The organism is Streptomyces sp. NPDC043867, from assembly GCF_056435845.1.
Genome location: NZ_JBWKDS010000027.1, coordinates 1 through 57053 on the forward strand (window position 1 = coordinate 1; position 57053 = coordinate 57053).

Consider the following 57053-nt stretch of genomic DNA (forward strand, 5'->3'; position numbering starts at 1 on the left):
TCTTTCGGCGAACCCCCGTTCTGGAGACGACCTCTGTGCTAGCCGACCATGATCGTTCTCAGCGCCAACGGCTGTACCGATGTTCCCCAAGGCCGCAGTACGCCGGTCTCGGCCTCATCGGGACCGCGAATCCGGCCATCGGTGCCGCCCAGGCCGCCGCGACCGGACTGATCGGCACGATGCCCGAGGGCGGCGCAGAGGCCATCGCCTCCCGCGGCGAGGTCTCCGCGGAGGACGAGATGCTGGACCGCGCCGCGATGGAGTCGGGCACGGACTGACCGACGCGATGCCGAGGACGGCCCCGACGGGGGACGCCTCAGGCGCGAGCCGGCCGGACGCCTCGGGCGCCGGGCCGGCTCGCGCCTGTCCGGCCGGATGCCCGGGAGGAACAGCCGCGTACGGGCGGGCTCCTGCCGATCGCGGGCCGGCTCGTCGAGGAGTGGCCGGGTCTCCCCGGGACGGAGCCGTACGGAAGGGAACCCGTTGCCGGGTCGTCCGCACGAAGCCGATCAAGGCGGAAGTCGTCGAGTGAAAAGGGCGCACGCGGGCACCGGGATGGGAGACTGCTGCTGCCGGGTTGCTTCCGGTCGCCCTCAACGCGGCGGGGCTCGCCCGCCGCGCGTCCTCTCCGGCGAGAGGGATCCGGGGTGCTCGGACGACGGGAGACTCATCAGTGAGCGCATACGAGCCGAGCTCCGAGCCCGGACCGCAGGCTCCTCCCTCCCCGGACAGCCACGGCAAGGGCCGGGCCGTCGGGCTCGCCGGGGTACTGGCCGCCGCGGAGACCGCGGCACCCGTCGAATCCCTCGACGTCGTCGCCCGCATGCTCAAGGAGCGCATCAACGCGACGATGGTGTCCTTCCTCATCACGGACTTCACCGGCGGGTCGGTGGTGCGTCTCGGTGCCGCCGGAACCGTCGAGACCGATGAGCCCGCCCGGCGCATCGACCTGCCCGGCACGCTGTACGACGAAGTGATCCGCACCCAGCAGTCGACCACGGAGACCAAGGACGACGGACGCACGGTGCGGGTCGTCGCGCCGGTCACCAACCGGGGGGACGCCATAGGCCTCCTGGAACTCTTCCTCCCCACGGCGCCCGACACGGCGGCGATGCGGGAGATCGGCGAGACGGCGCACGCGCTCGCGTACATCGTCATCGCCAACCGCTCGTTCACCGACGTGTACCAGTGGGGCCGCCGCACCAGCCCACTGAGCCTGGCCGCCGAGATCCAGCACCGCCTGCTGCCCGACTCCCTGGCCTGCGAGGCCGCGCAGTTCACGGTCGCCGGGGCACTGGAGCCCGCCGACCTCGTCGGCGGCGACACGTTCGACTACGTCATCGACCGCGACACCGTGCAGCTGTCCGTCACCGACGCCATGGGGCACGACGTGGACGCCGCGCTGCTCGCCACGCTGGCCGTGGGGGCGCTGCGCCGGGCCCGGCGGGCGGGCGCCGGACTCGTCGAACAGGCCGGACAGGCCCACCGGGCGATGCTGGAGCACGGCAGGCAGAAGTACGTCACCGGCCAGCTGCTGCGCATAAGCCTGGTCGACGGCCGCGTCGAGTTCGTCAACGCGGGACACCCCTGGCCCCTGCGACTGCGCCACGGGAAGGTGGAGGAACTCAGCGTCGACATCGACATGCCGTTCGGTTTCCACTTCCCGCACAGCTACCGGCTCCAGCACCTGGATCTGCAGCCCGGCGACCGCCTGATCATGGTCACGGACGGCATGCTCGAACGCAGTGCGAGCGGCGTGGACCTGAACGGCCTGATAGAGCGCACCAGTGACCTGCATCCGAGGGAGGCCGCCCGCACGATGATCGCGCAGGTCATCGCCTCGAACGACGGGCACCTCCAGGACGATGCGACGATCATGTGCCTGGACTGGCACGGCGTCAGGCAGTCCGAGCGGCACGCCGACACCGGCGCCGACCTCACAGGCGCCTCCCCCTCGCCGACACCGCCCTTCTGACGAGCGGCTCACCCCGAACGCCCCTCGGTAGCGAAGAATCGCGACCCCGGTGCCCGGTGACGTCGACGGTAAGGTGGTTGATCGCCGGATCGGCTCCGCCGCGTCCGGCACAGGGTGTGGGGCGGGCCGGTCCCGCGACCGTCAGCCGTCCCGGGATCGACGACGCCCCCTCCGATCTTCGTGGCACAGGTGCCCGAGATGCACGACGTGCCCTGGGCCGTCTACCCGCTGCTCGCCGCAGGCCTGGTGCTCATGGTGTTCTTCCCCCGGATCCCCGGACGGTCCCGGCACCGCTCGTGTCGATCGTCATCCACACCGTCGTCACCGTGGCGGCCGGCATCGCCGTACCCGCCGTGGGGGACAAGGGCGACCTGCCGTCCTCGCTGCCGGTGCCGGGCCTTCCGGACGTTCCGTTCACGACGGACACCGTCACGGCCGTCGCTCCGTACGCGCTGGCGATGGCGCTGGTCGGCCTGATGGAGTCGCTGATGACGGCCAAGCTCGTCGACGACATCACCGACACGCACTCCAGCAAGACCCGTGAGTCCGTCGGACAGGGCGTCGCCAACATCGTCACCGGCTTCTTCGGCGGCATGGGCGGGTGCGCGATGATCGGCCAGACCATGATCAACGTGAAGGTGTCAGGTTGCCCGTACGCGCCTGTCCACCTTCCTCGCGGGTTCATTCCTGATGGTGCTGTGCATCGGTCTCGGCCCGGTCGTCTCCGACATCCCGATGGCCGCCCTGGTCGCCGTCATGGTGATGGTGTCCCTCGCGACCTTCGACTGGCACTCCATCGCCCCGAAGACCCTCAGGCGGATGCCCGCCGGAGAGATCACCGTCATGGTCGTCACCGTCGGCTGCGTGGTGGCCACGAGCAACCTCGCGATCGGCGTCGTCGTCGGCTCCGTCACCGCCATGGTGATCTTCGCGAAGCGCGTCGCCCACCTCGCCACCGTCACCTCGGTCACCGGACCGGACGGCGGCCAGGTCGTCTACTCCGTGACCGGCGAACTGTTCTTCGCTTCCTCCAACGACCTCGTCGGCCAGTTCGACTACGCCACGGACCCCGACAAGGTCGTCATCGACCTGTCCGCCGCCCACATCTGGGACGCCTCCTCCGTCGCCGCCCTGGACGCCGTAGAGACCAAGTACGCGCAGCGCGGCAAGACCGTCGAGATCGTCGGGCTGAACTCGCCGAGCGCGCGCATCCACGACCGGCTCAGCGGCGAACTGGCCGGCGGCAGCTGACCGGCCCGGAGGAGGAGGCCGTGGGTGTCCCGCTCCGGTCACGGCAGCAGGCGTTGTTCCTTGGCCACGGCCACCGCGCCGGCCCGCGTGTCGACGGAGAGCTTGCCGTAGATGCGTCCGAGGTGGGTCTTCACGGTCGCCTCGCTGATGAAGAGAACTTTCGCGATCTCCCGGTTGCCGAGTCCCCGCGCGAGCTGCGTCAGGATGTCCCGCTCGCGGGCGGTGAGCGTGGGCCGCGGGCTGCGCAGGTTGGCCATGACGCGGCCGGCGACGGGCGCCGAGAGCGCCGTACGGCCCTGGGCGGCGTCGTGGATCGCGGCGAAGAGCTCCTCCGGCCGTTCGGCCTTGAGCAGGTAGCCCGTCGCTCCGGCCTCGATGGCGCGGGTGATGTCGGCGTCCGTGTCGTACGTCGTGAGGACCAGGACGCGCGGGCCGTTCCCGGGAGCCGTGAGGCGGCGGGTCGTCTCCACGCCGTCGATCCCGGCACCGAGCTGGAGGTCCATCAGCACCACGTCCGGACGCAGCTTCGCACTCAGCGCGAGCGCCTCCTCTCCCGTGCCCGCCTCGCCGACGACCTCGATGTCGGGGGTGCTGTCGAGCAGGGCGAGCAGCCCGGCCCGTACGACGACATGGTCGTCGCACAGCAGGATGCGGACGGGGCGGGACGTGCCGGTCGCACCGGTCATCGGGAGGGCTCCAGCGGGATCGCGGCGGACAGGACGGCACCCTCTCCGGGCGCGGACTCGATGGTCAGGGTGCCGCCGAGCTGACGGGCACGGGCACGCATCGCGGGCACCCCGTGGCCGCGCACACCGGACGCGCGGCGGTCCGGACCCTCGGGGGCGAAACCGCGGCCGTCGTCGGCGACATCCAGGACGACCAGGTCGTCCAGCACCGTAAGGGTGAGCGTGGCCGTACGCGCGCCGGAGTGCTCCCGTACGTTCGCCAGCGCGCCCTGGGCGATCCGCAGCAGTGCGGAACGGACCCGCTCGGGAAGCCGTGGCCCGCGGTCGCCGCCGTCGATGTGCACCTGGACGGTGAGGTGCTCGCCCGACTCGCGTGCGGCCAGCGCGCGCAGCGCCTGGCCGAGGTCACCGCCGCGGGCCAGATCGGCCGGCGCCAGGTCGTGCACGAAGCGGCGGGCCTCGTCGAGACTGTGTTCGGTGACCGCTTCGGCGGTCCGCAGGTGCGTGCGCGCCCTGTCCGGGTCGGACTCCCAGACCCGGTCCGCTGCCTGGAGGAGCATCCGCTGGCTCGACAGCCCCTGGGCGAGCGTGTCGTGGATCTCCATCGACAGCCGCTGCCGCTCGGTGAGGGTGCCTTCGCGGCGCTCGGAGGCGGCCAGCTCGCGGCGGGTGCGGACCAGGTCGTCGATGAGCACGCGCTGCCGCACCGTCTGCCGTTCCATCTGGAGGAAGACGGCGGTGGCGATCGCGGCGACGGCGGGCGGCGCGAGCAGCAGGTTCGGGTCGAAGCCGCCGGCCAGCCGGAGCTGGGCCGCCACGACGAGGGCCGTCAGTACGACGACCAGCGCGAGTGCGGACCGCGACGGGAGGACGCGCAGCCCCGTGTAGAAAAGCGGCACCGCGCACCAGGCGAAGCTGGGCGCGAGCACGACCAGCGCCATCCACCCCACGACGACCCCGGCCAGCCGGACGAGCCGTAGCGGGGAGCGCTCCGCGTCCGCCCCGGTCGGCCGCGGTGTCCGGGCGAACGGCCGCCGGTGCCCGAGTGCGGCCCCCGGGAGCGGGATGGCGTACAGGACCGCCAGGAGAACGCTGAGCGCGACGATCCACGGGGTGCGGGCTTCCCCGGGATGGCGCAGCAGGAAGCGGGCGAGCGCACCGCCCAGCAGGAGGAAGAACGCCACGTGCATCACGGCCGCGAGCCGGCGCGTGTCCGCGGCGTACCTCTCGTCCGTGGACGCACCCATGCCGTCGACGCCGGCGGTGCCCGTGCTCGTGCCCGGTCCGTCGGTAGGACCGGCGTCCGCGCCGTACGCCTCGCCGGCGCCCGCCTCCCCGGCGTACGTCCGGTCCGTGCCCGTGTCCATGCCGTCCACCTCCCTCACCGCTCCCGCCTGCCCGAACGTTCCCATTGTCGCCAGCTCAGGCCATCCCCGGGTCATCCGATCGGTCGACCCCGGCGTCGGCCGGTCGGTACGCCGGGACCCGCCGAAACGCCGACGGTCATGGACCCCGGGCGGCACCAGGCTGGAGAGCGGAAGAAGCGAACCACCCTCACCACCAGGAGTCATGCCATGAAGAAGCTCTCCCGCCGCGCCCGCGTCGCCGCCGGCAGCGCCGTGATCGCCGCCGTCGCCGCCGGCACCCTCGGCACGGTGTCCGCGAACGCCTCGGCGCCCGCCTCCACCGGCGCGGCGCCCGCGACGGACGTGAGGAGCGGCGGCACCGTCTCGTCCAGCCATCTCACGGTGGACGCCGCGGCCGAGGCCGCGCAGGCCGCCCTCGACGCCGCCGAGCAGGAGAACCAGAAGGTCACCGTCGCGGTCGTCGACCGCAACGGCAACACCGTCGTCACCCTTCGCGGCGACGGCGCAGGGCCGCAGTCCTACGAGTCCGCGCAGCGCAAGGCGTACACGGCCGTCGCCTGGAACGCGCCCACCTCACAGCTCGCCGAGCGCCTGAAGCAGACGCCGAACCTGAAGGACATCCCCGGCACGCTGTTCCTGGCCGGCGGCGTACCGGTCGCCGTCAAGGGGGCCCCGGTCGCGGGCGTCGGTGTCGCGGGCGCGCCGTCCGGGGCCCTGGACGAGAAGTTCGCCGCGGCGGGAGTGGCGGCGCTGGCGCGCTGAGTCCGCCCGGGGGACTGCGTCGGCACGGGCCGCTGCGGGCCGTCGAAGACGGCGTGCGGTGGCCCCCGGATCGGAGCGGGTCGTGAATCAGTGCGAGCGGGGCGGGTAGGCGGCGTTCTGCACAGTTCACTACCGCGAGGGAGACGCCGTGACGCAGAAGAGCGAAGGCGAGCAGGTCAATCGGTTCTGCAAGGCGTGCGGTACCCCTGCCGAGAACGGGAGGCTGTGCGAGCGCTGCGGCGAGGTGCTGCACCTGCCCGATGACGCGGGCCTGGTCGAGGACCAAGGCGCCGTGGTGCGGCGGGACTTCGAGGGCCGCGGGGATCACTCGGGCTGAGAACCCGGCTACCACTCTGGCCTCCGGGCACGGGGAACGACTGCCGCACCCCCGTTTTCACGCCTCTTCGTTCGCGGTCCGCTGGACTACGAATTTGTGGGTACACGGGCCGCATGGCAACGAAGAACGATCACCCCATTCCCCTGCGGGCGATGCGCCAGCTGCGCCGGATCCGCATGTTCTATGCGGCGGGCGCCCTTCTGTGGGCGGTGTCGGCGGTCTGGCTCGGACGGGAGCATCCCGGGAGCCGGCAGATGTGGGTGTCCGTCCTCTTCGTCGCGGTCTTCGCCGGGCTGCTGTCCGTGACGTCCCTGTGGCTGTGGCGTCAGGGGACCCGGCGTGCGAGTGCGAACGGCCGCCATGCCGGCGCGCGCGGGATGGCCGCCGGCCGCCACGCGAGCGCCTGAGTCCGGCGCCGCCCGCTCGTCACCCGGCGCGTAATCGGGGCTCGGCGTGTCACACGGCGCGTAATCGGGGCTCGGCGTGTCACACGGTGCGTCCCACGCCCACCAGTTGCTCCTCACGGCTCCACGAGCCGCCCGCCACGCGTACGCGCCCCGGGGGAACCGCGGCGCGCACCCGCCCCGGCGGAACCGCGCGAATTCCGCCGGGGCGAGCACATCACCAGGACATCCCGCGCCGCTGACCGGCGCGGGTGCCGGTCAGCGGGTCGAGGTGACCCGGTGTTCCTTCAGAGCGGCGCAGTTGGAGCCGCTCACCTGGACGTAGACGTTGGCGATGTGGCCGCCCCAGTCGACGCAGTAGCCCTTGCCGTAGACGTAGGTCGGTCCGGCGTACGAGGTGTACTGCCCGTAGTCCTCGTCCCCCTGCTCGGTGGCGGGAATGTAGACCCAGGCCGACATCTCCTTGAGGGTGCCCGGGTTGTTGCGGATGGTGGCGACGCAGTTCTTGCCGTTCGAGGCGTTGTACGTGAGGTAGACCGTGCCGAGCGAGCCGATGGCCGCGGAGTTCACGGTGCGGTAGCTGCTCCCACAGATCTTCTGCGGTGTCGTGTTGGGTGCGGCGGAGGCCGGTGCAGCCAACGCGGTCGTGGCCCCCAGGGACAGAACCGCCAACGTGGCGGCGCCCAGAGCGGAACGGGTGAATCGCATATTTCCCCCTTGTAACCGAAGGAGTTGCTTGCTCCTGTCTGGTGTGACCTGCGAGACATCCGGATGGTTGTACCCTCTTCGCAAAACACCGGAAAACGATCACTCGCACCCGCGTGGCGGCCGGTTGGCGGCCCGCCGGGGATCCTGGCCCCTCTCCCGGGCCGGCCGGCCGTCCGCGCCGCGAGACCGGGCACGTCGGCTCCGGGCTGCCCGGCGGTCAGTATCGCCGCACACTGGAGAAGTGACCGGCCAGAGCGACCGCCCGATCGCCGACTACGCGGTGCTCTCCGACTGCCAGACCGCCGCGCTGGTCAGCCGTGACGGCTCCGTCGACTGGCTGTGCCTCCCCCACTTCGACTCCCGCTCCGTGCTGGGACGGCTCCTCGGCCCCGAGGCGGGGCACTGGTCGATCCGCCCCGCCGGCCCGTACACCGCACGCCGCGCATACCTGGACCGCACCCTCGTGCTGCGGACGGAGTTCCGCACCGCCGGAGGTCTGGTCACGGTCACGGACGCTCTGGCCTCCGGGCTGAACGAGCGCGGCCACGACCTCGGCCGCCGGGCCCCGCACCTGCTCCTGCGCGTGGTGGAGTGCGTCGAGGGCCAGGTGGAGGTCGACATCGAGTTCGCGCCGAGACCGGAGTACGGGGTGGTCCGCCCGCTGCTGAGCCCACAGGAGGGCGGACTGCACTGCCACGGCGGTCCCGACACCCTGGGGTTCTGCTCACCGGTGCCGCTGGAGATCACCGACATGGCGCGCGGCCGGTGCGTACTGCGTGCGGGGGAGACCGCGGCGTTCGCGCTGCACCAGGTGCCCGCCGGCAGCAGCCTTGAGCTCTCGACGCAGGAGGCGATTCGCGGGCACCTGCGCGACACCGTCCGCAGCTGGCGTTCCTGGTCGGAACTCCATCAGTCGTACGACGGACCCTGGGCGGAGCTTGTCCAGCTGAGCGGTCGCGTCCTGCAGGGGCTCACCTTCCAGCCGACCGGGGCGATCGTCGCGGCGCCGACCACCTCACTGCCGGAAACCGTAGGCGGGGTACGCAACTGGGACTACCGCTTCGCCTGGGTCCGGGACGCCTCGCTCACCCTGGACGCGCTGTGGGTCGCGGCCTGCCCCGACGAGGCCGAGGCCTTCTTCCAGTGGATGGCGCGGGCCGCCGCGACCGACCCCCACCACTGCGCCTCGATGCAGATCATGTTCGGCATCCGGGGCGAACGAGACCTCAGCGAACGTGAACTGCCGCATCTGCCCGGCTGGCGCGGCAGCCGTCCAGTGCGCGTCGGCAACGGTGCCTGGCAGCAGAGCCAGCTCGACGTGTACGGCGAACTCCTGGGCGCCGCCCACCGGCTCCGCCGGCACCTCGGCGGCCTCGACGTTCCGACCAAGGCGTTCCTCGCCGGCTGCGCCGATGCCGCGGCCGCCCGCTGGCAGTCACCCGACCAGGGCATCTGGGAAGTCCGCAGCGCTCCGCAGCACTTCGTGTACTCCAAGCTCATGTGCTGGGTCGCCGTCGACCGCGCGATCGAGCTGGCCGACGAACTCGACGCCACCGAGCGGATCCCCGACTGGTCCCGGACCCGTGACGAGATCCGCGCGGCGATCGAGGAGCACGGCTGGAGCGACGAGGCCGGCGCCTATGTGCAGGCCTTCGGCTCCGACCGCCTGGACGCGTCGCTGCTGATGATGCCGATCGTCGGGTTCGTCGCGGCGGACGCCCCGCGGATGCGGGCCACCATCGACGCCGTACGCGACAGGCTGACCGGCCCTGACGGCCTCGTCCACCGATATCTGGCCATGGACGACGGCCTGCCGGGCGACGAAGGCACCTTCCTGTTGTGCACCTTCTGGCTGGCCCAGGCGCTCGCGCTGGCCGGTGACACCGGAGCGGCCCGTGACCTCTTCGAACGCGCGGCAGGCTGCGTCAACGACGTGGGGCTCCTGGCCGAGGAGGTCGACCCGTCCGGCGGGGACCTCCTCGGCAACTTCCCGCAGGCCTTCAGTCACACAGGCCTGGTGAACGCCGCCTGGACCATCCACCAGGCCACCTCGCCCGGCGGCACGGCGGCGACGGGCGGCGCGGAACCACAGTCCTGAACCGGTTTCGTGCAGCTAGCGGCGAGTACGGACAACGAATTTGACTAAACCCATACTTAACGGGCTCATTGCCTCTGGACAACGTTGTCAACATCCGGGCAGAGTGTCCCTCCCGGAATGCGGATTCCGGCTCCACTCAGGGAAGGGCTGACGTGATGGTCGCGTACGGAGCACTCGACATCGGCGGTACGAAGATCGCCGGGGCGCTCGTGGACCCGCAGGGCCGGCTGTTGGCTCGCGCGCAACGGCCCACGCCGGCAGGCGAGTCGGCCGAGACCCTGATGGACGCGGTCACGACGGTGCTGGACGAGCTCGCCGGGCACCCGGCTTGGCGAGCTCTCACCTGCCTGGGCATGGCGAGCGCGGGCCCGGTCGACACGGCCGCCGGAACCGTGAGCCCCGTCAACATCCCCGGCTGGCGCGGCTTTCCACTGGTCGACAGAGTCCGCTCACACCCATGCGTGCCCGCTCGCACGACCCCGGTGCTGATCGGGGACGCCGTCGCCATGACCGCCGCAGAACACTGGCTGGGTGCTGCTCGCGGTGTGGACAACGCCCTGTGCATGGTGATCTCGACCGGCGTCGGTGGCGGGCTGGTCCTCGACGGGCGGCTGCATGCGGGGCGGTCGGGCAACGCCGGTCACATCGGCCACATCTCGGTCGACCTGAACGGACCCAAGTGCCCTTGCGGTTCCCGGGGTTGCGTGGAGCGGCTGGCCAGCGGCACGGCGATAGCGGCGCACGCCCTCGCGGCGGGCTGGACACCACCCGCCGGGGTCGCGCCGACCGCCGCGGCCGTCGCAGCGGCGGCCCGGGAGGGGGACGCCCTCGCGCAGGCGGCATACGATCAGGCGGCGCAGGCGCTGGCAGCGGGCATCGCCGCGACGGCCGCCCTGGTCGAACTCGACCTCGTGATCATCGGCGGGGGAGTGGCGCAGGCCGGCGACACACTGTTCGCACCGTTGCGTCGGTGGATGTCGGAGTACGCGGTCCTCGACTTCGCCCGGGACGTGCCGATCGTGCCCGCCGAACTGGCCCTGGACGCAGGCCTGATCGGCGCGGCGGCGGCGGCAGCCGGCACCACGGGCGCGCCGGGGACGGGCGCCGGGGGGACGGGCGGCCCGCAGGCCGGAAAAGCCCGCGCCCGCGGAAGCGAAGAGGCCGTCGGTCACGCCGGATACGGCACAGGGCCGACGACCTGACCGTTTCGGCGGGCTGAACTACGCCTGAGGAAGGGGCACATGGCGTGGCCCGCGCCCAGACCTGTGCTCGACAACCCCGCCGATCCGAGAAGGCCCGTGCCCCGGCCGGAACACATCCGATCAGTCCCCGATATCGTTCCCGGCAACTGAACTACAGCTAAACTTAACCGGTTTGGCTTCAACGGTTGCTCTCGTGGAGGTCTCCTTCTAGCCTCTCTCCCAGCCGCTACGAAGGCATTCCTCACCACCCCCCACCCCCGGTCACGGAAACAAGTGGTGGCCTTCGGCGACGGCTTGCCGTCCCGCTGTCCGGTGTGAGCCGCACACCGCATCCCCGGGCAGCGGGATTCCACCGGCCCGCACACTTCCTCACCGGGCTCGCCACAAGCCAGGAACGGGAATGAGCGTGTCCGTGCCCCGGTGGGCCGGACGGACGAGCCGGAAGAACGGCCCTGCACTGAACGGCCATGCCGCGCGGGACGAACACGTCCTGGACGCGGCCGGCACGAGCGACCACCTTGGGAGCAACAATGAGAAGAAGACTGGCCACCGCGGCGGGAGCGCTGCTGGCCATCGCGGCCTCGCTACTGGCCGTCCCGTCCACCGCGCACGCGCAAGCACAGGCGGAACAGGGATTCCACGTCAGCGACGGCCGCCTGCTGGACGCGAACGGCAAGGACTTCGTCCTGCGCGGCGTGAACCACGCCCACGCCTGGTACCCCACCAGGACCCCGCAGGCGCTGAAGGACATCAAGGCGCTGGGTGCCAACTCGGTGCGGGTGGTCCTCGCCACGGGAGACCGCTGGACCAAGAACGACGCAGCCGACGTCGCCGCGGTCGTCACCCAGTGCAAACAGAGCCGCCTGGTCTGCGTTCTCGAGGCGCACGACACCACGGGATACGGGGAGCAGGCCGGCGCGGTGTCGCTGTCCCGCGCCGTGGACTACTGGCTGAGCATTCAGGACGCACTGAAGGGCCAGGAGAAGTACGTCATCCTCAACCTGGGAAACGAGCCCCACGGCAATTCCGGCTACACCGCATGGACTTCGGACACGCAGAACGCCATCAAGCGTATGCGTGACGCCGGATTCGACCACACGCTCATGGCCGACGCACCCAACTGGGGCCAGGACTGGGCGTTCACCATGCGGGACAACGCCGCAAAGGTGTTCGCCGGAGATCCCGACCGCAACACGGTGTTCTCGATCCACATGTACGGCGTCTTCGACACCGCAACCGAGGTGAACGACTACCTGAACCGGTTTACGTCACAACACCTGCCCCTTGTCATCGGCGAGTTCGGCAATGCCCACTCGGACGGCGACCCCGACGAGGACGCCATCATGGCCGCTGCCCAGCAGCAGGGCGTGGGCTACCTCGGCTGGTCCTGGAGCGGCAACGGCGGCGGAGTCGAATACCTCGACCTGGCCACCGACTTCGACGCCTCCCGGCTGACCGCCTGGGGCCGGCGTCTCTTCGAGGGCGCCAACGGCATCAAGCAGACCTCGCGGGAGGCCAGCGTCTTCGCCACCGGTCCCGCGGACGGCGGCTGCGCCGTCAGCTACCGGCTCAGCGACTGGGGCAACTCGTTCAACGCGGACGTGACCATACGCAACACCGGCACCACGGCGGTCAAGGGCTGGCGCCTCGACTTCGCCTTCCCCGGGCAGCAGAAGGTCAACTCCGCCTGGAACGCCCGCACGACCCAGGACGGCAGTCAGGTGCGCGCCACCAACGAGTCCTGGACGGAGACGATCCCCGCCGACGGCTCAGTGACCTTCGGCTTCAACGGCTCCTCCGCCGGGACCAACGGAGTCCCCGCCTCCTTCACCCTCAACGGCACCGGCTGCGCGAAGAGTTGACGGACGTGCACGTGCGCAGGGCCGCATCCCCCGTGGACGCGGCCCTGCATACGTTGCTCATGTCGTCATGGATCTGCGTGGGTCCCCGCGGGCGCGGTGCCGCGTGCGTCCCCCGAAGGCACCGCGGCGGCCGGCTGCCCCTGCGTGCGCCCCCGGCTACGAGCTGGCCTCCGGTGCCCGGGCGGTGGACCCCCGTGGCGTCAGCGTGGGAGTCGGCGCCTGATGCGCACCGCTGTGCGTCCCGTTGATGACATCGAACAGGACCCGCGTCACCTCGGCGCCGAAGTGGTGCACGTCGTGGCTCATCGCCGACAGCGTCGGATGGGTGATCCGGCACAGCTGGGAGTCGTCCCAGGCGATCAGCGACAGGTCGTCGGGAACCGAGAACCCCATCTCGGCCGCGACGCCCGCGCCCGCGACGGCCATGATGTCGTTGTCGTAGACGATGGCGGTGGGCCGGTCGGCGGTGAGCAGCAGCGAGCGGGTGGCGCGGGCGCCCTCCTTCTCGTCGAAGCCCGTCGCGATCTGGCGGGCCGCCTCCAGCCCGAGTTCACGGGTCGTGGACGCGAACGCGCGTGCCCGGATGGCGCTGTGGCCGAGGTCGGCAGGACCGCCGACCCGGGCGATCCTGCGATGGCCGAGAGCCGCCAGATAGCGGACGGCTTCGGCGACCGCCGAGGCGTCGTCGGTCCATACCGCCGGGAAGGGCCCGGTCAGGGAGGGATGGCCGACCGCGACGGCGGGCAGACCGGTGCCCTGCAGCGACGGCAGCCTGGGATCGTTCTCACGGAAGTCCACCAGGATCGCCCCGGCGATCATCCGGCCGCCCCACCAGGCCTTGTAGAGAGCGATCTCCTCGTCGAGGTCCCGCACCAGGCGCAGCAGCAGCGAGCAGGACCGCTCCGCGAGGACGCTCTCGATGCCGGAGATGAACTCCATGTAGAACGGTTCGAGGCCGAGCAGCCGCGCCGGCCGGCACAGGGCCAGTCCGACGATGTCCACCCGCTGGTTGGACAGGCTGCGCGCGGTGGCGCTGGGGGCCCAGCCCAGTTCTCTCGCCGCCTCGAAGATCCGTTCGCGGGTGGCCGCCGAGACGCCCGGCTTGTGGTTGAACGCGAGCGACACCGCACCCTTGGACACTCCCGCCCGGGCGGCGACGTCCTTGATCGTGACCCGCTCCGCCGAGCCGCTCACGTGGCGTCCACGCAGTACAGGGCGGCCCTGACGTCCTGCTCGCCGACTGGGCCGCATTCGGTGACCCGGATGCGTGTGCGCTCGCCGGGCAACAGGGTCTGCGGGCCGCGGTCACAGACGGCGGCCGGGCCGAGCCGGTCGGGCTGGAGCAGCAGGTCTCGGACGAGGGTACGGGCGGTCACCACGACATCGACTCTATCCTCCCGCCCCTCCACCGGCTCGACACCGACGTCGTAGGCCGGCCGGGGGCAGGCGAAGTCCTTGTCCGCGACGGGGAAATGGAGCGCGCGGAGCCCATCGGCGTCGGCGACCAGGAACTCCTTGGCGGACCGCTCGGCGGGCGCGACCTCCCGCGGCACCGGGAGCCGGACGACCGAACGGGGTGCGGCCGCCACGTCGAGGACGCTCTCGCGGAGCAGTGTCCCGTCCGCCGCGCACCGCCGCAGTGTCACCGCCGTCCGCCAGGGGGCGGCGGACTGGTTGACCGCGGCGAGGACGAGACCGTCCGCGTCCGGCTGCACGGTCAGGAGGCGGTCGGCGTAGACACGGCGCAGCTCGTGGTACAGCGGTTTCAGGCGGCCGTCACCGTCGATCGCGGCCCATGAGGTGACGGGCCAGCAGTCGTTCAGCTGCCAGACGACCGTGCCGGCGCAGACGGGCCAGTGCGAGCGCCAGTGCTCGATCCCCGCCGCGACGGCCCGGGCCTGGACGAGCTGGGTCAGGTAGTGCCAGCGGTCGAAGTCGCCCTCGGGCAGCGGGAAGTGGCGTGCCACCCCCCGGTCGAGCTTGCCGTTGCCGTCCTCGGCCTTCTGGTGGTGGAGCATGCCGGGGGAGTCGGGGGCGAGCCGCTCGCCGGGCAGGGCGCGGCGCAGGGTGGCCTGCGCGGGCGGCGCCTGCCAGCCGAACTCCGCGACGAACCGGGGCACGCTCGCGCGGTACTCGGCGTAGTCCTGGCGGTTCCACACCTCCCAGGAGTGATGGGTGCCGTGCGCCGGGTCGTTGGGATGGTGGTCCCAGGATCCGGACCAGGGGCTGCCCGCGGTGTAGGGGCGGGTCGGGTCGAGTTCGGCGACGATCCGGGGGAGCAGCCCCAGGTAGTAGCCCTCACCCCAGGAGTCGCCGGCGAGCGCGCCCTCCCAGTCCCAGTCGCGAAAGCCCCACAGGTTCTCGTTGTTGCCGTTCCACAGCACTAGGGAGGCGTGCGACATGAGCCGGACAACGTTGTCACGGGCCTCCGCCTCGACCTCGCCGCGCAGCGGCTGTTCCTCGGGGTAGGCGGAGCAGGCGAAGAGGAAGTCCTGCCAGACCATCAGGCCGAGTTCGTCGCAGACGTCGTAGAAGGCGTCGTCCTCGTAGATGCCGCCGCCCCACACCCGCACCAGGTCGACGTTGGCCTGGGCGGCCTGGGTGAGCCGGGTCCGGTAGCGCTCGGGGGTGACCCGGGAGGGGAAGGCGTCGTCGGGGATCCAGTTGACGCCGCGGGCGAAGATCCGTACGCCGTTGACGACCAGGGTGAAGCCGGTGCCGTGTTCGTCGGCCGAGCGGTCGAGCTCGACCGTCCGGAAGCCGATCCGCCGTTCCCAGGCGTCGAGGGGGCGCCCTTCGTCGTCACTGAGTGCGATGTGGAGGTCGTACAGGGGCTGTTCGCCGTAGCCGCGGGGCCACCACAGGCGCGGGCCGGACACCTCCAGCCGCAGCGTCACCTCGTCACCGGTGAGGACGGCCTCGGCATGGGCGCCGGCCATCCGGGCCTCGACGCGCAGCGCGCGCCCCTGCCCCCGCTCGGTCCGCTCCACACCGAGGTGCACGTCGACCCGGCCGCGGTCCTGGTCGACGGTGACCACGGGGCGTACGTCGTCGATGCGGGCGGTGGACCAGTGTTCCAGCCGGACCGGCCGCCAGAGACCCGCCGTCACCAGCGTCGGCCCCCAGTCCCAGCCGAAGTTGCAGGCCATCTTGCGTATGTACTGCGACGGTTCCGGATAGACGTTGGGCCGCTCTCCGGTGACGGCCCGCACGGCCGCGGCCTCGTCGTAGGCGGAGGCGAAGCGGACCTCCAGTTCCCCGGTGCGGCCCGTGACGTCGAACCGGTAGCGCCGGTGCATGTTGCGGGCCGTCCCGAGCGGCCGGCCGTCCAGGGTGATGTCCGCGGCGGTGTCCAGGCCGTCGAAGACCAGATCGGTCCGCTCGTGCCCGGCGGCGTGCGCGAGGGGGCGCGTGTACGTCCAGGCGCGGCGCCCCACCCAGGCGAGGTCGGTCTCGTTGTGGCCGATGAAGGGGTCGGGGATGGCCCCGGCGGTCAGCAGGTCGGTGTGGACGCAGCCGGGCACCGCGGCCTCCAGCAGTTCCCCGCCATGGCGCAGGCTCCAGCCCTCGGTGAGCTGGGTGACGTCCTTCATGGTGCGGCTCCAATCGCCTGACTCAGGCTTGTGGATGGACAACGGCCGACAACCTAACCCCCTGATCAGATCCTGTCCATAAACCGGTCTAGTCCCTCTTGTTGCTCGTAGGTTCTGGTCTGACCCCTGCGGTGTCCGGGAGTTGAGTGCCGCCTGGTAACGATTAAGCATCGTGCTGGAAATCTGAGCTTTACCGGTTAACCCGCGGCTGACATAGTGCCGACATCCCACCCGCAGAGCTGAGCCGCACACTTGAAGGAGCTGGGCACATGGGGAACAAGAAGACGCTCACGGGAGCACTTCTGGCCGTCACGGTCCTGACCGTCGCGGGATGCAGCGGCCAGGGCGCGGCCTCCGGTGAGACGGCGAAGGCGCCCGCCGACCCCGCCGACGCATCGGGCACCATCAAGGTCCTCACACACCGGACCGACCTCGTCCAGAACGGGACGATGGACAAGTACGCCGCCGAGTTCAACAAGACCTACCCCAAGGTGAAGGTGAAGTTCGAGGCCCTCACCGACTACGAGGGCGAGGTCAAGATCCGGATGAACACCGAGGACTACGGCGACGTCCTGATGATCCCGGCCGCCATCGCCAAGAACGACTACCCGAAGTTCTTCGCTCCGCTGGGCGGCGCCGCGGACCTGGGCGGCAAGTACCGCTTCAGCGACAAGACGGAGGTCGGCGGCAAGGTCTACGGCATCACCACCTTCGGCACCGCCAACGGCTTCCTCTACAACAAGGCCGTCTGGAAGAAGGCCGGCGTCACTGACTGGCCCACCACGCCGCGGGAGTTCTACGACGACCTGAAGGCGATCAAGTCCCGGACGGACGCGGTGCCGTACTACACGAACTTCAAGGACGGCTGGCCGCTGACCGCCTGGAGCAACAGCATCGGCTCGGTCACCTGCGACGCCAAGGCCAACGACAAGCTCGCCGGCGCCGTCTCCCCGTGGAAGCGGGGCGGCGAACTGCACACGATCGACTCGCTCCTCCACGACATCGTCAAGGGCGGCCTGTCCGAGAAGGACCCCAACACCACCAACTGGGAGGCGTCCAAGGGGATGATCGCCCAAGGCAAGGTCGCCAGCATGCAGTTGGGATCCTGGGCCATCACGCAGATGCGAGACGCCGCCCAAAAGGCCGGCGCCGACCCCGACGACATCGGCTTCATGCCCTTCCCGGCCCAGAAGGACGGCAAGTACTGCGCCGTGCTCGCCTCCGACTACCAGCAGGCGGTCAACATCCACTCCGACGACAAGACGGCGGCGCGGGCCTGGATCGACTGGTTCACGGAGAAGTCCGGCTTCTCGGCGAAGGAAGGCGCTGTCCCCGCACTGAAGTCCGCTGCCATGCCCAGCACACTGAAGGACTTCGTTGACAACGATGTCACCTTCCTGGAGCGCTCGGAGGCCGAGACCGGCGACGTGAACACCATCGACAACGCGGCGGAGATAGGCCTGAACAAGCCGGACTACCGCCGGAAGCTGGTCGACCTCGCTCGCGGTGCCCAGAAGGGCAACCTCGAGGACTTCTTCGCGGACCTCGACAAGCGCTGGAACGAGGCGGCCGAAGCCGCGGGCTCCTGACCGCCGGCCCCTGCCGCCAAGCAGCCACGGCCCCGCCCGGACAGGCGGACGGGGCCGACCGCCCGTCGCAGATCAGCGGACGACGAAAGGCCCGACATGACCGAGACGACCGACACGGCGCCCGCGAAGGTGCCCCGCACCGCCGCCCCACCCCGCAGGACGGCACGCCGCCCCGTGACTCCGGGCGGCGGCCTGCGAAGCGGCCCCCTGCTGCGCCGCCTCACTCCGTGGCTCTTCCTCGCGTTCCCCCTGATCCTGCTGGTCACGTTCACCTACGTGCCCGTGGGCAACATGATCTATTACAGCTTCACCGACTGGGACGGCGTCAGTCCCGACCGGAACGTCACGGGCCTCGACAACTACCGGCAGCTCTTCACCCGGCCCGAGCTGTTCCGGGTGTTCTTCGTCAGCTTCTACTACCTCGCCGCCTCCGCCGTGCAGATCGTGGTCGCCCTGTACTTCGCGACCGTCCTCAGTTTCGACCTGCGCTTCCGGAACCTCTTCAAGGGAATCCTGTTCTTCCCGTACCTCATCAACGGCGTGGCCATCGGGTTCGTCTTCCTCTACTTCTTCCAGGACGGCGGCACGCTGGACTCGGTGCTGTCCTGGTTCGGCACCGGATCCGACCACGCTTGGCTCGGTGACCCCGAGTCGGCGAACACCTCGCTCGCCGGGGTGTCCGTGTGGCGCTACACCGGGCTCAACTTCGTACTGTTCCTGGGCGCGATCCAGTCGATCCCCGCCGAGCAGTACGAAGCGGCGCAACTGGACGGAGCCACCCGGTGGCAGCAGTTCCGCCACCTCATCGCCCCGAGCATCCGGCCGGTGCTCAGTCTCAGCGTCATCCTGGCGATCTCCGGGTCCCTGTCGGTGTTCGAGATCCCCTACATCATGACCGGCGGCGCGACCGGCACCTCGACCTTCGTCATCCAGACGGTCAAGCTCGCCTTCCAGTTCAACAAGACGGGCCTGGCGTCGGCCGCCGCCGTCGTCCTGCTGCTGATCATCCTGCTGATCACCTGGATCCAGCGCCGCCTCGTGCCCGACGAGAAGGTGGACCTCGTATGACCACGTCCCTGCCCGCCCGCCGGCGCCGGATCGCACCGGCCCTGACCTACCTGTCGCTGATCGTCGCGTCGCTGGTCATCCTGGTGCCGCTCGTCGTCGTGTTCCTGACCTCGCTCAAGACCTCCAAGGAGGTCACCGACGGGGGCGCCATGACGCTGCCGGGCGACTGGCTCAACTTCGGCAACTACGCGACGGCGTTCACCGACGGCAAGATGCTGTCCGCCTTCGGGAACACCGCGTTCATCCTGCTCTTCTCCATCACCGGAACGGTCCTCATTGGGTCGATGACGGCGTACGCGGTCGACCGCTTCGCGTTCCGGGCGAAGAAGCCGGTCATGGCGCTGTTCCTGATCGCCACCCTGGTCCCCGGTGTCACCACCCAGGTCGCCACCTTCCAAGTGGTCAACAGCTTCGGCCTGTTCAACAGTCTCTGGGCGCCGGTCCTGCTGTACATGGGGACGGACATCGTCTCGATCTACATCTTCCTGCAGTTCATCCGGGGCATCCCGGTCTCCCTGGACGAGGCCGCCCGCCTCGACGGGGCCAACGCGTTCACCATCTACTGGAAGATCATCCTGCCGCTGCTGAAACCGGCGATCGCCACGGTCGTGATCATCAAGGGGATCACGGTCTACAACGACTTCTACATCCCCTTCCTCTACATGCCCTCGGAGGACCTCGGCACCATCTCGACCGCCCTGTTCCGCTTCAAGGGACCCTTCGGGGCGCACTGGGAGGACATCTCGGCCGGCACCATCCTGGTGATCGTCCCGACCCTGCTGGTGTTCCTCTTCCTCCAGCGCTACATCTACAACGGCTTCGCTCAGGGCGCGACCAAGTGACACCCGCCGGCTCCGCGGTCACCGCCCGCGGAGCCGGGCCCCCTCACGGCCTTCCGGACCACGAGGGTTGCGGCCCACCGGTCCGGCGGCCTCGGCTGGTCCGCGGGCCACGCCCGCGCGTGCGCGTCCTCCGTGTCACCGCAGGGTGAGCCGGGTCTCGGACTCGACGCGGGTCAGCTTTTCCGGGTTGCGGACGTAGTACAGGCTCGTGATGCGGTCGTCCTCGACACGGATCCCCATGATGCCGTCGAGCTCGCCGTCCAGGCGTACGACGAGTGCCGGGTTGCCGTTGACCACGGTGGGGTCACACGTGATCGTGCCCTTGGTCTTGCTGACGCCGCCGAGGTAGAAGCGGACCACCTTCTCGGCGCCGACGACCGGCCGCAGCGCGGCCCGCTTGATGCCACCGCCGTCGCTCACGAGGACGACCTCGGGGGCGAGCACGTCGAGGAGGTCCTGCGGGTTCCCGGTCTCGAGCGCGCGCCGGAACGACTCCAGGACCGCCCGGGCCTGACGCTGGGAGGTCATCTTGGAGGGGCGGCGGGCATCGACGTGCCGCCGGGCGCGGTGTGCGATCTGGCGCACGGCAGCCGGGGTCTTCCCGACGGCCTCGGCGATCTCGTCGTAGCCCACCTCGAAGACCTCGCGCAGCACGAACACCGCCCGCTCGGTCGGCGAGAGTCTCTCCAGGACGAGCATCATCGCCATGGAGACGCTCTCGGCGAGTTCGACGTCGTCGGCCACGTCCGGCGTGGTGAGCATCGGCTCGGGCAGCCACTGCCCGACGTACGCCTCCCTGCGACGCCGCATGGTGCGCAGCCGGTTGAGGGACTGCCGGGTCGTGATCCGCACCAGATAGGCCCGTTGGTCGCGCACCTGCTCCAGATCGACCCCGACCCAGCGCAGCCAGGTCTCCTGGAGGACGTCCTCCGCGTCGGCGGCCGACCCGAGCATCTCGTACGCGACGGTGAAGAGCAGGTTGCGGTGGGCGACGAACGCCTCGGTCGCCGGGTCGGTGGGACGGTTACTCATGTCTCGGCATCCTTCCGTCGCCTCGGCCTTCCTGCCGGAAGCCTCCGAGCGCGTCTGCAACTGGGACCTGTTCGCCAACAGCCGTTCGCCGTGCCCCGCCTGTCCGGCGCGGCCGAGGAGGAGACCGCCCGGCGTACGACTGCGACACGCAGGCCGATGATGATCCACCGTCTGAACGGCCGCTGAGGAACGCGTGCGTGCAGCGGCACCCCGTGAAAGGGGTGTCACCGCACGACCTGCGCTCCGGCTCCGCTCTCTCAGACCGAATCGACGCGTGCCTGCGCTTCCCTTTGCTGAGGGCCGGCCGGCAACCCGCCGCTCCTGGCTTCCAGCACCGCGTTTCGCGTCGTACCTCCCGAGACGCGGTGCAAGCCGTACGTACCGGGCTTGCCTGCCTCGTCGACGAGATACTTGACGACGCCCTTGCACACGTACTCCTTGATCTTCGCGCCAGGCCGGCCGGCGATGTGGAACGGCCGCGCGACGTCGTTCCGGTGAGCGAACTGGAAGATGCCCGTGCCTCGGCCCAGGCTGATGCACTGACCGGCGAACACCTGGTTGAGGGGAGCGGGCTGCTCACCGGCGAGCCGGGCCAGCACCGTGTCCGCGGCCCGTGCCCCCAGCGGGAGCGCGGCCTGGCAGCTCATCCGCAGCGGCAGGTCCGACGGCGCCGCCGAGTCCCCGGCCGCGACGATGCGCACGTCGTCCACGCTGGTCAGTGTCTCGTCCGTCAGCAGACGGCCCAGGGCGTCGGTGCTCAGCCCGCTGCGGACGGCCAGGTCCGGCACGCCGAATCCGGCGGTCCAGATGGTCACCGCGCTCGGCAGGGTGCGGCCGCCGCCGAGCTGCACGGCATCGCGAGTCACGGCTGTCACCTTCGTGCCGGCGCCGTCGAGCACCGTCACGCCGAGCCTGCCGAGGCGCCTGGCGACCGAGCGCCGTCCCCGCGGGTGCAGGTAGGGACCGAGCACGCCACCGCACACCAGGGTCACCCGGCGGCCCTGCTCCGCCAGCTCGGCTGCGGTCTCGATGCCGGTCGGACCGGCTCCGACCACGGTGACCGCGGCCGTCACCTGCGCCGCGTCGAGAACAGGCCGCAGTCGCTGCGCGTCCTCCAGGCCGGCGATGGGGTACGCGAACTCGGACGCTCCGGGGACGCCCGGGTCGGCACTGCCGCTGCCCACCGCGTAGACCAGGTAGTCGTAGCCGACCGCGCCGCCTGTCGCCAGCGTCACGCGGCGCTCCGAGGCGTCGATCCGCGTCACGGTGTCCACGAGCAGGCCGACGCCCCCGGCCAGGACCTCGCGGTAGCCGACGACCGCGCTGTCGGACCCGCCCACCAGCTGGTGCAGGCGAATCCGGTGGACGAAGGACGGTCGCGGGTTGATCAGCGTCACCGTGATGTCGTCCCGCTGCGTGAGGCGGTTGGCGGCGAGGACGCCGGCGTATCCGCCGCCGATCACGACGACTTCAGTCTTCTCAGCCATGGTGTCTCCTTCATTCCGAGTGCGTTCGGCCTTGAGACACCGCGCTCAGGGAGGCTGTGACAGTGTGTGAAGCAGATCACGTCGTACGTGGACCTGACGCCGCTGCGCGCCTTCCACCGATCGCCCGGCCGGCCCGGCGATCGCCGCTGCCTCGCGTCCCGGGTTCGACCGCGGCCGGCGCTTTCCGGCCGCCTCGGCTCGTCGCGGCCGGCCCCCCTTTTTGCCGACGATTTCCGGTACGGTCGGGCCGTTTCCGGCCACCCGGTGAGACGGTAGGCGAAACGATTTATCCGAGGTGGCAGGGGGCGTCCAGGCCATCATTCCAACAAAGAAAAGGATCACTCGTCCTCCGCCTCTGAACCCGGGGCTTGCCCCATCTAGCCGGAGTTATTGCTTTCCCGGGCCGACTCGCTCTCCCGCTGTGCTCCGGGTAGCGCCGAGACCTGCTTGGGTGGAGGGAAGTCACCCCCCCCGGTGGGCCCGCCCCGCTTTCCCCGCACCCCGACTGAGAAATTACAAAAGAATCCTTTCTGTAGGAAGCGGGTCCGCGATAAAAGAAACAATTCTGCACCCCGTTGAATCGACATCAGGGCATGCGAATGTTTATTCGATTCAGCCTCCGTGTTGCGAAATGAATATCTTTGGGGAATTTGACTCGCTCTGCGTGTCATGCCTTCCGTGGTGGTTTGATGAGTAATGTGCGGACGGCGCAATCAGGGCTTCCGGAACACCGTGAACGGTACGGGAGCCGCCGCTTTCGCACAGAAAATCGGTTTCGTATGAAGTTCAGATCTCCTGATGTCGCACGACGCCGCACCGTCTCCACCTGGCTCACGGCGGCTTTCACCACGGCTGTTTCCGCAGCAATGGTCGTCGTGGCACCGACCCAGGCGTTCGCCGCAATTCCCGTACCGCTGGGCACGGCGGCAAGTTTCGCGGTGCTGGCAGGTCAATCGGTCACCAACACCGGGCCCTCGGTGATCACCGGCGACGTCGGTGTGAGCCCCGGCACGGCGATCAGCGGGTTCCCACCGGGAATGGTGAACGGGGTCATGCACGCCGCGGACGCCGTCGCGCTCCAGGCCAAATCCGATCTGGTGGCGGCGTTCAACAACGCGGCGGGCCAGGCCACGAACGGGGCACTCCCGCCGGACGCCGGAGGGCTGACGCTGGTACCCGGCGTCTACACCGCCTCTTCCACCCTGGGCCTCACCGGCACCCTCACCCTCGACGCACAGGGCGACCCCAACGCTGTCTGGGTCTTCCAGGTCGGCTCGGGGCTGACGACGGCGTCCGGCAGCAACGTCTCCCTCATCAACGGCGCGCAGGCGTGCAACGTGTTCTGGGAGGTCGGCAGTTCGGCGACCCTCGGCACCGACTCGACGTTCATCGGCAACATCATGGCCCTGACCTCGATCAGTGCCAACACCAGAGCGAGCATCGACGGCCGGGCGCTGGCGCGTGAGGGGTCGGTCACCCTGGACACGAACAGGATCACCCGCGCCACGTGCGCCGGCGGCACCACCTCCGGCACGACCACCGGCACGACGACGGGGACGACCACCGGCGGTACCACGGGCGGCGTGCTCGGCGGTGTGCTCGGGGGTGTCCTGACCGGCGGTACGACGGGCGGTACGACGGGCGGCACTCCTACGGGCGGCGCGCTCGGTGGCGTGCTGGGCGGCGTGCTGGGCGGAGTCCTGACCGGCGGCACCACCGGCGGTACTCCGGGCGGTGGGACAACCACCGGCGGGACAGCCACCGGCGGGACCACCACCGGCGGCACAACGACCGGCGGCACCACGGGCGGCGGCAACGGCGGTGGCAACGGCGGCGGCCACACGGGTGGTGGACACGGTGGCGGTCACCCGGGCGGCGGTCACGGTGACGGTCACACCGGTGGCGGCCACGGTGACGGTCACACCGGTGGCGGCCACGGCGGCCACGGCGGCGGTGACTCGGGCGGCGGTCACGGAGGCAAGCCGGGTCACGGCGACGAGGGGTACGGCAACGAGGGGTACGGCAAGTCCGAGGAGCACGGCGGGTACGGCGAACGGCCCAAGGCTCCGGGCAAGCACGAGGGATAGCCGAGGGCGCGACGCACGCGCTGCCGGCTGAGCGGTGCGCGGCGGGGACTCTCTCCGGCCCGCCGCGCACCGCCCCAGTTCAGTTCACGGGGCGGACCGGAGTGAACGTACGGCGGACGAGAGGGACAGGGCGGCCAGTGCTGGGCGGAGTCGAAGCAGAGCACGAGCGGAAGAGTGAGCGGGCCGGTGGCTCGGAGCCGGCCGTCGGCGGCACGGCTGAAGGGGCAGGGCAACACGGAACAGGTGAGAGACGGGAGGCACCTGGTGCGCGCAGGCGGACGGTGAAGGGGATTCTCAACACCGGAGTGGCTCTCTGTCTGGCCATGGCCCTGGCACACGTCGTGCTGGTCTTCCTGCACGTGGCACCCCCGAACGTCGTCTCGCAGCGCTACAAGTCCCAGGTGGACGCCTGGATCTATCCGCTCTTCGAACAGAACTGGCGGCTCTTCGCGCCGGACCCGGACTCCGTCAACCGGACGGTGTCCGCGCGGACCGCGCACACCGCCCGCGACGGTTCGGTCCGAGTGAGTCCCTGGTTCGATCTGACCGCGGTGGACGAAGCGGCCATCGAGCACAATCCCTTTCCGAGCCACACCTCGCAGAACCTTCTGCGCCGGTCCTGGACGTCCTACGTGGAACTGCACGGAAGCGATGACATCTCGCGTTCGGCCCGGGCCGTGATGATGCGGCAGTACCTGCGCAACGTCGCCGCCGACCGAGTGGCCGAGCTGAGCGGCAAGCCGTTCGAGTCCATCCAGCTCCGGGTCGCCACGCTGCCCGTCGCTGCTCCCGGCACCCCGGACAGCGACCGCCGTGCCGCCTCCGCGCACGCCGAGACACGGCTTCTGCCCTGGTGGAAGGTAGCCCCCGATGGGAAATGACCCGATGCGTCACCAGACGGCTCCAGGACGGCACCCCTCGCTGTCCTCGCCCACCTCGCCGCCCGCGGAGGCCTCTTGGGGCAAGCCGTCCGGGCGTCACCTGCTCGCGATCGTGCAGGGTCGGCTCGGCGGCCCGGTCCGCCGCGCCTGGGCCCTGCTGACCGACCGCCCCGTCTCCCTGTACGCCGTGTCGGTGCTGCGCATCGGATACGGCTCGCTCTACCTGGTCTTCCTGTTGCGCGAGTTCTCGCACCGCGACGAGATCTGGGGGCCCGGTTCACCGTGGACGCCGGCTCTCGCGCGGCAGCTCTTCGACCAGACGGGCTGGGCCAGCGTGCTCACGCTGTCGGACAGCCGCCTCTACTTCGAACTCTGCTATGCCGCGGCCCTGGTCACCTGCGTCCTGTTCCTGCTGGGCTGGCGCACTCGTGCGGTGTCCGTACTCTTCGCCGTTGTCGTCGCGTCCTTCCACGCACGGGCGATCTACATGACGGACGGCGGCGACAACCTCGTTCTCCTGATGGCGGTCTACCTCACCCTCACCGCGTGCGGACGCATCTGGTCCCTGGACGCCAGACGAGCCCGTCGCAGGGCGGCGGGGAACTCGCGCGTCCGGTGGCCGGCCGGCGCCGTACCGGAACTGCGCGAGGCGCGCCGCACCTTCGTGACGGCCGTGCACAACTGCGGGCTCCTCGTTATCGCCGTCCAGGTCTGCTTCCTCTACGGCGCGGCGGGTCTGTACAAGGTGCAGGGCGGAACCTGGGGCGCCGGAACCGCACTGCACTACGTCCTGAACCTCGAACTCTTCCAGCCCTGGCCCGCGGTCTCCCACTGGGCGGACGGCCAGGCGGCGACCCTCGCGGTGGCCGGCTACCTGACCGTGCTTCTCCAGGTCGCGTTTCCCTTTGTGCTGTTCGGCAGGCTCAAGTACCCGGTACTGGCGATGCTGCTCGGCATGCACACCGGGATCGCGGTCCTCATGGGACTGCCGTTGTTCTCCGGGGCGATGATCATCGCGGACGCCGTGTTCCTGCCGGACCGGTTCTACATCGCGGTGGGCGGCCTGGCCGGGCGGGCCGGGCGGTGGTCGGGCGCGGCACGGGCCGTGTCGGCGGCGCGGCCGGGGACGGTCCCGAAGCAGACCGACCGCAGTCCCTCCGCGACCAGTGTCTCCTGATGCCTGTCGTTCGTGCGCCAGTACGCTCTGATCAAGCCCCGGCTGCCCGTACACCTCGCCGGGGTCCGGTCCGTATCGCTCCGGCTTTTCAGGCCGGGGAAGCGTCCCGGGCTGCCTCCACGGTGGGATAGAGCCGCAGAACCGTGTCGGCGCCGGTGATGCCGAACAGCCTTGCCAGGTTGTTGGGCGTGGCGGCGAGGCGCAGATCGGTGAGCTGGTGGAAACGCAGCAAGAGGTTGAGGAAGCTGGAGTCGCCGAACGTGACGCCGCTCAGATCGAGGATGACTGGGTGATGCCGCGTGCGGGCCGCCTCCAGCTCGTCGGCGACGGGAGCGATGCTCGACGCATCGAGGTCGCCGCGCGGCACGATGACGGGGGGCGCAGGGAGTGCGCTGTCGTGTGTCGCCATGCGCTGAGTATTACCGATGATCGGATCCGTATGGACTGGAGGGAGCACTTTGGTGAAGGCAGCGTGATGTACGCGTGCGGGTGCGCCGTGAAGGGGTACTCGAACGGCGCACTCCGGACAGGGGTGCGTACTGGGGAGGCCGCTGGAGCGGGATCGAGCGCCGCCGCAGCCGCGAGGTATGGAGATGGTGGAATTGCGCCTCAGTGAGATCTACAGCGGGCAACCGGGCTGTATAGCGACGGCCAGGCGGACGGTGACGGCGTTCCTGGCCCGGATCGGCACCGACACGGCCGTGCGCATCCCGGCCGACACGGTGGGGCGGGCGCAACTCGTGGTGAGCGAGCTGGTGACCAACGCGGTCCAGCACACCGGCGGCGAGTGCGGGCTGCAGCTCGAGCTGATCGCCGACGAGGTGGAGATCACCGTCTGGGACACGGACGCGTCGCCGACCGAGGTCACCGTGGCCAAGCCCGATCCACTGCGTGTGGGACAGCACGGCCTGGAGATCGTGAAGGCGCTGTGCGGCCGCCTCCGCGTCAGCCCGGTACCGCGAGGCAAGCAGGTCCAGGTCCGCATGGCGCTTCCGCTCGCGGCGTAGGACCTCCTCGGGGCGTCGGCCGCCCCGTTGTATGCACGGAACCGGATACCTCTGTTCACGTGTCCGCGGACCGTGGGCGTTGACCGCACTCGGCGGCGACCCGGGCCCACGGCGGATCTCCCCGGCGGCGCAGGCGCTGTCGCGCCGTCTCGAGGGTTTGTTCCAGGGAGTCATTTCCGTCCGGACAGGATCCCTGGCCTGGCAAGGTATCCACAACCTCCGGGCAGGGCTAGGCTGTTGGGCGAAGCCCCAGCCCCCGGCAGCGATGTCTTTGTTCCGCCCCGGGAGGCCCACCGTGTTCGTTCTGCTTGTCCTCGTGATCGCGGTGCTGTTCGGTCTCGGCTTCCTCAGCCCCATCTGGTGGGTGGCCGCAGCGCTGCTGGCCCTCGCCGCCACCCGCTACCGGCGTGATCATGGCTCCGGCTGGGGGCGACCGCACGGTGCCGACGCCGGTGAGTACCGCGAGTACGAGGCGCGCCGTGATCGGCAGCACCGCTGGGAGCGCCGCTACAACCGGCAGCACCAGGCGCGGTGGATCCGCGAGGAGCGGCAGGACCGGCAACACCACATCCGGCCCACGAGGCATCGCTGACATCCATCGGTTCCGGCAGCTTCGACCACTGCGGACCACAGACCGTCGAGAGGTACAGCCATGTCGCGTACAACCATGCTCCCCGAGGGTTATTGGGACCTGAAGGCCGAAGCCTCGTGGACCAATGCGCCCCCGCCCGGGCAGAGTGCCGCCGGCCTGCGCGCCGAGATCGTCCGGCTGCGGCGGGCGCTGGTGGGCCGTGCGGCCATCGACCAGGCCCGCGGGATCGTGATGGTGCTGACGCCGTGCCGTCGGGCCGCTGCCAGGAACCTGCTGGTCGAGGTCTCCCGCCAGTGCCGCGTCAGGCTCCCGGAGACGGCCGCAGCCGTGGTCGCGGCCTGGGAGGGAAAGCCGCTCCCGCGTCGGATGCAGCAGGCCTTGCAACGCGCTGTGCGGGACTTTCATGCCGAGGACCCCGCGTGCGCCTCGGGGCCGACGGACGAGGCGACGACCGGAAGGCGACGGGCGTGATCCACGCGGCCGACGTCGGGGAGTGGCGAGGCCGTGAGGTGATCGGCACCGACGACGTGCTGCTCGCCGGGCACGAGGAAGCGATCTTCCAGCACTACGGACTGCCGTACAAGGCGGGGGACGCAGGTGAACGGCAACTCGCACGGCGCTGAGCACCCATCTCGACGCCTGTGCGGTGCGCCGGACCGCACCGCTCAGGCGCCCTGCACGGCATGTCCCTCGCCATGTCGCTGCGTGGCGCCGCTTCCACCGGACCTCACGGTCGGCCCGTCCGGTGCCGGGCCGCATGATCCACCCCTTGACTCCGCGCCCTGCGGTCACGGTGTCGGGCCTGCTGCTGTGGGAGCCGAGCCTCGCTGTGCCGCAGTAGTCGGGACGGCGGCCGGCGGAAGCGCAGCCTGAACCGGTGTGAGTTCAGTGAGGGGTGTGCCCGGTGCGCGTTCCGCCTCGGCATCCGGCGCCACCGATGTAGTACGCGTTGAGATAGTTCGGACCCGCACCCGGTAGCTGTGTGGGGCCGGGCTTGACGCACAGGTGGTAGTCGTTCGTGCTGCCGCCACCTCGGACATCGACGTGGACCAGCACCGTCGTGTCACCGCAGTGGTTGTACCCGGCGAACTGGGACTCGCGGACGCGGTACCGGAAGAAGCCGCACTGGGTGAGGGAACCGGCGCCTGCCTGCCGGACTTCCGGCCCGCGCCCGGACTCGGCGTGGGCCGGTCCCGGGAACGTCAACAGGGCCAGCGCGGTGAGCGCGCTCGACGCTGCCGCCGTGGCGGCGCGAACAAAACGGGGGGAGGGCTTCACGAACACTCCTTGAGGCGAGCCATGACGATGGACGACCAGCCGATCGACTCTTCCTGACACCACGACACCTGCTGGAGCCGCGTTGGTACGGCGATCGTAACTCCATGTGCCTGCACGGTGTCCGTGAGTCACCGGAACGAGTGGTGGCAGAGAAGGAAACGAGGAATCGGGAAGGAGGACGCGGATCTCGTCGTGGTGGTCGGCAGCCGCTTCGCGGTCGAGTGGGCGACCGGGGCGACGGGGGTCGCCACGGCGGCACCCACGACGGTCGGGCCCGACTGGACGGAGTAGGTTTGTTTCCGCAGAGACCGTGTCCCTAACAGGTCGTGTCGCTTTGGGCCAGGGCCAAGTGCCTGGCGCGTGTCCCATTACAACGGACCATCGTGTCCGATTCCCCGCTGCGGGTATGGCGGACATCGCGCCTTGCCGAACTCGGCGGCCGAGGAGAACTCTACGGGTGGAAGGCGCCCAGACGGTTGATCTCAGTGTTGTTCGCTGGCGCGGTGTTTTGTATAGGGAGGGTGCGGCAGGTGTAGCGGCTGCCCTGCATCCAGGTTCGCGGCCCGTCGCCACGGAGGCGTACGAGGCCGGGGCTGCCGCAGGATTCGCAGGTGCGTTCGGAGGCGGTCTCAGCGGCGTCGGGTGAACTCGCCATCGAACTTGACTGGCCCTCCGCCAGGATCTGGAGACGGCGCGCTCCGAGCTGCGCTCGATCAAGACCCACGACCGCTTGCGGCGGCTGCGCGAGGAGACCTCGCTGCTCTGCCTCATCGCGCCACCGCGCTCGAGGAGCTGCGTAAAGAGTGGGACCAGGCCGTGGCCGCCGGGCGGCGCGCGGACGCGGACCTAGTGGCCCCGCGCAGCGTCGTTCAGCGGCACGGCGCGAGCGGGACCGCAGAACCCCACACGGCTCAGCGGTCTCACCCGACCTGGCGAATTTGTTCCTGCACTGTGCCTGCACGTCTGGATGGCCCGGAGCTTTCCGGCCGCCAGGTTCGAACGCTACGTGGACGACGCGATGGTGCACCGGCGGGGCCGACCGGCTCGCGCCGCTGTCAAGTGCCACGCTCACCGCCAGGCCGAGGAACAGCAAGGAAGGGACTCGATCACCGTGCGGATTCTGGTTCCCACGATCAGCGACCTTGGCTTATTGACCCGCAGCCAGCCCTGTTGGCCCCGACTGCCGTGAGGGGCACCTGGTGCGGGTGTCAGTTCAGGGGGCCGCCGAGGCCGCCGTCGGGGACGATTTCGGCGCAGCGGACGAGGTCGTCACTGGTGAGAGTGAGGTCGGCTGCGGCGATGTTGTGGGCGACGCGGTCGGGGTTGCGCGAGCCGGGGATGGGGACGATGTAGTCCTTCTGCGCCAGGAGCCACGCCAACGCCAGCTGTGCCAGGCTGGCGCCCTTGCTGTCGGCGAGCTCGGTCAGCTTGCCGACGATGGCGAGGTTGGCGTCGAAGTTCTCCGGGTTCCACCAGGCCACGTACTGGCGGAAGTCGTCGGTCGTGTAGTGGTCACGGGACTTCACCGCCCCGCTGAGAAAGCCGCGGGCGAGCGGGGAGTAGGCGACAAGGCCGATACCGAGTTCTTCCAGGACGGGGAACAGCGGGGCGGTGTCACGGGGCGCGAAGAGCGAGTACTCGTTCTGCAGGACCGAGATCGGGTGCACCGTATGGGCGCGGCGGATGGTGTCCTCATCGGCGTTGGACAGACCGAGGTACTTAACCTTGCCGGCATCGACGTACTCCTTCATTACACCGATGACGTCCTCGATCGGAACGCTGGGGTCGGGCACATGCTGGTAGAGCAGGTCGATGGAGTCGGTGTTGAGGTTGCGCAGGCTGTTGTCGACCACCTCGCGGATGTGGTCGAGCTGCGAGTTGGGGGCGAAGGAGGGGGTGAAGCCGAACTTGGTCGCGATCGTCACCTCGTCGCGGACCGGCGCGAGAGCGCGGCCGAGCAGCTTCTCGCCGTCGCCCCAGCCGTACATCTCCGCGGTGTCGAAGTGGGTCACACCGAGTTCGTGTGCACGCCTGATCGCGGTGATCGACTGTGTGTCGTCCGAGGGTCCGTAGCCGATGGCGGTACCCATCGCGCCGTAGCTGATCGCGGAGGCGGTGAGGCCCTGGGTTCCCAGAGTCCGCTGTTCCATGAGGCACTCCTCTACCAAACCGAACTGTTTGGTTTGACCGTACGCCTGCCTTCCCGTGGAGGCAAACCCCCAGGTTCGGTCCGCTAAATTGGTGCTATGGGCACCTCAACCGGAACGGACTCCACCCGCGACCGCATCGTCGACGCGGCCACGGCCGAGTTCGCCCGGCACGGCATCGCCGGCGCCCGCATCGAGCGCATCGCCAAAGCGGCCCGGACCAGCAAGGAACGTCTCTACGCCCACTTCCGCGGCAAGCTGGAGCTCTACTCCACCGTCGTCGCCCGCGAGATGAGGCTGGTCGCCGAGGCCACCCGCCTGGACCCCACGGACCTGCCCGGCTACGCCGGACGCGTCCACGACTACTTCACCGCACACCCCGACCGCTTCCGCCTCATGAACTGGGGCCGCCTCGAACTCGCAGGCGGAGCCCCTCCCGACCCGGACGACCCCATCCACGCCACCGTGCTCCACAAGACCGAACAACTGCGCAGCGCACAGAACGCCGGCCACTTGGACCCGGCATGGGACCCCGTCGACATCCTGATGTTCGTCCACCAGCTCGCCCTGTCCTGGGCCGGCCAAGCCGACCTGATGCCCGCAGATGAGGCAGCACGCACCTCCTTCCTGGCCGCCCGCCGTACGGCCATCGTGTCGGCAGTGCAGTGCCTGTTCCCCGCCTCTGGAACCCAGCCGTCAAGATCCGTCGGACAGGTCTGACGCACATGCCCCCACCCGAGATGAGCACCGGTCCGAGCTGACCGGCCTCGACCCCTTCGGCTGCGACCCGTCGGCCCGGAGGGCTGCTTCGGCTGCCGGCGAGGTTGTCTCGCCGGTCTTCCCGGGCACGGCCCCCGGCACGCTGGGCCGACGGCGCGCCCCTCATGCAGGTGCAGCGGCTCGACATCGAGCGTGGCGGGGGCAGTTGTGAAGTGGGCAGGTGCCGCCCCGGCGGGTAGCGCCCGTCGCTGCCCAGTGGGGCGACCGTCTCGGTCATTCCACAGCGAGCGTGGCCTCCGCCAGCGCCAGGATTCACGAGGAGACTGCCGGGGCGGGTATTTACCGGCGGGGCTCCATGCGTTACAAAGGCCTGGTGGAAAGGCGATGGGACAGTGACGCGGCGACGGTACCGGTAGCGGTGGTTGTCGACCTGTCAGAGGTCATGTGCCCTGTGATTCCCGAGCCGCACTGGCAGTCCGGGCTGTAAGGGACTGCTTCCCGCTCAACGTCCCCTGGCGCAGGGGTGGATGGAATCCGTCCGGCGCCACCACGGGCAACGTTCAGCGGGGAGCAGCGAGCCACCCTTCATCACGGTGTTCCAGGTCTTTGGAGATCCCAGTGCGCTCACTTCCTGCCTCTGTCCCGTATTCCTCTGTCGGCCCTGTCGGTGCGTCCGTCCGACCTTCCCGTTCTTCGTACGACGCCGTCATCGTCGGTGCCGGCCACAACGGCCTGGTGGCCGCCGCGTACCTGGCCCGGGCCGGGCGCAGCGTCCTCGTCATGGAGCAGCTGGACCATGCCGGCGGGGCAGCGGTCTCAGCTCAGACTTTCAACGGCGTCGACGCACAGTTGTCTCGCTACTCCTACCTGGTCAGCCTGCTCCCGAAGAAGATCGTCGACGACCTCGGGCTGCGGTTTCAGACACGGCGGCGCCACATCTCTTCCTACACGCCCACCTGCCTCGGCGGCCGCCCGACCGGCCTCCTGGTGGATGCCGACGACACCCGCACCCGCCAGTCATTCCACGCCCTCACCGGCTCTGACAGCGAGTTCGACGCATGGCGGAGCTTCTACGGAACGACTCTGCGCGTCGCCCAGCGGGTCTTCCCTACGCTCACGGGTCCGCTGCCCAGCCGCACCGAGCTGGAGCGGATCATCGACGACAAGGAAGCCTGGGAGGCACTGTTCGAGCGCCCCCTGGGCGAGACGATCGAGGCAAGGTTCTCGCACGATCTGGTGCGGGGCATTGTCCTGACGGACGCGCTGATCGGCACCTTCACTCACGCACATGACGAGTCACTGCGGCAGAACCGCTGCTTCCTCTACCACGTGATCGGCAACGGCACAGGCGAATGGAACGTCCCCGTGGGCGGGATGGGCGCACTCACCAGTTCGCTGACGGACGCCGCCCTCGCCGCAGGCGCCGAACTCCTCGTCGGCCATGAGGTCATGAGTATCGATACCGACGGAACTGCCGCAGAGGTGCACTACCGCGCGCTCGGAAGCGAGGGGGTGGTAGCAGCAGCTTCGGTCCTGGCGAACGTGGCACCTTCCACGCTCGACCGCCTGCTCGGCCAGGAGGCGACACAGCCGGCTCCCGAAGGTGCGCAGCTGAAGGTCAATATGCTGCTGCGCCGTCTGCCGCGCCTGCGCGACCGGACGGTGGACCCTCGCGAAGCCTTCGCCGGCACGTTCCACATCGCCGAGTCGTACGACCAGCTCGACGTCGCCTACCACGAGGCCGCGGCGGGCCGCCTTCCGAGCACGCCGCCCTCCGAGATCTACTGCCACTCCCTCACCGACTCCTCGATCCTGGGACCGGAACTGGTGGAACACGGATATCAGACCCTCACTCTGTTCGGGCTGCACATGCCGGCTCGCCTCTTCGAAGGTGCCAAGGACACAGCACGCGAAAAGGCGCTGCGCGCCACCCTGGCCGCGCTGGACGCCTGCCTGGATGAGCCGATCGCTGACTGCCTGGCCCTCGACGCGGATGGCCGTCCCTGCATCGAGGCCAAGACGCCGCTCGACCTGGAGGCGGACCTGGGACTGCCATCCGGCAACATCTTCCACCGCGACCTGTCCTTCCCCTACGGCGACGAGGGGACCGGGAGGTGGGGCGTGGAAACCGCGCACAAGAACGTCCTGGTGTGCGGGGCGGGGGCCATACGCGGCGGCGGAGTGAGCGGCATCCCCGGTCACAACGCCGCCATGGCCATCCTCGGGCACTGACCCCCCTGGGGCACAGGCGAGGCGACTCACGTCGCTCGCGCAGTGCCCGGGGAGGTGTCTCCTCTCCATGACCACCGCCGTCACGCCGCCCCCGTCCGCGCCGGGCTCCTGGAGCTGGGCCCAGCGGCGGGGCCCGGCGGGGCGTCAGGCGCACGGTGCCGACGTCGAGGCGAACGTGCGGGTGTAGAGGCATCTGGTGACCAGGCGCGATCGAGGTCGGTGCACTTCGTCGGGGCGCTGATGTCGGCGCGGGGGTGGAGCGGTGCCGACCTCGCTCATGCGGCGGCGCTGTGTATCGGGACGTCGCCGATGATGGCCCGCCTCGCCCTCGGTCCGTCGGCAGCGCAGTCATCTGTGGGCCGTTGCCCGGGATCCCCGTCTCGGCCGCCCATCCGCCATCGGGCGGCCCGCGCAGACGCGTTCGACCACCAGTCGCCGGTCAGCCGGGCAGTACGGTGGGGGGCGCGAAGCCCTCCGGTGTAGTGCGTCCACACCGGAAGGCTTCACCACGAGCAGGCCCGGCCGGTGTCAAGAACGCCCGTGATCCATGCACCTGGGCAGCAAGGGCATGACGTCCCCTCTCGCGGTCTTCGGCGGAGCGGGGCGCGAGAGTTGTTGCTGCAGCGCCACCCGCTTCTCAGGGCCTTTCCGGCGAGGTCTGGGTCGTCTCGTTGCGGGGGAGCAGGCTGGCGACCGGCACTTCGTCCGCACCGCGTTCGGCCAGCGCCCGAGCTCGGACTTCGGCGAGGTGATTGACATGGTCAAGCAGTCGCGCGCGGGCGCGGCCGGGGTCTTGGTCGCGGATGGCCTCGAAGATGGCTGCGTGCTGCGCCTGGATGAGATCACGGTCGAGGAGCTCGACGAAGACGGTGTTGGTCATCGGCCGTACAAGGTGCACCGATGTCATCGCCAGCTCGAGGATGCGATTACCTGCTGCGCGCGTGATGGCGGTATGGAACTGGAGGTCAGCGGCCAGCCACGCGGCTGTGTCGATGTCGGGATCCTGGGCGTGAGCGAGGGTGCTGGCCATTGCTGCGAGGTCTGCTTCGGTTCGCCTTTCGGCGGCCAGAGCAACGCACTGCATTTCCAGTGTCATGCGGGCTTCGTCGACCTCTCCCACCGAGACGTCCCCGGCCCGGAACCACATCATGATGGCTTCGCTAAGGCGTGAAGCGACATCCTCGGCTGCTGGCACCACCACGTAGGTCCCGCCGCCACCACCCCGCGTGGAATTGACCATCCCGCTGGCAGCGAGGTGCTTGAGCGCTTCGCGTGCGGTTCCACGGGCGACATCGAAGACGCCGGCAAGTTCCTGCTCCGTCGGCAGGCGGTCTCCGGGCTTGAAGTGACCGCGGACGATCGCCTCGCGCAACTGCTTCGCGATCTGTCCCGAGGCATCGCGCCGGGTCAGAGCCTTGGGCTCGAACACGGCCCTGTTCGCCTCCCCCATGAGAACCACTCCTCCGAAACCTATTTGTGACCCACCTGAACCCTTGACTGCCACCGGACAGCTCATGTCCAATGTTGGACATTGAACGTTGGACCACCGGTCCTACGGAGATTACCGCACGTCCCCCTTCTTCAGGAGCACCAGTGTGCAGAGCAGAGTCCGCCCAGGGGCGGGCCACCGGCCCGGATCTGCTCCATGCGCCTCGCGCCGGTTCTCCGGAGGACGGTGCCGTGCAATTGCAGGCAGAGCCTCACTGCACCCCATGGGCAGCCCGGCAGCTCTCACCCGCCCCCTCCCCGGTAGGGGCACCGAACCACTCAGAAGGAAACGGCCTGCAGCCTCGCGGTCCATCGAGCCGTCCCGGAGCTCCGGGACGGACGCGGGCCGCGGCTGTCGCCGAGCACCGCAGTCCGCCAAGGGCCCTACCCCCAAGACGAACAGGCAGATAACGCCCGATGGCCATCCAGATAGATCTGAACTGTGACATCGGCGAGGGCTTCGGCCGATGGGACATGCCCTTCGACACAGAGCTGATGAACCTGGTGAGCACGGTCAACGTCGCCGCCGGCTTTCATGCCGGTGATCCGACCACCATGCGCACCACGATCGATCGGGCCACGACCCTCGGCCTGGACATCGGCGCGCATGTCGCGCTGCCGGACCTGGTCGGCTTCGGCCGCCGCCGCATGGACCTGTCCGCGCAGGAGGCATACGACATCTCCCTCTACCAGATCGGCGCCGTGGCCGGATTCGCCCACGCAGCGGGAGCCGGACTCACCCATGTCAAACCACACGGCGCGCTGTACGTGATGGCAAGCACCGACGCCGAAATCGCCAAAGCCATCGCCCGTGCCACGGCGGCATTCGACCGACGGCTGCGCCTCTTCCTCCTCGACGGGCGGTTCGCCGATCTGATCGCCGCCGAGTACGGCCTCCGCGTAGAGCCGGAAGGCTTTCCCGACATGGCGTACACGCCCGACGGACAGCTCATCCTCGAACGCACCAAACGACCATGGCCGCCGCAGCGAGTGGCACAGCGAGCGGTGCGCATGGCCACCGAAGGCCTCGTCGAGGCGAGTGATCACTCCAGCATCCCGGTGCGGGCCCGCACCCTCTGCCTGCACAGTGACGCCCCGAACGCCCTGGAAACCGCCCAAGCGGTGCGCCACGCCCTGGCCGCGCACGACATCAGCGTCCGATCCCTCAGCAACCTCACCACCGCCTCAGCCCCGCAGGAGCAACCGTGAACGAGCACTTCACCCTCGAAGAAGCCACCATCGCCGACGTGCACGCCGCCTACCGCACCGGGGCGCTCACCGCGCGCGCACTCGTTCAGGCGTACCTTGAGCGGATCGCGGCCGTCGACGCCGCAGGTCCCCGGCTCAATTCCATCCTCGCCGTCGACAGCCGCGCGCTGGCCGACGCCGAGCGGCTCGATGAGCACCTGCGGTCCACCGGCGAACTCGTCGGCCCGCTGCACGGAATCCCCGTCGTCCTGAAGGACCAGATCGAGACCGCCGGACTGACCACCACGTTCGGCTCCCAGACCGCGGCGGACTACGTGCCCGACCACGACGCAACGATCGTCACCAGGCTCAAGCAGGCCGGCGCGGTCATCCTGGCCAAGACGACCATGCCGGACTTCGCGACGTCCTGGCACTCCACCTCCTCCGTCAGCGGCCTGACCCGCAACCCGTACGCGCTCGACCACGACCCGGGCGGCTCCAGCGGCGGCACCGCGGCCGCCGTGGCCGCGAACCTTGCGACGGTGGGGATCGGCGAGGACACAGGCGGCTCCATCCGCCTGCCGGCGTCGTTCTGTAACCTCGTCGGCCTGCGCGTGACACCGGGGCTGATCAGCCGCCACGGTGTGTCGCCCCTTGTGAAGATGCAGGACACCGCAGGGCCGATGACAAGGACAGTGACCGACGCCGCTGTGCTGCTCGACGTTCTCGCCGGCTTCGACCCGGCCGACCCCTACACCGCCACCGCGGCGATCGCGCGGCAGAAGGGAACCTACGCCGAAGCGCTCGATGCGGGCTCACTGGCGCATGCCCGCATCGGTGTGCTGCGCCAGGCATTCGGAGACGACGGCGACACCGAGGCCAACGCGGTGAACGCCGTGGTCAACGCCGCGCTCGGCAAGATCGCCGCGACCGGAGCACAGCTCGTGGACGTGGCCATTCCCGACCTGGACCACTACGTGGCCTACACCTCTGTCTACTTCTCCCGGTCCCGCGCCGACATCGACGACTTCCTGACAAGCCGACCCGGAATCAAGGCCACCTCCATCGCGCAACTGCACGCCGACGGCCTCGCGCACCCCAATCTCGACCTGCTCACCGGAATCGCGACAGGCCCTGCCACGCCCGCAGGTGACCCCGACTACCACCTCCGCATGGAAGCCCGGGAGGCGTTCCAGCGCGTGGTCATCGCCATCATGGCGTCCAATGACCTCGACGCGCTGTGCTTCCCTGACGTGCGCATCGCCGCCCCGACTCACAGCGACGTTCTCGACTCGCGCTGGAGCTGTCTGCAGTTCCCGACCAACACCGTGATCGCCTCCCAGCTGTGGATGCCCGCGATCAGCGTCCCCGCCGGGTTCACCGCCGACGGTCTGCCTGTGGGACTGGAACTGATGGCTATGCCCTACCACGAGGCAGACCTCCTCTCCCTCGCCTACGGAGCCGAACAAGCAACCGGCTCCCGGCGCGCCCCCACAGTCCTGCGCCCGGCTGAGCGCTAGGGCCTGTCGTTTGGATCAGGCTGGCTGTGACCGACGGTTCGTCCTGACCGACCCGAGCGGGGTCTGGCGCGTGCAGCTGCAAGGCGGAGGAGGGAGTCGACGCGGAGCGTCGGCGACCGACGACAACGCCGCAGATGTGCGTGCCAGACCCCGCGACGCCGGCGTGATCCAAACGACAGGCCCTAGCCGCTCGCCCGGCCGGCACCGGTGAAGGTGCAGGGACTGTGCCGAAAGAGCAGTCCTACGCCCTTGCTCGGTCACGCCGCTGGCTGTGGCCTGACCCCGTCCCGTCTCTGGCGGACACGCACACGCAAGCTCACGAGCCGCTCGTCACGTGGTTGGCCCCCGGCCCTACCCGGCTGGGGCTGATCAAGGGACCGGAGGGCAATACCCCTAGTGTCCTATCAGGCGCCGCTTTCCCTGACGCGTCCCCTTCGCGCGGTGAGCGCAGCAGCAGTCTCACAACTGCTGGGCGCTGGGCATGCCGCCATGGAAGTGATCGGGCGGTGCGCTGCCGACGTCGCTGACGCTGGCGTGTTGGCCATGGTTACGTAAGGAGATCCTCGCAATGGCACTGCACAACTGGGCGTTCATTTACCTTTCTCCGGGCTTCACCCCGGAAAACAGCACCCGCACCACCGAGGTCGGCGACTGCCTCTTCACGTCGGTGGGCCTCGACTTCACAGCTAAGGAGCAGGTAGTCGATCTTGCCCGCACCCTGGTGGGCCAGGGGGCGCAGATGCTCGAACTGTGCGGTGGTTTCGGCCCCGTATGGGTTGCCCGGGTCAGCGAGGCCATCGGTGGCGCGGTGCCTGTTGGAAGCGTCGCCTACGGTCCTGAAGCGCGCCAGCCCATGCTCGACCTTCTCAAGCCGGACGACGAGTGAAGCCGCCCCGTCCGCAACCGCCCCGTCAGCAACTCTCCGACGCGGGGCGAACGCTGCCCGAGCGGCACCAGCTTCGGACACCAGCCGCACAGTAGGCCGCCGGCAGCCGGGCAGGCTCCGCTTCCCTGCCCCGGGCACCATCGCTGGTCTGCCCGGGGCCCAAGGGCGGGCGTGCGGTAGAAGCGGTCACCAGAGGAGCTGCGGGCGAACTATGCCCTGGTGGCTGGGTCAGTGCTGTTGTGTGTTGTAGGTGGTGAGGTTGGCTTCGACCTGGCCGAGGAGGGTCAGCAGGTGCTTCCGCTGGGCGGGTTCCAGTCCGGCGAGGCTTTCTTGTTCCAGGGTGCTCCAGGCGCGGTCGACTTCGGCCAGCATGCGGGCGCCGGAGTCGGAGGGCTCCACCAGCACGGCCCGGCCGTCCGCCGGGGCCGGCACGCGTCGCACATGCCCGGCGTGCTCCATCCGCTGGAGCGTCTTGGTGAGTGTGGAGGGGGCGAGGCGGAGCATCCGGACCAGGTCCGACTGGCGCACGACCGGCCCGCTCTCCCACAGGTGCATCATCACCAGCTCCTGCCCCGGATGACAGCCCGAGATCGCGCAGCAGGGCCGCGGCCGCCGTGCCATGCGCTGTGCCGGGCCACCCGGCACAGCGCATGACTGACCGGACCGCCACGGGCCACAGCGGGCCGTACGTCAAGCCCGGCCCTCTCCGGCCGTCCGCAGGACACCGGAGGATGCCCCGTCCAGCACTTTACTTGGGCGGCCAAAGACGGGTGTACGGTGGGTTCCGGTAACACTAGTTGGGCGACCACCTAAATACTTGGCCGCCCAAGCGAAACTCTGGAAGTGTGCTCATGACCACCGCATTCGACCCCATCGACCTGTCTGGCCTGCGTTTGTCCAACCGCATCGCCATGGCCCCCATGACCCGAAGCCGTGTGGCCGAGGGGAACCGGCCCACGGCCCTGACCGGCGAGTACTACGCTCAGCGTGCTTCCGCCGGGCTCATCGTCACCGAGGCCATCCAGATCTCCGTCGTCGGGCAGGGCCTCCCGGGCACGCCGGGCCTGCACACCGAAGAGCAGGTCACCGCGTGGCGCGGCGTGACCGACGCTGTGCACGCCGCCGGAGGCCGCATCTTCGCCCAGCTCGTGCACAACGGCCGCATCGGCATGCCCGGGCTGCTGCCGGGCGGTCTCCTCCACGTCGCGCCCTCCCCGGTCGCGGCGCGCGGATCCGTCTACACCCCCGACGGCCCGAAGGAGTTCACCACGCCCCGGGAACTGACCGGCGAGGAGATCCGTGCAACCGTCGGCGACTTCGCGGCCGCCGCGCGCGCAGCCGTGCGGGCCGGCTTCGACGGCGTCGAACTCCACGGCGCCAACGGCTTCCTGATCCACCAGTTCCTCGCACCGGGCAGCAACCAGCGCACCGACAAATGGGGCGGCTCCGTCACCGGCCGCATCCGGTTCGCCGTGGAGACTGCCCGGGCCGTCGCTGAAGCGATCGGCCCCGAGCGCACCGCCATGCGGCTCTCCCCGGGCAATCCGCTCCACGACATCGCCGAGCCCGAGCCGGAGGCGACCTACACCGCGCTCGTGGACGCGCTGGAGCCGCTGGGCCTGGCCTATGTGCACCTTGCGGAGGCGGTTCCTGGCCTGCGCGGGCTGACGCTTGAGCTGCGCAAGCGGTTCAGCGGCGCCCTCATGCTCAACCCGGCCACCGAAGCGCCGACCGGCCCGCAGGAACTCACCCTTGTCGAGGACGGCATCGCCGACCTGATCTCCTACGGCCGGTTGTTCCTCGCCAACCCGGACCTGCCAGCCCGGCTCAAGGCGGGCGGCCCGTTCCTCGCAGCCGATCCGAACACCTTGTACGGCGGCGGCGCCGAGGGTTACACGGACTACCCGACCCTGTGAGCCGGACCTGATGCGCAAGGCCCGCGGGCGGCCGCGGTTACCGGCCCGCCGGGGTCAGCCAAGCGCGGGTCAGGCTCCGCGCCGTTCGAAAGGTGCGCAACCTGACCCGCCTGCCGGCCTGCCAGCGGGCGGCGCCCACGCGCGCACCGCCGCTGCCGCAGAGGGCCGCCCTGAAGGGCCATCGACGTCCCCGCCGTGCCGTTGCCCGCGCATACACCTACGTGGCTTTGTGAGGTGCAGCGATACGTCCCCCTCCTGAAGGTGGTCGTGCGCGCAGAAGGTGATCAGGGTGCGGGACGCGACGGTCCGGCAAGGGCGCCCGGCGCCGCTCCACCCGGGCCGGCCGTCCTTTCCCGGGGGCTGGCCAGCTTTTGCGGGTTTCGGCCGTGCGCCGGCCGAGCAGCCCCGCCGGGCGGATGGGTCCGTACGCCGCCGGGAGGCGGACCTTGGCCGACTCTGGCCCTCGGGCGTGTGTTGCAGCGGCAAGCGGCGGTCCGAGGGGCGGACTCTCCTCTTGACGACGGCATACGGGCGGCGGCACTCTGTATTCCGTCATACAAACTCTGGGAAGCGGGGCTGATGTGGTGGCCGGGTCTGGACTCGATCTTCGGGTGACGCAGGACAAGCTCGTGCGGGACAAGGTGGTCGATGCTCTGCGTCGGGCCATCGTGGACGGGGCTCTGCTGCCGGGTCGCAGGCTTACCGAGCGTGAACTCACCGAGCTCACCGGAGTGAGCCGCACTTCCGTGCGTGAGGCGCTCAGGCGTCTGCAGGCCGAGGGGCTGGTCGAGGAGTCGCCGAGCCGGGGACTGCGGGTCAGTGTCCCGACCCGGGAAGAGGTCGAGCAGATCTATGAGATCCGCGCCGAGCTGGAGCCGTTGGCGGTACGCCTCTTCGTCGAGCGGGCCTCTCAGGAAGAGGTGGACATGCTGGCCCGCGTCGCTCAGGAGGTGACGCCGGGGGGTGAGGGCAACAAGGACGTGCTCGACCGCTTCGACCAGATCCTTTTGGGCGGATGCCGTAACCCCATGCTGGCGGAGTTGCTGGGCGGCCTGTACAGCCGCATCCATTCCCTGCGCCGCATCTCGGTTGCCTCGCCGGACCGTATGACCGCCGCCAAGCAGGAGTACGCAGAGCTCATCGAGGCCATCGGGCGCCGTTCGGCCCCCGACGCGGCGGACGCGGCCCGTCGGCACCTGTCCGCAGCCCGGGCGTCCGCGATGACCGCGATGAGCGTGCTGATGCAGGAGGCCGACTGACGCTGAGGACGCCGGCCATCACACCAAGAGCACAAGGAAGTGCAGCAATGAGTACGGAGACCATCACTCAAGCCATACCTGATCTGTCCGACCCGGCGACTTTCGCACCCGGGGTGCCCCATCAGGCCTTCGACGCGCTCCGGCAGATGCCGGGACTGTACTGGCAGCCGGCGAAGGCCGGCACCCTCAACGGCGGATTCTGGTGTGTCACCCGGCACGCTGAGATTGCCGAGATCGAACGCGACCCGGAGGCCTTCAGCTCCCAGTGGGGTGCCTTCTACCCGACCTTCTCGTCGGCCGATCACTACGCCCGGGCCAACATCATGTTCAACGACCCGCCGGTCCACAGCCGGCTGCGGCGGGCTGCGGCCCGCTCCTTCGGGCCACGGGTCATTGCCAACTTCGACACCTGGGTCCGCGAGATCGTCGTGGAGGTGCTGGAGGACGTCACCGCCCGCGGCGAGGTCAACTGGGTGGACGACGTAGCGGCCATGATCCCCTCCCGCGTCATCGCTCGGGTGCTCGGAGTGCCGCACCGAGACCGGCAGCGCATCGTGGACTGGACTCTGGCGATCTTCCAGGCCGCGGAGACGCCCGACGACGGGGAGGCCGCGCGGGAGGTGCTTCCCGAGGTCTTCGCCTATCTGGAGCAGTTGCGGACGGAGAAGCTGCGGGACCCGCAGGACGACATGGCCACCGTGCTCGCCCAGTGCGTCGAGCGAGGCGAGATCAGCCAGCCCGAGTACCTGTCCTACACCGCCCTGCTCCTGGCCGCCGGCTTCGAGACGACGCACACCACCATTGCTCAGGCGATGCGGCTGGCCCTGGAGGAGCCGGAGATCGCCGACGCCGCTGCCCGGGCTGTCGCCGCCGGAAGCCTCGACACGCTGGTCGACGAGTACCTGCGGTTCATCACCCCGGCTATGAACATGGCCCGCACAGTGACGCGGGACGTCGACTTCCACAGCACGCAGATGCGCAAGGGTGACCTGGTGCAGCTGTTCTTCACCGCTGCCAACCGTGACCCCGCAGTCTTCCCCGACCCGCACCGCTTCGACCCGTTCCGGACCCCCAACCGGCACATGGCCTTCGGAAACGGCCCGCACAACTGCATCGGCCAGTACCTCGCCAAGCTGGAGATACGCATCCTGTTCGAGGAGATGCACCGCCGAGGTGTCGCCGTTGCCCTGAACGGCGAGCCCATACGGGGTCGGAGCACGTTCATCAACAAGCTTGTGTCCTTGCCCGTCGTCGTCACCACGACCGGCCGGCAGGAGGAGCGCTCATGACCTCGCTGACGGATGCGGTCGTCGTCGTGACGGGTGGCGCCACCGGAATCGGGCTGGCACTGGCCCACGAGGCAGCGGCCCGTGGCGCCCGGGTGATGATCGCGGATGTGGAGGACGCGGGCGCGGCCGTTGAGAGCCTGCGGGCCTCGGGCGCCACCGCGGACTGGCTGTGCACCGACACCTCGGACTACACGCAGGTCAAGAAGCTGGCCGAGGCCACCGTCGAACGGTTCGGCACCGTCAACGTGGTGTGCAACAACGCCGGAATCGGCGTGATCGGCGCACTGCAGGACGTCGACCCAGGTGAGGCCAAACGTCTCTTCGAGGTCAACGTGCTGGGCATGTTCCACATCGTCCACGCCTTCGCACCCCTGCTGAAGGACGCCGCCGCACGGGGCGAGCCGGCGTACCTGCTGAACACCGGTTCCGAGCACTCTCTCGGCGTCCCGCCGCACGTAATGCCCATGAGCACCTACACGGCGTCGAAGTACGCCGCGCTCGGTCTCACCGACACCGCACGCCGCGACCTGCAGCACTTCGGCATCACCGTCTCCCTCCTCGCCCCCGGCTGGGTCCTCACCGAACGGATCAGCGCGCTCGTCGCCGCCGACCCGCACGCGGCCGCCGCCATCGAACCGTTCGCCCAGCAACCCGCCGACGTCGCCAGGGCGGCCTTCGACGGACTCCTCAAGGGCACACCGGTCATCGCCACCAACCCGCACAGCCGCGCCTTCGCCATGGAGCACGCGCGCGACCTCATGGCCGACATCCAGGCACTTCCCCTCCTGGACGGCCCCAACGATCATCCTCACGACGGCACGGGCGATGCGTCCAAGTGCCCCTTTGGGCAGGGCTGAACACCCACCGACCGCCGCATCCGCGCCCCTCAGCGTGCGCCGACCGGCACCCGCGGCTCTGTGCCGCTTCGTTTCCTCCCTTGCACCTTCCCGCGATCACGGCCGGGCAGCGGCACACCACGTCTGACGGCCTCTCGCACTCGACCAAGGACACAACCATGCCTGAACGAAGGCAAGTGGCGATCGCCGGCGTCGGCCAGACCGACTTCGGTGCCCTCTACGCCAACAAGGACGCCCACCGCGACGCCTACGCGCTCGGCGCCGAGGCACTGCGCCTCGCACTCGACGACGCCGGCCTGCGCAAGGACGAGGTCGACGGCCTCCTCACCTCCCGTATCCACTACGAGCACGGCGCCCACGTACTCGGCCTCCCCAACCCCCGCGTCATCAACGCCCTCGAAGGGTCCGGCCGGATGAGCGGCGTCGCCGTCCAGCACGCCGTCGCCCTGATCGAGAGCGGCCAGGCCGACGTCGTGGCCTGCGTGTACGGCAACAACGGCCGCTCCGTGAAGATGACCTACGGCGGCACCTACACCGACAGCCCCACCACCCGCTACGACGCGATGTACGGCATGACCTCCCCAGGCGCATACGTCGCCATGATGTACCGCCGCTACGCGCACGACTACGGCGTGCCCGATGGTGCCCTCGCCCCGATCGCGGTCAACAACCGCCGTAACGCCGCCCTCAACCCGGTGGCCGTGATGCGCGAGGAGATCACCGAGGAGCAGTACCTCGCCTCCCGCTACATCGCCGACCCGCTGCGCCTGTACGACTACTGCATCATCAACGACGGCGGCGTCGCGCTGATCCTCACCACCGTGGAGAAGGCCCGCGACCTGGCCAAGCGGCCGGTCCGGGTGGCGGCCACCGCCGCGCGGGGCAACGTCAGCAACTACTACACCAGCACGGACTTCTTCTACTCCGCGTCCCAGGACGTGGCCCGACGGGTGTACACGGCCTCGGGTTACGGCCCGGAGGACATGGACTGCCTGCAGATCTACGACAACTTCACCCCCACCGTCCTGTTCAGCCTGGAGGGCTTCGGCCACGCGCCGCGCGGTGAGGCGTGGAAGTGGGCGACGTCCGAGCGCATCGCGCGCGACGGCGAGATGCCGGTCAACACCGCCGGCGGGCACACCGGTGAGAGCTACATGCAGGGCTGGGGGCACCACGTGGAGGCCGTCCGCCAGATCCGCAGAGAGGCCGGCCCGCGCCAGGTGGCCGGCTGCGACGTCGCCCAGTACATCTGCGCCTCGCCCATCACCACGTCGCACGTCCTGGTAGGGGAGTGAACAAGCCAATGGACAACCAGCAACTGATCGAGATGCTCCCGCCGGTCACCGAAGCCAACCGCGCCTTCTGGGAGGGCACGCTCGCCGGTGAGTTCCGCCTGCAGTACGGCAGCTCCGGCACCCCCCGTTACCCCGAGGCCCCGGTGGACCCGGTGACCCTCGACGAGGACTTCGAATGGCGCGCCGCGAGCGGCAGGGCCACGTTGTGGTCCTGGGTCGTCATGCACCAGAGGTACTTTCCCGCTTTCGCCGACGAGGTCCCCTACCTGGTGGCCTTCGTCCAGTTGGAGGAGGGGCCGTACCTGATGACCACACTCGTGGACCCGCCGCAGGATCTGGAGTGCGGCATGCCGCTCGAGGTCGTCTTCGAGCAGATCGGTGACGACCGGGCCATCCCGAAGTTCAAGGTGGTCTCCCGATGAGCACGCCGACTGCCTCCACCGCGCAGACACAGAAGCCCGTCCTGGTCGAGCACCTGGACAGCGGCATCTCCCGCATCACGTTCAACCGTCCCGACAAGCGCAACGCCATGAACCGTGCGGCCCGCGCCGGCATGGTGCGCGCCCTCGACGAGTGCCGGGGCAGCTCCAAGGTGATCATCCTGACCGGGAACGGTCCCGCTTTCTGTGCCGGCGTCGACCTCAAAGAGGGAGACGTCAGCACCGGGGACGCCGAGCTCGACCGGCGCAGCGAGTGGCCGGCCGTGCAGGAGGAGATCCGCAGCCATCCCGCTGTCGTCATCGCCGCGGTCAACGGCTTCGCTCTGGGCGGGGGATCGACCTTGATCAACGTCGCGGATCTGGCCGTCGCGGCCGACGAAGCCGAGATCGGGATGCCGGAGATCGGCTTCGGTCTGTACCCGACGCTCGCCGGGCCCGCCGCCCAGTTGCGGCTCAGCCCGAAGCATGCGGCCTACCTGGTGCTCACCGCCGAACGTATCGACGGCACCACCGCCGCACAGTGGGGGCTGGTCAACCAGGCCGTGCCCCGGGCGGAGCTCGACACCGCGGTCACGGCTCTCGCCGCACGTGTCGCCTCCTTCGACGCGACCGCACTGGAATGGTCGAAGAAGGCACTGTGGAAGATCCCCGGCGAGATCTCCGAGTGGACCAAGGCCATCGCGTACGGGCACGAGGTCGCGGACGAACTGCTCGCCCGCAGCAGTGCTGTGGCCGAGGGTCTCGGCCGGTTCCGGGCCGGCGAGCGCAACCCGGGGCAGGGCTGATGTCCGGGCAGCGCACCTTCCAGGTGGTCGAGGTCACCGAGTCGGTCGCGGGGGCGGCGTGCGGACGCCTGTTCACCGCGCTCGGGCACGACGTGCTGTTGTGCGAGCCGCCCACCGGGACGCCGCTGCGTGCCAGAGAGTTCACTTTCGCCGCCCTGGGCGCAGGCAAGCGCAGTACCGTACTGCGGCCCGAGCAACTCGCGGCTGACGAGACCAGCCCGCTGGCCGGTGCCGATGTGCTGATCACCGATCTGACACCGGCCGCAGCCGCCGCCGAGGGCCTGGACACCGGAGAACTGCGGCAGCGGTTCCCTCATCTGGTCATCGTCTCGCTCACCGCATTCGGTCTGAGCGGGGAGTACGCCGAGACCGTCGGTGACAGCCTTCTGGCGGAGGCGTACGGCGGACTGGCCACCATGATCGGTGAGCCGGACCGGCGGCCGCTCAGTCTCGGCGGCGAGCAGAGTGCCCACGCGGCGGCCTTCGTCGGCCTGTACGGCGCCATGCTCGCCCTGCGCACCCGTGATCGCACGGGATGCGGCGACCTGGTCGAGGTCGCGCTGAGCGACGTCGCCGCCTACATGGACTGGAAGAGCGATGTCCTTCACGACCTCGGCCAAGGCGTGCCGAAGCGCGCGGGCTCGTCGGCGGGCGGCTGGCGCGTAGTACGAGCCAAGGACGGCTGGGTCGGAGTGATCTTCCACGCGCACCAGTGGGCGGCCGTCGTCGACCTCTTCGGCGACCCGCGTCTGAGCGCTCCCGGCCTCGACGATCCCGCACAGCGCGCCGAGCGCTCACAGGAGTGGTGGGCCGTGATCGCCGAGGCGGCCGCGAGCCGCGAGGCCGTGGAGCTCTACACCGCGGCCCAGCGCCTGGGACTGCCCTTCGGTCATGCCGCCGACGCCCAGGCGCTGCTGGCCGATGAACAGCTCCGCACCCGCGGCTTCGTCCTGCCACCCGGCTCGCGGCGCAAGGATGCTCCCGTGGTGGGCGTTCCGTGGACGGTGCCCGGCATACCCGCTTTGACGGCGCCGGCACCCCAGCTGGGCGAGGGCGGCGACAGCCCGGCGGCCGTGCCACGGCCGGCTACCCGCCCGCCGCGCGCGAAGGTGGCTGCGCGGCACGCAGTCCGGGCGCCTCTGAATGGTTTGATCGTCCTCGACTTCGGCACCATCACCGCCGGAGCGGCCACCAGCCGGCTGCTCGCCGACTACGGCGCGACCGTGATCAAGATCGAGTCTCAGGGCCGCCCGGACCCGTTCCGGGCATGGGTGATGCCGGGCAGCGCCGACCGGGCGACCGGGGCGCAACCGAAGCCCTCACCGATGTTCGCCTCCAACAACGCCGGCAAGCGCGGTCTGAGCCTCGATCTGAAGACCGAGCACGGCCGGGCCGTCGCCCACCAGCTCATCCGCAGGGCGGACGTCCTGGTGGAGAACTTCCGCGTCGGCGTGACCGCCCGCATGGGCATCGACTACGCCACCGCCCACCGGCTCAACCCCAACCTGGTCTACCTGTCCCTGTCCAGTCAAGGCGTCTTCGGCCCCGAGGCCTCATACGGTTCGTTCGGTTCGACCCTCGACCTGCTCTCCGGCCTGGCGGCCGTCACCGGCTATCCGGGGGAGCGGCCCATGTGGTCGGGCGGCGACGTCAACTACCCCGACCAGGTGGTGTCCTTCGTCGGCGCCGCCCTGGTCGCAGACGCGGTCACCAGCGGCCGGCGCGGCATCCACCTGGACGTCTCGCAGCGCGAGGCCGTCGCCTGGACCCTGGCCGACCAGCTCGGCGAGCACGTCTGGACCGGTCGCGTGCCCGCGGCCGACGGCAACCGCCGCCCCGGCGCCACCCCGCACGACACCTTCCCGGCCGCGGAGTCCGACAGCTGGCTGGCGATTGCCTGCACCAGTGCCGGACACCGGCGGGCGCTTGCCGAGGTGATCACAGCACTGCCCGGCCACGAGCCGGAGGAGTGGTGGCTGAAGAACCAGGACGCCGTCGACTCCGCCATCACGCAATGGACGTCCCGACGCCCCCGCGAACGGGCCGTAAAGGAACTGCGCCGGGCAGGTGTTCCCGCCGTCCCCGTGAACACCGCTGCGGACCGCGCACGCGACCCCCGCTACCTGGAACGCCGGACGGCCCTGCGCGTCCCGCAGTGGCTGAAGGGATTCCCCATGATCCTGCACAGCCATACGCCGCCCGCCCCTGCTCCCGCACCCGCCCTCGGCGACAACAGCAAGCACCTGGACGACGACGCCCTCGATGCGCTCCTCGCCGGTGCCCTGCGACCGCCGTCCCGCCACTGAACCCCTGCACCCGCACCTCGCACCCAGATCAGGAGGCCCGTCATGCCCCGTGTCGTATTCGTCCGCCCGGACGGGACCAAGCAGGAAACCCACGCTGCCGACGGGACCACCGTCATGCAGGCCGCCACGGCCAACCTCGTGCCCGGCATCGTCGCCGAGTGCGGCGGCGAGCTGTCCTGCGCCACCTGCCACGTCTTCGTGGACGAGCAATGGCTCCGGGCGCTGCCCGCCCGCTCAGAGGAAGAGGAAGACATGCTGGACGCGACGTCCGAGGAACCCACGGAAGCCAGCCGCCTGTCCTGCCAGATCACACTCGACGCCTCGCTCGACGGCATCGTCGTGCACATTCCCAGGACCCAGAAGTAGAGCTGGGCGGGAACCCCATGCATATCGAACCCACAGCGGCCGACCGCGTCGTAGTGGTCGGTGCCGGCCAGGCCGGTGCGGACTTCGTCGCCGCCCTGCGCATGGCCGGCCACCAAGGGCCCGTGACCCTCATCGGCGAGGAACCCGGCTACCCCTACGCCCGCCCCCCGCTGTCCAAGGCGTATCTGTCCGGCAAGGCCACGGCCGAGGACCTGTACATACGGCCTCCCTCCACGTACGGACAGCAGCGCATCGAGCTGCGTGCCGGCACCCGGGTGGCCGCCATCGACCGGACTGCCCGGGACGTGGTCCTCGCCGACGGCGAGCGGCTGCCGTATACACGCTTGGTGCTCGCCACCGGCGGGCGGGCGCGCAGACTGCCCGCCCCCGGACTTGACGACGCGCCCAATGTCCACTATCTGAGAACCCTCGCCGACGCGGCCGCCATACGGCACCGGTTCGTGCCGGGTGCGCGACTGGTCGTCGTCGGCGGTGGCTATGTCGGGCTGGAAGTCGCCGCGGTTGCCCGTCGGCTCGGCCTGGACGTGACTGTCCTGGAGGCACTGCCCCGCGTTCTGGCCAGGGTCACCGCGCCACAGGTCTCCGCGTTCTACCAGCGGGTGCACACCGAAGAGGGCGTCGACATCCGCGTGGGCACCGCGGTGACCGGCTTCGCCTTCGCCGCCGACGGCTCGGTGGCCGCCGTTGAGCTCAAGAGCGGCGAGCGGATCGACACCGACATCGTCCTCGTCGGCATCGGACTGATTCCCAACACCGAACTAGCCGAGCAGGCCGGGCTCGCCGTCGACAACGGCATCGTCGTCGACGAACACTGCCGCACCGCAGACCCCGCCGTCCTGGCCATCGGCGACTGCACCAGCCACCCCTGCGGCGAGCACGGCGGGCGCCGCCGACTGGAGTCGGTGCCCAACGCCTTCGACCAGGCGCGGGTCGCAGCCGCCACGGTGATCGGGAACCCTCAGCCGTACACCGCAATCCCGTGGTTCTGGTCCGACCAGTACGACGTCAAGCTCCAGACCACCGGACTGTCCACCGGCTACGACGAGGTCGTCATCCGCGGCACCACCGACACCGGGCGGTCGTTCGCCGCCTTCTACCTCAAGGACGGCCAGGTCCGTGCCGCGGACGTCATCTCCAGCCCCCGGGACTTCACCGCCGCCAGAAAGCTGGTCGCGGCACGGGCCCGGGTCGCTCCCGAAGCGCTCAAGGATCTGTCGCTCCCCCTCAAGCACCTGCTGTGAACCACCCGGATGGGAACCCGAGAAAATGACCGATCACACCGCGGCCCCGGCCACCTCCTCACCGCCGGAGCGCTTTCCGGCCGGGATGGACCGCGACTACCTGATGCTCATCGACGGCGAATGGGTCGCCGCTTCCGGCGGCGAGACCTTCTCCTGCCTCGACCCGTATGAGAACCAGTCCTGGGGCCGCGTGCCCGCCGCGACCGAGGAGGACGTCGACCGGGCCGTGCGTGCCGCCCGGCGGGCCTTCGACGAGGACGGCTGGTCCCGCACCCCCGCCGCCCTGCGCGCCGGCCTGCTGCGCAAGCTCGCCGACCTCATCGAGGAACACGCCGAGGAACTGGCCCTCCTTCAGATTCACGAGAACGGCAAGCTCCTCAGCGAGATGCTGCCCGCGGCGAAAGGCCTGGCGGCCCACGCCCGCTACGCGGCGGGGCTGGCGGAGAACCACCACGGCTCCACCCTTCCCGTCTATCCCGGCTTCACCGCCTACACAGTGCGCGAACCGGTCGGCGTCATCGCGGCGATCACCCCGTGGAACTCGCCGCTGACCCTGCTGTCGTGGAAACTGCTGCCCGCGCTGGCAGCCGGGTGCACGCTCGTCATCAAACCGTCCGAGGTGACCCCCACCTCCACCCTCCGTCTGGCCGAACTGTGCGAGCAGGCCGGCTTCCCCCCGGGTGTCGTCAACGTCGTCACCGGCTTCGGACAGCCGACCGGCGCCGCTCTCGCGGCCCACCCCGGCATCGACAAGATCGCGTTCACCGGCTCCACCGCGGCCGGCAAGGCCATGCTCAGCGCCGCCGCCCCCCGCATCGGGCGGGTCACCCTGGAACTGGGCGGGAAGTCACCCAACATCGTCTTTGCCGACGCCGACCTCGACAACGCCGTGCACGGCGTCATGGGCGGCATCTTCGCGGCGACCGGGCAGTCCTGCATGGCAGGCTCCCGGGTCCTGGTCGAGGACCGTGTGTATGACGAGTTCGTCGGCGCCCTGTCGGCGGCCGCGGACAAGCTGGTCCTGGGCGACCCGCTCGATGCGGCGACCGAGGTGGGCCCGCTGGCCTGCCGCAACCAGTTCGAGAAGGTCCTGCACTACATCGATGTCGGGCACGCCGAGGGTGCACGTCTGGCCGTAGGAGGGGTGCGGGACGAATCCGCTCCCAAGCTGGCGCGCGGCCTGTTCGTGCGGCCCACCGTCTTTGCCGAGGTCGACAACTCCTCCCGTCTCGCTCAGGAGGAAATCTTCGGACCCGTGGCGAGTGTGGTGCGTTTCAGCGGCGAGGACGGTGCCGCCCAGCTGGCGAACGACGTCGATTTCGGTCTGGCGGCAGCCGTGTGGACCGGGGACGTCGGCCGCGCCCACCGCATGGTCAGGCGCCTGCGGGCGGGCACGGTCTGGGTCAACGCCTATCGCGTCGTCCACCACGCCGTGCCCTTCGGAGGGTTCAAGCAGAGCGGCATCGGCCGCGAACTGGGCCCCGACGCGCTCGACGACTACACCGAGACCAAGTCCGTCTGGATCGACGAGGGAAACCCGCAGATGTTCGGCCGCCACTGATATGCGAGATCACCAAGAGAAAGGCACGATTACCGTGCTCGAGTACAAGAACATCTACATCGACGGCGCCTGGCGCCGCCCCTCAGGCGACGAGACCACCGAGGTCGTCAATCCGGCCACCGAGCAGGTCTTCGCCACCGTGCCGGCCGCCACGGCATCGGACGTCGACGCGGCCGTTGCGGCCGCCCGGGCGGCGCTGCCCGCCTGGTCCCGCACGACCCCGGCCAGACGCAAGTCCTTCCTCGACCGCCTCCACCAAGGGCTGGCCGAGCGCGCCGGCGAGATCGCCGCCACCGTCACCTCGGAAATGGGCTCGCCGAGGCACTTCTCGGCAGTGGTTCAGGCCGGGTTGCCGATCGCGGTCGCCGAGTCGTATGCCCGTCTGCTGGAGACGTACGAGTTCCAAGAGCGCATCGCCGATGCCCTCGTCGTCAAGGAACCGGTCGGAGTCGTCGCCGCCATTACCCCCTGGAACTACCCGCTGCACCAGGTCGTCGCCAAGGTGGCGGCCGCGCTGGCCGCGGGATGCACCGTGGTCCTCAAGCCGTCCACGCTCACCCCGCTCAACGCCTACCTCCTCGCCGAGATCGTCGACGCCGTCGAGCTGCCTGCGGGAGTCTTCAACCTCGTGCCCGGCACCGGCTCCGTCGTCGGAGAGGCACTGGTCTCCCACCCCGGCGTCGACATGGTCTCCTTCACCGGGTCGACCCGCGCCGGCCGGCGCATCGGCGAACTCGCCGCGGCCACCGTCAAGAGGGTCGCTCTGGAACTCGGCGGCAAGTCCGCCAACATCATCCTCCCCGACGCGGACCTGGACACCGCCGTCCGCGAGGGCGTGGCCAACGTCATGATGAACTCCGGCCAGACCTGCACGGCATGGACCCGGATGCTCGTACACCAGGACTCCTACGAGCGGGCCGTCGAGCTGGCCCGCAAGGCCGCCGAGGACACCGTGGTGGGAGATCCCGCAGACGAGGAAACCCAGGTCGGGCCGGTTGCCTCGGCGGGCCAGCGCGACCAGGTACGCGCATACATCGCGGACGGAATCGGACAGGGCGCCCGGCTGGTGACCGGGGGCATCGAGCCGCCCCGCAACCTGCCCACCGGCTACTACGTGCGCCCCACCGTCTTCGCCGACGTCACAGAGGACATGACTATCGCCCAGGAGGAGATCTTCGGCCCGGTCCTCGTCCTCATGGCGTACCAGGACGAGGAGGACGCCCTGAGGATCGCGAACAACTCGCCGTACGGCCTGTCCGGAGCGGTGTCCTCCGCCAGTGAGGAGCGCGCCCTCGCCTTCGCTCGCCGCCTGGAGACCGGCATGGTCCACATCAACGGCGCACAGCTGAACCTGCTCGCCCCCTTCGGCGGCTACAAGCAGTCCGGCAACGGCCGCGAACTGGGCGTCCATGGTCTGGAGGAGTTCCTCCAGACGAAGGCGCTGCAGCTTCCGGCACCGGCACCGGCACCGGCACCGGCACCGGCACCGGCCTCGGCCTCGGTGTGATGGCGACCCGACCGAGTCCAGGAAGGACGGCGCAATGAACACCGCTGAGCACCCGGCCGCCTGGAGCTTCCTCTCCCAGATCTGGGACTCGCTCCAAGGAGACGACAAGGCGCTGGAGCGCGTGCGATTCGAAGGACACGGTGCCTTGCGCTCACCCTTCGCCGTCACCGACCTGGCCGCGGCATCGTTCGCCGCCGCCGCACTGGCCCTCAGCGACCTCGTCGCCACGGCCGGCGGCGGGACACCGCACGTCCAGGTGGACCGGGTCCTCGCCAGCGGCTGGTTCGACCTGCCGGTCGGCCCCTCCCAGCCCCTCAGCCCATCACCGCGGCAGCAACTTCCGAAGTGGATGTGCGAGTTCCAGACCGCCGACGAACGGTGGCTGCGCATGCAGGCGACCTTTCCGACGCTGCGCTCCCGTATCGCCCAGGCGCTCGGGACGAGAGAGGACCCCACGGAGTTCGAGACCGCGATCCGTAAGCACCCCGGAGAGGACCTCGAGCGGCTCCTGGTGGATGCCGGCGCCGCCGTGGCCCTCAGCCGCTCAGTCGACGAATGGCAGCAGCACCCCCAAGGCCGGGCCGTGGCGACCGAACCTGTCATCCACACCCAGACCACAAACGAAGGCGAAGACACCTGGAGACCGACACCCCAGCGCCCGTTGGCCGGGATCCGCGTGCTCGACCTCACCCGCGTCATCTCCGGACCGATGGCGACCCGGTTCCTGGCGGCCTGCGGAGCCGAGGTTTTGCGCATCGACCGTCCCGGCTCGGACGAAAGCACCGGATTCTTCGGGCGGGGAAGCGACGTCATGCTGGGCAAGCGGTGGGCGCTGCTCGATCTGCGGACCGACGACGGGCACGCCCAGTTCCTCAAGCTGCTGGCCGAGGCGGACGTGCTCGTCCATGGATACCGCCCCGGCGGCCTCGACAGCCTCGTCGCCCCCCACGTCCGGGCCGCCGTACGCCCCGGCCTGGTGGAAGTGACACTCAACGCCTACGGCTGGACCGGGCCCTGGAAAGACCGCAGAGGATTCGACACACTCGTACAGTTCAGCACCGGCCTCGCCGACGCCACGACGGCCTGGGCGCGAGCCGACCCGGAGCACAGGACACCGATCAACGCGCTCGGCACACTCGTCGACGCCGACCGGCCCCGGCACCTCCCCGTCGAGGCCCTCGACTTCGCGACCGGCTACATGATCGCCGCAGCCGCCATCCGGGCCCTGACACACAGAGTGACAACCGGCCAAGGCTCCATCAGCCGCCTCTCACTCGCCCGGACCGCGGCGATGCTGACCGGCGAGGGACATGCCGCGGAGGAAGCCGAGATCCGGCTGCCCCTCGACGGGCCGTATGAGGACGGTGTCTTCGTCAGCGGCGACGGCCAGCCGGTGAAGCGGCTGCGCTTCCCCGCCACCATCGAGCACACGCCACTCTTCTGGGAGCGGCCGTTCGAGCCGGCAGGGTCGTCCGTGCCGAGGTGGTCCACCTCGGGCTGAGAACGGCCCACCTCAGCCCCGGCCGTCGCGACAATGACGCGGCGGCCGGGGCTTCGTCGGCCCCGGCCGCCAGTGGGAGTTCCTGTGGTTCGCGCGGTGCTCCAGCGACCCACACGGTGCTTGGTCAGGCCTGCGACCCCTCGGCCAGCGCGGACACCTCGGCCCAGTCGTTCCACGTCTTGAGCCGCTCGGCGTAGACCTGGGTGACGACCGGGAGGGAGGAACTGCCGAAGAAGACCCGCAGCGGCGGGTTCTCGGCGTCGACGATCTTCAGCAGTGCCGGACCGGCCGCAGCGGGGTCCCCGACGGGGGAACCGCTGAATGCGTCGAGTACCGCGGCGCGCACGCCGTCATAGGCCGGCAGAGGCTGGGCGTGAACGCCGGAGGAGCCCGCCGCGTCGGTGGCGAAGCTGGCGGGCTCGACGAGAGTGACCTTGATACCGAAGGCGGCGACCTCCTGGGCCAGCGTGTCGCTGAAACCTTCCAGCGCCCACTTCGAGGCGATGTAGCCGCCCATGTTGGGCCAGGCGGCGACACCGCCGAAGGAGGAGATCTGGACGATGTGACCGTTGCCCTGAACGCGCAGGAACGGCAGGGCGGCCTGCGTCACCCACAGGGCGCCGAAGAAGTTGGTCTCGAACTGGTCGCGGACCTGCTCCTCGCTCAGCTCCTCGGCCGCGCCGAACAGGGCGTATCCGGCGTTGTTGACGACGACGTCGAGCCGGCCGAAATGAGCGTGGGCGCGCTCTACAGCGGCGAAGACAGCACTTTTGTCCGTCACATCCAGCGCTATCGGCAGGACGGCGTCTTCGTAAGCGGTGACGAGGTCAGCGAGCGCGGCGGTGTCACGGGCGGTGGCCGCGACCTTGTCCCCGCGGGAGAGGGCCGCTTCGACGAACTGGCGGCCAAAGCCGCGGGACGAGCCGGTGATGAACCAGATCTTGCTCATAGAGGTGCTCCCAGAAGGTGATCGAAGTTCCCTGCCCGCCCGGTGGTCACGGCTGTCTACGAGGCAGGGGTATATGGGCGGCCAAGTATTTAGGTGGTCGCCCAACTAGTGTTGCCAGGACCCACCGTACACCCATCTTTGGCCGCCCAAGTAAAGTGGTGGCCGGGGCATCCGCCGATGCCCTGAGGACGGCAGGAGAGGCACGGAAGATGAACCCCGCAAAGGAGCCCGCGGCCACGGATACGGCCGGGCTTGACGTCCGGCCCGCCGTGGCCAGTGGCGGCCCGGTCAGCC

General features: G+C 69.9%; 50 protein-coding genes and 2 pseudogenes (1 of these 52 running past the window's edge). 39 read left to right on the top strand and 13 right to left on the bottom strand.

From position 1 onward, the window contains the following. From AC069T_RS25020 to AC069T_RS25030, 3 genes and pseudogenes are all read left to right on the top strand, one after another. Positions 1-278: pseudogene (locus tag AC069T_RS25020) on the top strand (hypothetical protein); the annotation flags it as partial. A 395-nt stretch (positions 279-673) separates the two neighbouring features. Beyond that, positions 674-1975, top strand: a complete 1302-nt coding sequence (locus AC069T_RS25025; RefSeq protein ID WP_478784844.1) for a PP2C family protein-serine/threonine phosphatase — start codon at positions 674-676, stop codon at positions 1973-1975. Between the two features lie 174 nt (positions 1976-2149). After that, positions 2150-3226, top strand: a pseudogene (locus tag AC069T_RS25030) (SulP family inorganic anion transporter); the annotation flags it as partial. 38 nt (positions 3227-3264) lie between these two features. Here AC069T_RS25030 and AC069T_RS25035 read toward each other — a convergent pair. Beyond that, positions 3265-3912, bottom strand: coding sequence for a response regulator (locus AC069T_RS25035; RefSeq protein WP_478784845.1), 648 nt, complete (start codon positions 3910-3912; stop codon positions 3265-3267). After that, entirely contained in the window at positions 3909-5159 is a 1251-nt protein-coding gene (locus AC069T_RS25040; protein ID WP_478784949.1) for a sensor histidine kinase, read from the bottom strand. Before AC069T_RS25040 ends, AC069T_RS25035 begins: the two co-directional genes overlap by 4 nt. 327 nt (positions 5160-5486) lie before the next feature. On the opposite strand from AC069T_RS25040, the gene AC069T_RS25045 reads away from it, so the two are divergent. From AC069T_RS25045 to AC069T_RS25055, 3 genes are all read left to right on the top strand, one after another. Continuing rightward, positions 5487-6041 carry a heme-binding protein gene (locus AC069T_RS25045; RefSeq protein ID WP_478784846.1) on the top strand — a complete coding sequence of 185 codons (555 nt, stop codon included), beginning with the start codon at positions 5487-5489 and terminating at the stop codon, positions 6039-6041. A gap of 148 nt (positions 6042-6189) precedes the next feature. Then, positions 6190-6378: a hypothetical protein gene (locus AC069T_RS25050; RefSeq protein ID WP_478784847.1), complete on the top strand. Its 189-nt coding sequence runs from the start codon at positions 6190-6192 to the stop codon at positions 6376-6378. Positions 6379-6491: 113 nt separating this feature from the next. Beyond that, positions 6492-6785, top strand: coding sequence for a hypothetical protein (locus tag AC069T_RS25055; protein ID WP_478784848.1), 294 nt, complete (start codon positions 6492-6494; stop codon positions 6783-6785). 255 nt (positions 6786-7040) lie between these two features. On the opposite strand, the gene AC069T_RS25060 is transcribed toward AC069T_RS25055, so the two are convergent. Further along, positions 7041-7490 carry a spore-associated protein gene (locus AC069T_RS25060; protein ID WP_478784849.1) on the bottom strand — a complete coding sequence of 150 codons (450 nt, stop codon included), beginning with the start codon at positions 7488-7490 and terminating at the stop codon, positions 7041-7043. 241 nt (positions 7491-7731) lie between these two features. Between AC069T_RS25060 and AC069T_RS25065 the strand changes: the two genes are divergently transcribed. The 3 genes from AC069T_RS25065 (at position 7732) to AC069T_RS25075 (ending at position 12652) form a co-directional block, all read left to right on the top strand. Beyond that, complete coding sequence (locus tag AC069T_RS25065; RefSeq protein WP_478784850.1) at positions 7732-9588, top strand: glycoside hydrolase family 15 protein; 1857 nt, start codon at positions 7732-7734, stop codon at positions 9586-9588. 155 nt (positions 9589-9743) lie between these two features. Next, positions 9744-10790 carry an ROK family protein gene (locus AC069T_RS25070; RefSeq protein ID WP_478784950.1) on the top strand — a complete coding sequence of 349 codons (1047 nt, stop codon included), beginning with the start codon at positions 9744-9746 and terminating at the stop codon, positions 10788-10790. 530 nt (positions 10791-11320) lie between these two features. After that, a complete protein-coding gene (locus tag AC069T_RS25075; protein WP_478784851.1) occupies positions 11321-12652 on the top strand; it encodes a cellulase family glycosylhydrolase in 1332 nt (443 codons plus the stop codon). A gap of 156 nt (positions 12653-12808) precedes the next feature. Here the strand turns inward: AC069T_RS25075 and AC069T_RS25080 are convergent, their stop codons facing one another. Then, positions 12809-13846: a LacI family DNA-binding transcriptional regulator gene (locus AC069T_RS25080; protein ID WP_478784852.1), complete on the bottom strand. Its 1038-nt coding sequence runs from the start codon at positions 13844-13846 to the stop codon at positions 12809-12811. After that, positions 13843-16245 (bottom strand): glycoside hydrolase family 2 protein, encoded by a 2403-nt coding sequence (locus AC069T_RS25085; RefSeq protein WP_478784853.1) that lies wholly within the window; start codon positions 16243-16245, stop codon positions 13843-13845. Before AC069T_RS25085 ends, AC069T_RS25080 begins: the two co-directional genes overlap by 4 nt. A 269-nt stretch (positions 16246-16514) precedes the next feature. Here AC069T_RS25085 and AC069T_RS25090 point away from each other — a divergent pair, with 269 nt between their 5' ends. From AC069T_RS25090 to AC069T_RS25100, 3 genes are all read left to right on the top strand, one after another. Further along, the gene (locus AC069T_RS25090) at positions 16515-17834 is read left to right on the top strand and encodes an ABC transporter substrate-binding protein (RefSeq protein WP_478784854.1); all 1320 of its coding nucleotides are present in this window, start codon (positions 16515-16517) and stop codon (positions 17832-17834) included. A gap of 96 nt (positions 17835-17930) precedes the next feature. Beyond that, complete coding sequence (locus AC069T_RS25095; RefSeq protein ID WP_478784855.1) at positions 17931-18902, top strand: carbohydrate ABC transporter permease; 972 nt, start codon at positions 17931-17933, stop codon at positions 18900-18902. Beyond that, positions 18899-19744, top strand: a complete 846-nt coding sequence (locus AC069T_RS25100) for a carbohydrate ABC transporter permease (protein ID WP_478784856.1) — start codon at positions 18899-18901, stop codon at positions 19742-19744. The genes AC069T_RS25095 and AC069T_RS25100 overlap by 4 nt, the downstream gene beginning before the upstream one ends. Positions 19745-19879: 135 nt before the next feature. Here AC069T_RS25100 and AC069T_RS25105 read toward each other — a convergent pair whose 3' ends face one another. Continuing rightward, positions 19880-20776: an RNA polymerase sigma-70 factor gene (locus AC069T_RS25105; protein ID WP_478784857.1), complete on the bottom strand. Its 897-nt coding sequence runs from the start codon at positions 20774-20776 to the stop codon at positions 19880-19882. A 257-nt stretch (positions 20777-21033) separates the two neighbouring features. Beyond that, positions 21034-22263, bottom strand: a complete 1230-nt coding sequence (locus AC069T_RS25110) for an NAD(P)/FAD-dependent oxidoreductase (RefSeq protein WP_478784858.1) — start codon at positions 22261-22263, stop codon at positions 21034-21036. A 779-nt stretch (positions 22264-23042) separates the two neighbouring features. Here AC069T_RS25110 and AC069T_RS25115 point away from each other — a divergent pair. The 3 genes from AC069T_RS25115 (at position 23043) to AC069T_RS25125 (ending at position 26408) form a co-directional block, all read left to right on the top strand. Beyond that, positions 23043-24350 (top strand): ice-binding family protein, encoded by a 1308-nt coding sequence (locus AC069T_RS25115; protein ID WP_478784859.1) that lies wholly within the window; start codon positions 23043-23045, stop codon positions 24348-24350. A gap of 323 nt (positions 24351-24673) precedes the next feature. Next, positions 24674-25231 carry a DUF5819 family protein gene (locus AC069T_RS25120; protein WP_478784860.1) on the top strand — a complete coding sequence of 186 codons (558 nt, stop codon included), beginning with the start codon at positions 24674-24676 and terminating at the stop codon, positions 25229-25231. Further along, on the top strand, positions 25221-26408 hold the full coding sequence (locus tag AC069T_RS25125; protein WP_478784861.1) for an HTTM domain-containing protein: 1188 nt from the start codon (positions 25221-25223) through the stop codon (positions 26406-26408). The genes AC069T_RS25120 and AC069T_RS25125 overlap by 11 nt, the downstream gene beginning before the upstream one ends. A gap of 88 nt (positions 26409-26496) precedes the next feature. Here AC069T_RS25125 and AC069T_RS25130 read toward each other — a convergent pair whose 3' ends face one another. Beyond that, the gene (locus AC069T_RS25130) at positions 26497-26817 is read right to left on the bottom strand and encodes an STAS domain-containing protein (protein WP_478784862.1); all 321 of its coding nucleotides are present in this window, start codon (positions 26815-26817) and stop codon (positions 26497-26499) included. 184 nt (positions 26818-27001) lie between these two features. On the opposite strand from AC069T_RS25130, the gene AC069T_RS25135 reads away from it, so the two are divergent. From AC069T_RS25135 to AC069T_RS25150, 4 genes are all read left to right on the top strand, one after another. Continuing rightward, complete coding sequence (locus AC069T_RS25135) at positions 27002-27415, top strand: ATP-binding protein (protein WP_478784863.1); 414 nt, start codon at positions 27002-27004, stop codon at positions 27413-27415. Between the two features lie 295 nt (positions 27416-27710). After that, on the top strand, positions 27711-28007 hold the full coding sequence (locus AC069T_RS25140) for a hypothetical protein (protein WP_478784864.1): 297 nt from the start codon (positions 27711-27713) through the stop codon (positions 28005-28007). A 60-nt stretch (positions 28008-28067) separates the two neighbouring features. After that, a complete protein-coding gene (locus tag AC069T_RS25145; RefSeq protein WP_478784865.1) occupies positions 28068-28478 on the top strand; it encodes an ANTAR domain-containing protein in 411 nt (136 codons plus the stop codon). Beyond that, positions 28475-28630, top strand: coding sequence for a hypothetical protein (locus AC069T_RS25150; RefSeq protein WP_478784866.1), 156 nt, complete (start codon positions 28475-28477; stop codon positions 28628-28630). Before AC069T_RS25145 ends, AC069T_RS25150 begins: the two co-directional genes overlap by 4 nt. Positions 28631-28892: 262 nt before the next feature. On the opposite strand, the gene AC069T_RS25155 is transcribed toward AC069T_RS25150, so the two are convergent. Beyond that, positions 28893-29285, bottom strand: a complete 393-nt coding sequence (locus tag AC069T_RS25155; RefSeq protein ID WP_478784867.1) for a DUF6355 family natural product biosynthesis protein — start codon at positions 29283-29285, stop codon at positions 28893-28895. Positions 29286-29408: 123 nt separating this feature from the next. Here AC069T_RS25155 and AC069T_RS25160 point away from each other — a divergent pair, with 123 nt between their 5' ends. Then, positions 29409-29576, top strand: a complete 168-nt coding sequence (locus AC069T_RS25160; protein ID WP_478784868.1) for a hypothetical protein — start codon at positions 29409-29411, stop codon at positions 29574-29576. Between the two features lie 917 nt (positions 29577-30493). Here the strand turns inward: AC069T_RS25160 and AC069T_RS25165 are convergent. Beyond that, positions 30494-31435, bottom strand: coding sequence for an aldo/keto reductase (locus AC069T_RS25165; RefSeq protein ID WP_478784869.1), 942 nt, complete (start codon positions 31433-31435; stop codon positions 30494-30496). Positions 31436-31531: 96 nt separating this feature from the next. On the opposite strand from AC069T_RS25165, the gene AC069T_RS25170 reads away from it, so the two are divergent. After that, the gene (locus tag AC069T_RS25170) at positions 31532-32152 is read left to right on the top strand and encodes a TetR/AcrR family transcriptional regulator (protein WP_478784870.1); all 621 of its coding nucleotides are present in this window, start codon (positions 31532-31534) and stop codon (positions 32150-32152) included. A 708-nt stretch (positions 32153-32860) separates the two neighbouring features. After that, entirely contained in the window at positions 32861-34384 is a 1524-nt protein-coding gene (locus AC069T_RS25175; protein WP_478784951.1) for a phytoene desaturase family protein, read from the top strand. A 637-nt stretch (positions 34385-35021) separates the two neighbouring features. On the opposite strand, the gene AC069T_RS25180 is transcribed toward AC069T_RS25175, so the two are convergent. Beyond that, positions 35022-35834 carry a FadR/GntR family transcriptional regulator gene (locus AC069T_RS25180; RefSeq protein ID WP_478784871.1) on the bottom strand — a complete coding sequence of 271 codons (813 nt, stop codon included), beginning with the start codon at positions 35832-35834 and terminating at the stop codon, positions 35022-35024. A 455-nt stretch (positions 35835-36289) separates the two neighbouring features. Here AC069T_RS25180 and AC069T_RS25185 point away from each other — a divergent pair, with 455 nt between their 5' ends. The 3 genes from AC069T_RS25185 (at position 36290) to AC069T_RS25195 (ending at position 39466) form a co-directional block, all read left to right on the top strand. After that, a complete protein-coding gene (locus AC069T_RS25185) occupies positions 36290-37081 on the top strand; it encodes a LamB/YcsF family protein (protein ID WP_478784872.1) in 792 nt (263 codons plus the stop codon). After that, positions 37078-38580 (top strand): amidase, encoded by a 1503-nt coding sequence (locus AC069T_RS25190; RefSeq protein WP_478784873.1) that lies wholly within the window; start codon positions 37078-37080, stop codon positions 38578-38580. The genes AC069T_RS25185 and AC069T_RS25190 overlap by 4 nt, the downstream gene beginning before the upstream one ends. A gap of 568 nt (positions 38581-39148) precedes the next feature. After that, complete coding sequence (locus AC069T_RS25195; protein WP_478784874.1) at positions 39149-39466, top strand: DUF6506 family protein; 318 nt, start codon at positions 39149-39151, stop codon at positions 39464-39466. Positions 39467-39694: 228 nt separating this feature from the next. Here AC069T_RS25195 and AC069T_RS25200 read toward each other — a convergent pair whose 3' ends face one another. Next, positions 39695-40024: a MarR family winged helix-turn-helix transcriptional regulator gene (locus AC069T_RS25200; protein ID WP_478784875.1), complete on the bottom strand. Its 330-nt coding sequence runs from the start codon at positions 40022-40024 to the stop codon at positions 39695-39697. A 293-nt stretch (positions 40025-40317) separates the two neighbouring features. On the opposite strand from AC069T_RS25200, the gene AC069T_RS25205 reads away from it, so the two are divergent. From AC069T_RS25205 to AC069T_RS25265, 13 genes are all read left to right on the top strand, one after another. Then, on the top strand, positions 40318-41382 hold the full coding sequence (locus AC069T_RS25205; RefSeq protein WP_478784876.1) for an alkene reductase: 1065 nt from the start codon (positions 40318-40320) through the stop codon (positions 41380-41382). Between the two features lie 611 nt (positions 41383-41993). Further along, positions 41994-42641, top strand: a complete 648-nt coding sequence (locus tag AC069T_RS25210) for a GntR family transcriptional regulator (protein ID WP_478784877.1) — start codon at positions 41994-41996, stop codon at positions 42639-42641. A 47-nt stretch (positions 42642-42688) separates the two neighbouring features. Further along, on the top strand, positions 42689-43930 hold the full coding sequence (locus tag AC069T_RS25215) for a cytochrome P450 (protein ID WP_478784878.1): 1242 nt from the start codon (positions 42689-42691) through the stop codon (positions 43928-43930). Continuing rightward, positions 43927-44787, top strand: a complete 861-nt coding sequence (locus AC069T_RS25220) for an SDR family NAD(P)-dependent oxidoreductase (protein WP_478784879.1) — start codon at positions 43927-43929, stop codon at positions 44785-44787. The genes AC069T_RS25215 and AC069T_RS25220 overlap by 4 nt, the downstream gene beginning before the upstream one ends. 158 nt (positions 44788-44945) lie before the next feature. Further along, the gene (locus AC069T_RS25225; RefSeq protein WP_478784880.1) at positions 44946-46082 is read left to right on the top strand and encodes a thiolase family protein; all 1137 of its coding nucleotides are present in this window, start codon (positions 44946-44948) and stop codon (positions 46080-46082) included. An 8-nt stretch (positions 46083-46090) separates the two neighbouring features. Next, a complete protein-coding gene (locus tag AC069T_RS25230; protein ID WP_478784881.1) occupies positions 46091-46504 on the top strand; it encodes a Zn-ribbon domain-containing OB-fold protein in 414 nt (137 codons plus the stop codon). After that, entirely contained in the window at positions 46501-47307 is an 807-nt protein-coding gene (locus tag AC069T_RS25235) for an enoyl-CoA hydratase/isomerase family protein (protein WP_478784882.1), read from the top strand. The genes AC069T_RS25230 and AC069T_RS25235 overlap by 4 nt, the downstream gene beginning before the upstream one ends. Then, the gene (locus AC069T_RS25240) at positions 47307-49613 is read left to right on the top strand and encodes a CoA transferase (RefSeq protein WP_478784883.1); all 2307 of its coding nucleotides are present in this window, start codon (positions 47307-47309) and stop codon (positions 49611-49613) included. Before AC069T_RS25235 ends, AC069T_RS25240 begins: the two co-directional genes overlap by 1 nt. Before the next feature lie 42 nt (positions 49614-49655). Further along, the gene (locus tag AC069T_RS25245; RefSeq protein ID WP_478784884.1) at positions 49656-49979 is read left to right on the top strand and encodes a 2Fe-2S iron-sulfur cluster-binding protein; all 324 of its coding nucleotides are present in this window, start codon (positions 49656-49658) and stop codon (positions 49977-49979) included. Between the two features lie 17 nt (positions 49980-49996). Further along, the gene (locus AC069T_RS25250) at positions 49997-51241 is read left to right on the top strand and encodes an NAD(P)/FAD-dependent oxidoreductase (protein WP_478784885.1); all 1245 of its coding nucleotides are present in this window, start codon (positions 49997-49999) and stop codon (positions 51239-51241) included. A gap of 25 nt (positions 51242-51266) precedes the next feature. Continuing rightward, on the top strand, positions 51267-52802 hold the full coding sequence (locus AC069T_RS25255; protein WP_478784886.1) for an aldehyde dehydrogenase: 1536 nt from the start codon (positions 51267-51269) through the stop codon (positions 52800-52802). 34 nt (positions 52803-52836) lie between these two features. Next, positions 52837-54309, top strand: coding sequence for an aldehyde dehydrogenase family protein (locus AC069T_RS25260; RefSeq protein WP_478784887.1), 1473 nt, complete (start codon positions 52837-52839; stop codon positions 54307-54309). A gap of 34 nt (positions 54310-54343) precedes the next feature. Further along, positions 54344-55810 (top strand): CoA transferase, encoded by a 1467-nt coding sequence (locus tag AC069T_RS25265; protein ID WP_478784888.1) that lies wholly within the window; start codon positions 54344-54346, stop codon positions 55808-55810. 124 nt (positions 55811-55934) lie between these two features. On the opposite strand, the gene AC069T_RS25270 is transcribed toward AC069T_RS25265, so the two are convergent. After that, positions 55935-56759, bottom strand: coding sequence for an SDR family oxidoreductase (locus AC069T_RS25270; RefSeq protein WP_478784889.1), 825 nt, complete (start codon positions 56757-56759; stop codon positions 55935-55937). Positions 56760-56968: 209 nt separating this feature from the next. Here AC069T_RS25270 and AC069T_RS25275 point away from each other — a divergent pair, with 209 nt between their 5' ends. Further along, positions 56969-57053 carry the beginning of a MarR family winged helix-turn-helix transcriptional regulator gene (locus AC069T_RS25275; RefSeq protein WP_478784890.1) on the top strand. 419 nt of this gene lie beyond the right edge of the window, so the window shows 85 of its 504 coding nt (coding positions 1-85); the start codon lies at positions 56969-56971; its stop codon lies beyond the right edge, outside the window.

What these genes read in the sequence shown, in the direction of transcription:
- AC069T_RS25035 (WP_478784845.1), bottom strand. Translation starts at nt 3,912, where the DNA reads ATGACCGGTGCGACCGGCACGTCCCGCCCCGTCCGCATCCTGCTGTGC.
- AC069T_RS25040 (WP_478784949.1), bottom strand. Translation starts at nt 5,159, where the DNA reads ATGGGTGCGTCCACGGACGAGAGGTACGCCGCGGACACGCGCCGGCTC.
- AC069T_RS25045 (WP_478784846.1), top strand. Translation starts at nt 5,487, where the DNA reads ATGAAGAAGCTCTCCCGCCGCGCCCGCGTCGCCGCCGGCAGCGCCGTG.
- AC069T_RS25055 (WP_478784848.1), top strand. Translation starts at nt 6,492, where the DNA reads ATGGCAACGAAGAACGATCACCCCATTCCCCTGCGGGCGATGCGCCAG.
- AC069T_RS25060 (WP_478784849.1), bottom strand. Translation starts at nt 7,490, where the DNA reads ATGCGATTCACCCGTTCCGCTCTGGGCGCCGCCACGTTGGCGGTTCTG.
- AC069T_RS25070 (WP_478784950.1), top strand. Translation starts at nt 9,744, where the DNA reads ATGGTCGCGTACGGAGCACTCGACATCGGCGGTACGAAGATCGCCGGG.
- AC069T_RS25075 (WP_478784851.1), top strand. Translation starts at nt 11,321, where the DNA reads ATGAGAAGAAGACTGGCCACCGCGGCGGGAGCGCTGCTGGCCATCGCG.
- AC069T_RS25085 (WP_478784853.1), bottom strand. Translation starts at nt 16,245, where the DNA reads ATGAAGGACGTCACCCAGCTCACCGAGGGCTGGAGCCTGCGCCATGGC.
- AC069T_RS25090 (WP_478784854.1), top strand. Translation starts at nt 16,515, where the DNA reads ATGGGGAACAAGAAGACGCTCACGGGAGCACTTCTGGCCGTCACGGTC.
- AC069T_RS25095 (WP_478784855.1), top strand. Translation starts at nt 17,931, where the DNA reads ATGACCGAGACGACCGACACGGCGCCCGCGAAGGTGCCCCGCACCGCC.
- AC069T_RS25100 (WP_478784856.1), top strand. Translation starts at nt 18,899, where the DNA reads ATGACCACGTCCCTGCCCGCCCGCCGGCGCCGGATCGCACCGGCCCTG.
- AC069T_RS25105 (WP_478784857.1), bottom strand. Translation starts at nt 20,776, where the DNA reads ATGAGTAACCGTCCCACCGACCCGGCGACCGAGGCGTTCGTCGCCCAC.
- AC069T_RS25110 (WP_478784858.1), bottom strand. Translation starts at nt 22,263, where the DNA reads ATGGCTGAGAAGACTGAAGTCGTCGTGATCGGCGGCGGATACGCCGGC.
- AC069T_RS25115 (WP_478784859.1), top strand. Translation starts at nt 23,043, where the DNA reads ATGAAGTTCAGATCTCCTGATGTCGCACGACGCCGCACCGTCTCCACC.
- AC069T_RS25120 (WP_478784860.1), top strand. Translation starts at nt 24,674, where the DNA reads ATGGCCCTGGCACACGTCGTGCTGGTCTTCCTGCACGTGGCACCCCCG.
- AC069T_RS25125 (WP_478784861.1), top strand. Translation starts at nt 25,221, where the DNA reads ATGGGAAATGACCCGATGCGTCACCAGACGGCTCCAGGACGGCACCCC.
- AC069T_RS25130 (WP_478784862.1), bottom strand. Translation starts at nt 26,817, where the DNA reads ATGGCGACACACGACAGCGCACTCCCTGCGCCCCCCGTCATCGTGCCG.
- AC069T_RS25135 (WP_478784863.1), top strand. Translation starts at nt 27,002, where the DNA reads ATGGTGGAATTGCGCCTCAGTGAGATCTACAGCGGGCAACCGGGCTGT.
- AC069T_RS25145 (WP_478784865.1), top strand. Translation starts at nt 28,068, where the DNA reads ATGTCGCGTACAACCATGCTCCCCGAGGGTTATTGGGACCTGAAGGCC.
- AC069T_RS25165 (WP_478784869.1), bottom strand. Translation starts at nt 31,435, where the DNA reads ATGGAACAGCGGACTCTGGGAACCCAGGGCCTCACCGCCTCCGCGATC.
- AC069T_RS25170 (WP_478784870.1), top strand. Translation starts at nt 31,532, where the DNA reads ATGGGCACCTCAACCGGAACGGACTCCACCCGCGACCGCATCGTCGAC.
- AC069T_RS25180 (WP_478784871.1), bottom strand. Translation starts at nt 35,834, where the DNA reads ATGGGGGAGGCGAACAGGGCCGTGTTCGAGCCCAAGGCTCTGACCCGG.
- AC069T_RS25185 (WP_478784872.1), top strand. Translation starts at nt 36,290, where the DNA reads ATGGCCATCCAGATAGATCTGAACTGTGACATCGGCGAGGGCTTCGGC.
- AC069T_RS25195 (WP_478784874.1), top strand. Translation starts at nt 39,149, where the DNA reads ATGGCACTGCACAACTGGGCGTTCATTTACCTTTCTCCGGGCTTCACC.
- AC069T_RS25200 (WP_478784875.1), bottom strand. Translation starts at nt 40,024, where the DNA reads ATGATGCACCTGTGGGAGAGCGGGCCGGTCGTGCGCCAGTCGGACCTG.
- AC069T_RS25205 (WP_478784876.1), top strand. Translation starts at nt 40,318, where the DNA reads ATGACCACCGCATTCGACCCCATCGACCTGTCTGGCCTGCGTTTGTCC.
- AC069T_RS25215 (WP_478784878.1), top strand. Translation starts at nt 42,689, where the DNA reads ATGAGTACGGAGACCATCACTCAAGCCATACCTGATCTGTCCGACCCG.
- AC069T_RS25220 (WP_478784879.1), top strand. Translation starts at nt 43,927, where the DNA reads ATGACCTCGCTGACGGATGCGGTCGTCGTCGTGACGGGTGGCGCCACC.
- AC069T_RS25225 (WP_478784880.1), top strand. Translation starts at nt 44,946, where the DNA reads ATGCCTGAACGAAGGCAAGTGGCGATCGCCGGCGTCGGCCAGACCGAC.
- AC069T_RS25230 (WP_478784881.1), top strand. Translation starts at nt 46,091, where the DNA reads ATGGACAACCAGCAACTGATCGAGATGCTCCCGCCGGTCACCGAAGCC.
- AC069T_RS25235 (WP_478784882.1), top strand. Translation starts at nt 46,501, where the DNA reads ATGAGCACGCCGACTGCCTCCACCGCGCAGACACAGAAGCCCGTCCTG.
- AC069T_RS25240 (WP_478784883.1), top strand. Translation starts at nt 47,307, where the DNA reads ATGTCCGGGCAGCGCACCTTCCAGGTGGTCGAGGTCACCGAGTCGGTC.
- AC069T_RS25245 (WP_478784884.1), top strand. Translation starts at nt 49,656, where the DNA reads ATGCCCCGTGTCGTATTCGTCCGCCCGGACGGGACCAAGCAGGAAACC.
- AC069T_RS25250 (WP_478784885.1), top strand. Translation starts at nt 49,997, where the DNA reads ATGCATATCGAACCCACAGCGGCCGACCGCGTCGTAGTGGTCGGTGCC.
- AC069T_RS25255 (WP_478784886.1), top strand. Translation starts at nt 51,267, where the DNA reads ATGACCGATCACACCGCGGCCCCGGCCACCTCCTCACCGCCGGAGCGC.
- AC069T_RS25265 (WP_478784888.1), top strand. Translation starts at nt 54,344, where the DNA reads ATGAACACCGCTGAGCACCCGGCCGCCTGGAGCTTCCTCTCCCAGATC.
- AC069T_RS25270 (WP_478784889.1), bottom strand. Translation starts at nt 56,759, where the DNA reads ATGAGCAAGATCTGGTTCATCACCGGCTCGTCCCGCGGCTTTGGCCGC.